This is a genomic window from Bacillus spizizenii TU-B-10, from assembly GCF_000227465.1.
In the GTDB taxonomy this organism is placed as follows: Bacteria; Bacillota; Bacilli; order Bacillales; family Bacillaceae; genus Bacillus; species Bacillus spizizenii.
Genome location: NC_016047.1, coordinates 533,905 through 591,111 on the forward strand (window position 1 = coordinate 533,905; position 57,207 = coordinate 591,111).

Annotated in this window: 59 protein-coding genes (2 of these 59 cut by a window edge); 41 read left to right on the forward strand and 18 right to left on the reverse strand. The window is 46.0% G+C overall.

Annotated features, from left to right (window positions below):
• Positions 1-360: the beginning of a peptide MFS transporter gene (locus GYO_RS24425; RefSeq protein ID WP_014112639.1), read on the reverse strand. Its footprint begins 1,119 nt before the window's first position; only the first 360 of its 1,479 coding nucleotides appear in the window; its start codon is at positions 358-360; the stop codon falls past the left edge of the window.
• Between the two features lie 279 nt (positions 361-639).
• Between GYO_RS24425 and GYO_RS24430 the strand changes: the two genes are divergently transcribed.
• Complete coding sequence (locus tag GYO_RS24430; protein WP_014112640.1) at positions 640-2,394, forward strand: right-handed parallel beta-helix repeat-containing protein; 1,755 nt, start codon at positions 640-642, stop codon at positions 2,392-2,394.
• Between the two features lie 16 nt (positions 2,395-2,410).
• Here the strand turns inward: GYO_RS24430 and GYO_RS24435 are convergent, their stop codons facing one another.
• A complete protein-coding gene (locus GYO_RS24435; RefSeq protein WP_014112641.1) occupies positions 2,411-2,632 on the reverse strand; it encodes a YczF family membrane protein in 222 nt (73 codons plus the stop codon).
• A 125-nt stretch (positions 2,633-2,757) separates the two neighbouring features.
• Between GYO_RS24435 and gerKA the strand changes: the two genes are divergently transcribed.
• From gerKA to gerKB, 3 genes are read left to right on the forward strand one after another with little or no spacing between them, the layout of a single operon-like run.
• On the forward strand, positions 2,758-4,392 hold the full coding sequence (gene gerKA / locus GYO_RS24440; RefSeq protein WP_014112642.1) for a spore germination protein GerKA: 1,635 nt from the start codon (positions 2,758-2,760) through the stop codon (positions 4,390-4,392).
• Positions 4,382-5,605, forward strand: a complete 1,224-nt coding sequence (locus tag GYO_RS24445) for a Ger(x)C family spore germination protein (RefSeq protein ID WP_014112643.1) — start codon at positions 4,382-4,384, stop codon at positions 5,603-5,605. The genes gerKA and GYO_RS24445 overlap by 11 nt, the downstream gene beginning before the upstream one ends.
• Positions 5,606-5,629: 24 nt before the next feature.
• Entirely contained in the window at positions 5,630-6,754 is a 1,125-nt protein-coding gene (gene gerKB / locus GYO_RS24450) for an endospore germination permease GerKB (protein WP_014112644.1), read from the forward strand.
• Positions 6,755-6,856: 102 nt separating this feature from the next.
• On the opposite strand, the gene GYO_RS24455 is transcribed toward gerKB, so the two are convergent.
• Complete coding sequence (locus tag GYO_RS24455; RefSeq protein WP_014112645.1) at positions 6,857-7,537, reverse strand: ABC transporter ATP-binding protein; 681 nt, start codon at positions 7,535-7,537, stop codon at positions 6,857-6,859.
• A gap of 15 nt (positions 7,538-7,552) precedes the next feature.
• On the reverse strand, positions 7,553-9,019 hold the full coding sequence (locus GYO_RS24460) for an ABC transporter permease (protein WP_014112646.1): 1,467 nt from the start codon (positions 9,017-9,019) through the stop codon (positions 7,553-7,555).
• Positions 9,020-9,231: 212 nt separating this feature from the next.
• Between GYO_RS24460 and yclJ the strand changes: the two genes are divergently transcribed.
• The 4 genes from yclJ (at position 9,232) to phrC (ending at position 12,740) form a co-directional block, all read left to right on the forward strand.
• Positions 9,232-9,915, forward strand: a complete 684-nt coding sequence (gene yclJ / locus GYO_RS24465; RefSeq protein WP_014112647.1) for a two-component system response regulator YclJ — start codon at positions 9,232-9,234, stop codon at positions 9,913-9,915.
• Positions 9,902-11,323, forward strand: a complete 1,422-nt coding sequence (gene yclK, locus GYO_RS24470; protein WP_072565741.1) for a two-component system sensor histidine kinase YclK — start codon at positions 9,902-9,904, stop codon at positions 11,321-11,323. The genes yclJ and yclK overlap by 14 nt, the downstream gene beginning before the upstream one ends.
• Positions 11,324-11,485: 162 nt before the next feature.
• Positions 11,486-12,634, forward strand: a complete 1,149-nt coding sequence (gene rapC / locus GYO_RS24475; protein WP_014112649.1) for a response regulator aspartate phosphatase RapC — start codon at positions 11,486-11,488, stop codon at positions 12,632-12,634.
• A complete protein-coding gene (gene phrC / locus GYO_RS24480; RefSeq protein WP_003224994.1) occupies positions 12,618-12,740 on the forward strand; it encodes a phosphatase RapC inhibitor PhrC in 123 nt (40 codons plus the stop codon). The genes rapC and phrC overlap by 17 nt, the downstream gene beginning before the upstream one ends.
• A gap of 98 nt (positions 12,741-12,838) precedes the next feature.
• Here the strand turns inward: phrC and GYO_RS24485 are convergent, their stop codons facing one another.
• A complete protein-coding gene (locus GYO_RS24485) occupies positions 12,839-12,946 on the reverse strand; it encodes a YjcZ family sporulation protein (RefSeq protein WP_041520857.1) in 108 nt (35 codons plus the stop codon).
• 152 nt (positions 12,947-13,098) lie between these two features.
• Positions 13,099-14,463: an aspartate kinase gene (locus GYO_RS24490; RefSeq protein WP_014112650.1), complete on the reverse strand. Its 1,365-nt coding sequence runs from the start codon at positions 14,461-14,463 to the stop codon at positions 13,099-13,101.
• Positions 14,464-14,848: 385 nt separating this feature from the next.
• Here GYO_RS24490 and yclN point away from each other — a divergent pair, with 385 nt between their 5' ends.
• From yclN to yclQ, 4 genes are read left to right on the forward strand one after another with little or no spacing between them, the layout of a single operon-like run.
• Positions 14,849-15,799: a petrobactin ABC transporter permease YclN gene (gene yclN / locus GYO_RS24495; RefSeq protein WP_014112651.1), complete on the forward strand. Its 951-nt coding sequence runs from the start codon at positions 14,849-14,851 to the stop codon at positions 15,797-15,799.
• On the forward strand, positions 15,792-16,739 hold the full coding sequence (gene yclO / locus GYO_RS24500; RefSeq protein WP_014112652.1) for a petrobactin ABC transporter permease YclO: 948 nt from the start codon (positions 15,792-15,794) through the stop codon (positions 16,737-16,739). The genes yclN and yclO overlap by 8 nt, the downstream gene beginning before the upstream one ends.
• Positions 16,733-17,491, forward strand: coding sequence for a petrobactin ABC transporter ATP-binding protein YclP (gene yclP, locus GYO_RS24505; protein ID WP_014112653.1), 759 nt, complete (start codon positions 16,733-16,735; stop codon positions 17,489-17,491). The genes yclO and yclP overlap by 7 nt, the downstream gene beginning before the upstream one ends.
• Positions 17,492-17,512: 21 nt before the next feature.
• Positions 17,513-18,469, forward strand: a complete 957-nt coding sequence (yclQ, locus tag GYO_RS24510; protein ID WP_014112654.1) for a petrobactin ABC transporter substrate-binding protein YclQ — start codon at positions 17,513-17,515, stop codon at positions 18,467-18,469.
• A 45-nt stretch (positions 18,470-18,514) separates the two neighbouring features.
• Here yclQ and GYO_RS24515 read toward each other — a convergent pair whose 3' ends face one another.
• The 4 genes from GYO_RS24515 to GYO_RS24530 all read right to left on the reverse strand — a co-directional run bounded on the left by GYO_RS24515 (position 18,515) and on the right by GYO_RS24530 (position 22,047).
• Entirely contained in the window at positions 18,515-19,933 is a 1,419-nt protein-coding gene (locus GYO_RS24515) for an MDR family MFS transporter (protein ID WP_014112655.1), read from the reverse strand.
• Between the two features lie 19 nt (positions 19,934-19,952).
• Positions 19,953-20,831: a TetR/AcrR family transcriptional regulator gene (locus GYO_RS24520; protein ID WP_041520858.1), complete on the reverse strand. Its 879-nt coding sequence runs from the start codon at positions 20,829-20,831 to the stop codon at positions 19,953-19,955.
• Positions 20,832-20,993: 162 nt separating this feature from the next.
• Positions 20,994-21,743 (reverse strand): NADPH-dependent oxidoreductase, encoded by a 750-nt coding sequence (locus GYO_RS24525; protein WP_014112657.1) that lies wholly within the window; start codon positions 21,741-21,743, stop codon positions 20,994-20,996.
• Positions 21,744-21,759: 16 nt separating this feature from the next.
• Positions 21,760-22,047 (reverse strand): putative quinol monooxygenase, encoded by a 288-nt coding sequence (locus GYO_RS24530; protein ID WP_003240208.1) that lies wholly within the window; start codon positions 22,045-22,047, stop codon positions 21,760-21,762.
• 140 nt (positions 22,048-22,187) lie between these two features.
• Here GYO_RS24530 and GYO_RS24535 point away from each other — a divergent pair, with 140 nt between their 5' ends.
• Positions 22,188-22,502, forward strand: a complete 315-nt coding sequence (locus GYO_RS24535) for an ArsR/SmtB family transcription factor (RefSeq protein WP_014112658.1) — start codon at positions 22,188-22,190, stop codon at positions 22,500-22,502.
• A gap of 1 nt (position 22,503) precedes the next feature.
• Here GYO_RS24535 and gabR read toward each other — a convergent pair whose 3' ends face one another.
• Positions 22,504-23,943 (reverse strand): MocR-like transcriptional regulator GabR, encoded by a 1,440-nt coding sequence (gabR, locus tag GYO_RS24540; protein WP_014112659.1) that lies wholly within the window; start codon positions 23,941-23,943, stop codon positions 22,504-22,506.
• Between the two features lie 105 nt (positions 23,944-24,048).
• Here gabR and gabT point away from each other — a divergent pair, with 105 nt between their 5' ends.
• The 4 genes from gabT (at position 24,049) to gdh (ending at position 28,607) form a co-directional block, all read left to right on the forward strand.
• Positions 24,049-25,359 carry a 4-aminobutyrate--2-oxoglutarate transaminase gene (gabT, locus tag GYO_RS24545; protein WP_014112660.1) on the forward strand — a complete coding sequence of 437 codons (1,311 nt, stop codon included), beginning with the start codon at positions 24,049-24,051 and terminating at the stop codon, positions 25,357-25,359.
• Positions 25,360-25,427: 68 nt separating this feature from the next.
• Positions 25,428-26,816 (forward strand): succinate-semialdehyde dehydrogenase, encoded by a 1,389-nt coding sequence (gene gabD / locus GYO_RS24550; protein ID WP_014112661.1) that lies wholly within the window; start codon positions 25,428-25,430, stop codon positions 26,814-26,816.
• A 123-nt stretch (positions 26,817-26,939) separates the two neighbouring features.
• Positions 26,940-27,803, forward strand: a complete 864-nt coding sequence (gene glcU / locus GYO_RS24555) for a glucose uptake protein GlcU (RefSeq protein ID WP_014112663.1) — start codon at positions 26,940-26,942, stop codon at positions 27,801-27,803.
• 18 nt (positions 27,804-27,821) lie between these two features.
• Positions 27,822-28,607 (forward strand): glucose 1-dehydrogenase, encoded by a 786-nt coding sequence (gene gdh, locus GYO_RS24560; protein WP_014112664.1) that lies wholly within the window; start codon positions 27,822-27,824, stop codon positions 28,605-28,607.
• Positions 28,608-28,650: 43 nt separating this feature from the next.
• On the opposite strand, the gene GYO_RS24565 is transcribed toward gdh, so the two are convergent.
• From GYO_RS24565 to cutR, 3 genes are read right to left on the reverse strand one after another with little or no spacing between them, the layout of a single operon-like run.
• The gene (locus GYO_RS24565) at positions 28,651-29,265 is read right to left on the reverse strand and encodes a YcnI family copper-binding membrane protein (RefSeq protein WP_014112665.1); all 615 of its coding nucleotides are present in this window, start codon (positions 29,263-29,265) and stop codon (positions 28,651-28,653) included.
• Positions 29,266-29,278: 13 nt separating this feature from the next.
• Positions 29,279-30,904 (reverse strand): copper transporter YcnJ, encoded by a 1,626-nt coding sequence (gene ycnJ, locus GYO_RS24570; protein WP_014112666.1) that lies wholly within the window; start codon positions 30,902-30,904, stop codon positions 29,279-29,281.
• A 34-nt stretch (positions 30,905-30,938) separates the two neighbouring features.
• On the reverse strand, positions 30,939-31,511 hold the full coding sequence (gene cutR, locus GYO_RS24575) for a copper uptake transcriptional regulator CutR (RefSeq protein WP_014112667.1): 573 nt from the start codon (positions 31,509-31,511) through the stop codon (positions 30,939-30,941).
• 165 nt (positions 31,512-31,676) lie between these two features.
• Between cutR and GYO_RS24580 the strand changes: the two genes are divergently transcribed.
• The 5 genes from GYO_RS24580 (at position 31,677) to GYO_RS24600 (ending at position 36,370) form a co-directional block, all read left to right on the forward strand.
• Positions 31,677-32,030: a YcnL family membrane protein gene (locus GYO_RS24580; protein ID WP_014112668.1), complete on the forward strand. Its 354-nt coding sequence runs from the start codon at positions 31,677-31,679 to the stop codon at positions 32,028-32,030.
• A 172-nt stretch (positions 32,031-32,202) separates the two neighbouring features.
• Positions 32,203-33,636, forward strand: a complete 1,434-nt coding sequence (locus GYO_RS24585; RefSeq protein WP_014112669.1) for a PTS mannitol transporter subunit IIBC — start codon at positions 32,203-32,205, stop codon at positions 33,634-33,636.
• A 24-nt stretch (positions 33,637-33,660) separates the two neighbouring features.
• Positions 33,661-34,092 (forward strand): PTS mannitol transporter subunit IIA, encoded by a 432-nt coding sequence (locus GYO_RS24590; RefSeq protein ID WP_014112670.1) that lies wholly within the window; start codon positions 33,661-33,663, stop codon positions 34,090-34,092.
• A gap of 1 nt (position 34,093) precedes the next feature.
• Entirely contained in the window at positions 34,094-35,215 is a 1,122-nt protein-coding gene (locus tag GYO_RS24595) for a mannitol-1-phosphate 5-dehydrogenase (RefSeq protein WP_014112671.1), read from the forward strand.
• A gap of 90 nt (positions 35,216-35,305) precedes the next feature.
• Positions 35,306-36,370: a tartrate dehydrogenase gene (locus tag GYO_RS24600; protein WP_080010052.1), complete on the forward strand. Its 1,065-nt coding sequence runs from the start codon at positions 35,306-35,308 to the stop codon at positions 36,368-36,370.
• Here GYO_RS24600 and GYO_RS24605 read toward each other — a convergent pair.
• The gene (locus tag GYO_RS24605) at positions 36,356-36,964 is read right to left on the reverse strand and encodes a dienelactone hydrolase family protein (RefSeq protein WP_041521126.1); all 609 of its coding nucleotides are present in this window, start codon (positions 36,962-36,964) and stop codon (positions 36,356-36,358) included. The genes GYO_RS24600 and GYO_RS24605 overlap by 15 nt on opposite strands.
• An 84-nt stretch (positions 36,965-37,048) precedes the next feature.
• On the opposite strand from GYO_RS24605, the gene GYO_RS24610 reads away from it, so the two are divergent.
• Positions 37,049-37,441, forward strand: coding sequence for a 3-hydroxyacyl-ACP dehydratase FabZ family protein (locus tag GYO_RS24610; protein WP_014112674.1), 393 nt, complete (start codon positions 37,049-37,051; stop codon positions 37,439-37,441).
• Positions 37,442-37,475: 34 nt separating this feature from the next.
• Here the strand turns inward: GYO_RS24610 and GYO_RS24615 are convergent, their stop codons facing one another.
• Positions 37,476-37,640, reverse strand: coding sequence for a YczO family protein (locus GYO_RS24615; RefSeq protein ID WP_014112675.1), 165 nt, complete (start codon positions 37,638-37,640; stop codon positions 37,476-37,478).
• A gap of 132 nt (positions 37,641-37,772) precedes the next feature.
• Here GYO_RS24615 and GYO_RS24620 point away from each other — a divergent pair, with 132 nt between their 5' ends.
• The 9 genes from GYO_RS24620 (at position 37,773) to GYO_RS24660 (ending at position 45,197) form a co-directional block, all read left to right on the forward strand.
• Complete coding sequence (locus GYO_RS24620) at positions 37,773-38,522, forward strand: Cof-type HAD-IIB family hydrolase (RefSeq protein WP_003225050.1); 750 nt, start codon at positions 37,773-37,775, stop codon at positions 38,520-38,522.
• 205 nt (positions 38,523-38,727) lie between these two features.
• Positions 38,728-39,501, forward strand: coding sequence for a 5-oxoprolinase subunit PpxA (gene pxpA, locus GYO_RS24625; protein ID WP_014112676.1), 774 nt, complete (start codon positions 38,728-38,730; stop codon positions 39,499-39,501).
• Positions 39,502-39,515: 14 nt separating this feature from the next.
• On the forward strand, positions 39,516-40,730 hold the full coding sequence (locus tag GYO_RS24630; RefSeq protein WP_014112677.1) for an NRAMP family divalent metal transporter: 1,215 nt from the start codon (positions 39,516-39,518) through the stop codon (positions 40,728-40,730).
• A gap of 23 nt (positions 40,731-40,753) precedes the next feature.
• The gene (locus tag GYO_RS24635; RefSeq protein ID WP_072566808.1) at positions 40,754-41,527 is read left to right on the forward strand and encodes a putative hydro-lyase; all 774 of its coding nucleotides are present in this window, start codon (positions 40,754-40,756) and stop codon (positions 41,525-41,527) included.
• A 45-nt stretch (positions 41,528-41,572) separates the two neighbouring features.
• On the forward strand, positions 41,573-42,295 hold the full coding sequence (gene pxpB, locus GYO_RS24640; RefSeq protein ID WP_014112679.1) for a 5-oxoprolinase subunit PxpB: 723 nt from the start codon (positions 41,573-41,575) through the stop codon (positions 42,293-42,295).
• A 2-nt stretch (positions 42,296-42,297) separates the two neighbouring features.
• Positions 42,298-43,305 (forward strand): 5-oxoprolinase subunit C family protein, encoded by a 1,008-nt coding sequence (locus GYO_RS24645; RefSeq protein WP_080010114.1) that lies wholly within the window; start codon positions 42,298-42,300, stop codon positions 43,303-43,305.
• A gap of 15 nt (positions 43,306-43,320) precedes the next feature.
• Positions 43,321-44,073, forward strand: a complete 753-nt coding sequence (locus tag GYO_RS24650; RefSeq protein WP_014112681.1) for an IclR family transcriptional regulator — start codon at positions 43,321-43,323, stop codon at positions 44,071-44,073.
• A gap of 63 nt (positions 44,074-44,136) precedes the next feature.
• Positions 44,137-44,778, forward strand: a complete 642-nt coding sequence (gene lipC / locus GYO_RS24655) for a spore germination lipase LipC (protein ID WP_014112682.1) — start codon at positions 44,137-44,139, stop codon at positions 44,776-44,778.
• A gap of 173 nt (positions 44,779-44,951) precedes the next feature.
• Entirely contained in the window at positions 44,952-45,197 is a 246-nt protein-coding gene (locus GYO_RS24660) for a YczI family protein (protein ID WP_014112683.1), read from the forward strand.
• 5 nt (positions 45,198-45,202) lie between these two features.
• Here the strand turns inward: GYO_RS24660 and GYO_RS24665 are convergent, their stop codons facing one another.
• Positions 45,203-45,490 carry an antibiotic biosynthesis monooxygenase family protein gene (locus GYO_RS24665; protein WP_019257494.1) on the reverse strand — a complete coding sequence of 96 codons (288 nt, stop codon included), beginning with the start codon at positions 45,488-45,490 and terminating at the stop codon, positions 45,203-45,205.
• Positions 45,491-45,641: 151 nt separating this feature from the next.
• Between GYO_RS24665 and pbpC the strand changes: the two genes are divergently transcribed.
• The 4 genes from pbpC to GYO_RS24685 all read left to right on the forward strand — a co-directional run bounded on the left by pbpC (position 45,642) and on the right by GYO_RS24685 (position 52,654).
• The gene (pbpC, locus tag GYO_RS24670; RefSeq protein WP_041520859.1) at positions 45,642-47,648 is read left to right on the forward strand and encodes a penicillin-binding protein 3; all 2,007 of its coding nucleotides are present in this window, start codon (positions 45,642-45,644) and stop codon (positions 47,646-47,648) included.
• A gap of 100 nt (positions 47,649-47,748) precedes the next feature.
• Positions 47,749-48,651, forward strand: a complete 903-nt coding sequence (locus tag GYO_RS24675) for an aldo/keto reductase (RefSeq protein ID WP_014112686.1) — start codon at positions 47,749-47,751, stop codon at positions 48,649-48,651.
• Positions 48,652-48,840: 189 nt separating this feature from the next.
• Entirely contained in the window at positions 48,841-50,931 is a 2,091-nt protein-coding gene (gene mtlR / locus GYO_RS24680) for a mannitol operon transcriptional activator MtlR (protein WP_014112687.1), read from the forward strand.
• Between the two features lie 211 nt (positions 50,932-51,142).
• Positions 51,143-52,654 carry a class I adenylate-forming enzyme family protein gene (locus GYO_RS24685; RefSeq protein ID WP_014112688.1) on the forward strand — a complete coding sequence of 504 codons (1,512 nt, stop codon included), beginning with the start codon at positions 51,143-51,145 and terminating at the stop codon, positions 52,652-52,654.
• 18 nt (positions 52,655-52,672) lie between these two features.
• Here GYO_RS24685 and GYO_RS24690 read toward each other — a convergent pair whose 3' ends face one another.
• On the reverse strand, positions 52,673-53,269 hold the full coding sequence (locus GYO_RS24690) for a class I SAM-dependent methyltransferase (protein ID WP_014112689.1): 597 nt from the start codon (positions 53,267-53,269) through the stop codon (positions 52,673-52,675).
• 150 nt (positions 53,270-53,419) lie between these two features.
• On the opposite strand from GYO_RS24690, the gene GYO_RS24695 reads away from it, so the two are divergent.
• The 5 genes from GYO_RS24695 to amj all read left to right on the forward strand — a co-directional run.
• The gene (locus tag GYO_RS24695) at positions 53,420-54,280 is read left to right on the forward strand and encodes an SDR family oxidoreductase (RefSeq protein WP_014112690.1); all 861 of its coding nucleotides are present in this window, start codon (positions 53,420-53,422) and stop codon (positions 54,278-54,280) included.
• A 15-nt stretch (positions 54,281-54,295) separates the two neighbouring features.
• On the forward strand, positions 54,296-54,805 hold the full coding sequence (gene lyxE, locus GYO_RS24700) for a D-lyxose ketol-isomerase (protein ID WP_014112691.1): 510 nt from the start codon (positions 54,296-54,298) through the stop codon (positions 54,803-54,805).
• An 81-nt stretch (positions 54,806-54,886) separates the two neighbouring features.
• Positions 54,887-55,438, forward strand: a complete 552-nt coding sequence (locus GYO_RS24705) for a GNAT family N-acetyltransferase (protein ID WP_014112692.1) — start codon at positions 54,887-54,889, stop codon at positions 55,436-55,438.
• Between the two features lie 77 nt (positions 55,439-55,515).
• On the forward strand, positions 55,516-55,938 hold the full coding sequence (locus GYO_RS24710; RefSeq protein ID WP_014112693.1) for a pyridoxamine 5'-phosphate oxidase family protein: 423 nt from the start codon (positions 55,516-55,518) through the stop codon (positions 55,936-55,938).
• A 504-nt stretch (positions 55,939-56,442) separates the two neighbouring features.
• Positions 56,443-57,207: the 5' portion of a lipid II flippase Amj gene (amj, locus tag GYO_RS24715; protein ID WP_003225092.1), read on the forward strand. Its footprint extends 45 nt past the window's final position; the window shows 765 of its 810 coding nt (coding positions 1-765); the start codon lies at positions 56,443-56,445; its stop codon lies beyond the right edge, outside the window.

Consider the following 57,207-nt stretch of genomic DNA (forward strand, 5'->3'; position numbering starts at 1 on the left):
TGCTGTCGCGCTGCCCGGATAGGCGAGTGCAATGTGGCCGAACATAATGAATATGCCGCCGTAAAACACGGTGTTTGCGGTTCCGAATACCCGGTCAGCAAGCCATCCGCCAATAATAGTGGACATGTATACGAGAGATCCGTAAATCGACATAATGGCAACTGCTGTGCCTTTGTCAAAGCCAAGCCCTCCGTTTACCGTCTCTGTATACAGATAGTAAAGCAAGATTGCTCTCATACCATAGTAAGAGAAACGCTCCCAAAATTCGGTGAAAAATAGTGTAAATAGTCCTCGCGGGTGACCAAAGAACCCTTTTTGCGGGACGCTTTTAATGATACTTTCGTTATCAATCGAAGCCATGTCAGCCAAACCCTTTCTTAAAAAAGTGTATTATAAAAATCATATTCTTATATAATACTTGTGTCAATATAATTTATACTCATTTCAAATAGTTCCATAATGGAAAAATTATAAATGTATAAAAATAGTGATTTCATCCTAATTATTAAGTCCTTTTTTGTAAGGTTTGCTTACAAAACTATTCCTTTATATTTTTTTAATAAAATTTTAGAGAAATGTACAAGCGGATCGGGCCTTTGTGAGTATCATGATAGTAATCATAGAGAAGGAGGCTCGCAATTGGCTGAATTCATATTAAATGCGGCGGATTTCGGTATCTCAGGAGATGGTAAAACGGATTCAACAGAACTGATTAATCAATGCCTCAGTACGGCTGTTTCGAAAGGATATCATACTGTCTGGTTTCCAAAGGGAACATATTTAGTAGACGGAACGCTTGGAGGAGATCCCAATCAGAAGTTTCGAAATGCCGGGATTATTGTTCCCGGCAACCTTGAGATTGTGATGGACCCCGAGTGTATCATCAAAGTGATCCCGAACAGTTCGTGGGGTTATTCCGCATTTTATGTAGGCAAGCAAGAGAATATAACCATTTCCGGGGGACAACTTATCGGTGAACGCGATGAGCATACGTATGCGTCCGCAGGAATAAGATCAACCCATGAATGGGGCTTTGGCATTTGCATTGAAGGATGCTCGAATGTTGTCATTGATGATGTCAAAATTTCTGATTTTACCGGGGACGGGATCATTGTCAGTCCGAGGGGATTAAAGACAAATCATGATTATCGAACGTCAGAGCAAATTATCATCCGCCGCTGTGAGGTTCGGCGGTCGAGAAGAAATAATATTTCCATTACCGGATGTGATATGGTCACGGTGGAGGACTGCGTGATTGCAGATGCCGGAACGGGGAATGGAACAGCACCGAGATTCGGAATAGACATAGAAGGATATGGAGAAGGTGATATTGATTATGAAGAACCGATCAATGTATCCATTCGCAATAACCATTTTATCGGGAACGTTTCAAGTTCTGTTACCAATTTTAACGGGTACGGCATTTCAATAGAAGGAAACCACTCAGACAATACGATCAGTTATGGGTATGGAACGCAAACGGTAATTAAAGGAAATATTCTCAGACGGGCGGGAGGCGCTGCTGCTGCGCCTAGAGTTGGGATTACCGGACTCGGTGTGTCACAAGGAAAAGAGAGCAGTGATGCGGTCATCGCAGGCAATCTCATTACCGGGTTTTCAACCGGGATTGATGTCAGGGGAAAGAGCGTTCTTGTCACGAACAATAAAATCAGCAACTTTGAAAACACAGGGATATTGGTTTATCAGTCTTCCGACGTAAAGGTAGATGGCAACCAGATTCAAAACGGACTGTCTGAAACAAGGCGCAGTACCGGCCTTCGCGCAGTGCTGTCAGATGATAGCGCATTTCTGAATAACTGCCTCATTCAAGTCATTGACGGCGTGAACATTTCCGGAGGCGATATGATCATTAAAGATAATGTGCTGAGAAAATTCAGCCGGGGGATCTGGATCGCTCAAGGAAACGCGGTGATTGAAGGAAATACACTGAATCCTGACGCGTTTGAAGCAGCCCCAGAATCATATGCTGTTTCTGTTACAAACAATGCTAGCGCTATCATCAAAAACAACACATGTAAAGAGTTTAAAAATTACCCGATTTACTGTTCCACAAGTGCGAAAACCTCAATTATCGGCAACCATTTCGAGAGATCTCCGCTTTTGGTTACCATCTATATCAACGCCGGTGTGCATGAAATTTTTGATAACACCATTTCAGTCAACAGAACAGCCGGAAATCCGATTGTCATTTATATCAACGGTTCTGCAGGCTCTATCATCTCTGGAAACACCATCAATAACCTCTCCGCAGGCACGGCGACAGCTATTCAAACAAACACCTCAACCAATTCCAAAATCATCGGCAATCGAATCTTCAAAGGAACCATCAACAGACATAGCAGCGATACAGCAGACGGCAATATTATCGCTTGAAAAAAAGCGCCCCGCTTTAGGGGTTCTTTTTTTTCGATTTATAGATCACGTACATTTCTCTCACTAATATGAAAACAAAAAATAAAAGTACGACCCATTCTGCAAACGTCGTCATCTTAAAGCTGGACACATTGTTATAAATGGCTTTTGTCAAACTGAAACCTTGAAGCATGTCCATAAAAACAGAAATGGTTAATAAACAAATCAGTATGACCCCTGTCACGCCTAATATCTTCATGCTTCATCACCCTCCACTTTTAGTGTCTATCTTTATCGGAGAAGTTATACCGCAGCCATCAGCATGCATAATCTGAACTCCAAAAGGAAGAATATGAGAAAATAACTAGGAAAGGTATTTTGTGTATGCCTTTATTTTCTAAGCAAAAGGAAAAGACCGATTCGAAAGATAAACAGAAAACAGAAGAAAAGAATCAGGATCAGCAGCAAGAAAATGAAAGACCGGTTCTCGTTTCCGCAAGTTTGGCAAAAAATATAGCGGAAACGAAGAAGGAGGTCGGAAGCAGCTCGGACGTCATCATTCGCGAGATTAAAATTGGGGAGCAGGATCGTATCCATCTAGCTGTTATTTATATTGCAGGGCTGGTCGATAATAACACGATCCATGAATCGTTAATCGAGCCTTTGGTACAGGATGAGTCTATCCAAAACCCTCATCCGATCCAGCAGATTCTTGAAAAAACGCTCCCGTTAGGCGGAGTGAAAGCGGAAAAGAGCTGGGACAAGCTTTTTTCTGAATTAATGCTCGGCAATGCGCTCGTTTTTGCTGATGGCTATGATGAAGCACTTATCTGCAGCACTCAAGGGGGCGAGCAGCGCTCCATTCAAGAGCCGAGCACCCAGGTGTCCTTCCGCGGCCCGCGCCAAGGATTTACAGAGTCTCTTCAAACTAATATTTCCATGATCCGCCGATACATCAAAAATCCGAATGTATGGGTAGAGAAAATGAAAATCGGGTCTGTAACCCACACGGATGTCGCGCTCATGTACATTCATGGCATTTGTGATGAAAAGGTGCTGAAGGAAGTGAGGCAGCGCCTGAAAAAAATCGACATAGACAGTATTTTAGAATCCGGATATATCGAGCAGCTGATTGAAGATGAAACCTTTACGACGTTTCCGACCATGTATCATACAGAACGCCCTGATGTTGTAGCGGGAAATCTGTTAGAAGGAAGATTTGCGATCGTTGTGGACGGAACACCGTTTGTGCTTATTGCCCCGGCCTTATTTGTTCAATTCTTTCAGTCTGTTGAAGATTACTATTCGCGTTTTGACATTGCGACAAGCATACGGGTTCTGCGGGTTTTAGTCTTTTTTATTTCACTCGTGGCTCCGGCTGTTTACGTGGCAGCCACGACGTTTCACCAGGAAATGATCCCGACGCAGCTGTTAGTCGTCATTGCAGCCCAGCGGGAAATTGTCCCGTTTCCAGCTGTCGTCGAAGCACTTACGATGGAGGTTGCTTTTGAGATTCTCAGAGAAGCCGGTGTCAGGCTGCCGCGTGTCGTCGGCTCGGCAGTATCGATCGTAGGTGCGCTTGTTATCGGACAGGCTGCTGTACAGGCTGGTATCGTCTCTCCGGCCATGGTCATTATCGTTGCGGTCACCGCGATTGCCAGCTTCGCGACACCGGCTTTCGCCATGGCGATTTCAGCCCGTCTCATTCGATTTATCTTTATTATTGCGTCCTCTATTATGGGGTTTTACGGGCTGATTTTAGGCATTATTATGATGTTTGTCCATTTATGCAGCCTGCGCTCATTCGGTGTTCCTTATATGTCGCCGCTCGCTCCTTTTTCATCTCAAGGGGTAAAGGACACATTGTTCAGGGTGCCATGGTGGGCTGATGAAAAAAGGCCGGAATCAATCAGCAAGCAAGATAAGGTGCGGCAGGGGGATGATCAACGCCCAGAGCCTGACGGTTCACGCGGAATGGTGAACAAAGATTTGGAAGAAGGGGATCAGAATGGTACGTAAACGTGTATTAACCGTCCTCATGCTTTTGAGCGTGATTGTGCTGCCCGGCTGCTGGGATAAGCGGGAACTGACGGACCTTGCGATTATCTCGGCGATTGGCATCGATCGGACGAACGAAGGCAACTACGTGCTACATTTTCAAATTATCAATCCCGGAAATGTTGCCGGCGGGCTTCAGGGAGGCGGTGCTGGAGACAGGCCGCCTGTATCCGTTTATTCAATTGAAGGCGACAACATGACGGAAGCGCTCAGAAAAGCCTCCATGAAAGTATCCCGGCGGCTTTACTTTGCCCATACCAATCTCGTTGCGATCAGTGAAAAGCTGGCGAGAGAGGAAGGCTTGGATTTTGTGTTAGATAATCTTGATCGCGACACAGAATTCAGGACAACGGCCACAGTTGTCATCGCTCATAAAACGAAAGCGGAAAACATCGTGAAAATCCTGACGCCGATTGATAAAATCCCGTCAAATAAAGTCAATAAAACACTCGATTTCACGGAGGCGCAATACGGACGGGTGGTCAAAACCAATATTCAGGACGTCCTGAAACAACTTGCCACCAACACAAGAGCACCGGTTATCCCGGGATATATGATGATTGGCGACGAAAAAAAAGGAATCAGCATGGAAAACACGCAGGCGACAGATCCGAAAGCCATTCTTCAGGCAGACGGTTTGGCGGTTTTTAATAAGTCAGGCCATTTAAAGTATTGGATCGAGGATAAAGAAAGCGTTGGAGCTGTCTGGCTTATGAACAAGGTTCAGCATACGTTTATTAATGCTGATTGGGACAAGACAAAGGACGCGGTCAGCTTACAGGTCACTCATCAAACCACAAAGCTCGTACCTGAGATGCGGAACGGACGTCCGCACATCCACGTGCGTGTGGCGGTTGAAGGAATTATAGATGCTGTCAAATACCCTTTCCAATTGTCTGATCCAAAGGTACTGTCTGCCATTGAAAAAGCTCTCAACAAAGAGTTGGAAAAGGAAATCACCAACACTGTGAAAATGGTCAAGAAGAATAAAATTGACTTTATCGGATTTGGTGACACGATATACAGAAAGTATCCGAAGCAGTGGGAAAAAATGAAAGACACTTGGGATAAAGAGTATTTGCCCGAACTGCCAGTCGATGTGAAGGCAGAGACGTATATCAGAAGAACGGGATTGCGCAACAATCCAATCCAACACCAGCTTGAAGATGAATAGGTCTGGAGAAAGGGGACATGCCAGGTGGAAAAAGCCAAAATCAGCATAAGACAGCTGTTTGTCATGGTTATTATTTTTGAGCTGGGCAGCTCCTTATTGATTACACCGGGTTCAATGGCGGGCAGGGATGCTTGGATAGCGGTTCTATTGGGCTGTGCGGCCGGTTTGTTTCTTTACTATTTGTATCAAGGCATTTATCAATGTTACCCCGAATCTTCACCGAAAGAATATATGGATGATATGCTCGGAACCAAGCTGAGCTGGCTGTTTTCATTTCTGTATATCCTGTACTTTGCCTATATTGCAGCACGGGTGCTGCGGGATTTTGGGGAAATGCTGTTGACGTTTGCTTATCATGATACACCGATTCTGATTGTGAACGCTTTATTAATGATTGTTAGCATATATGCCGTCAGAAAAGGAATTGAAGTGCTCGCACGTGCGGCTGAGCTTCTTTTCGGAGCCATGTATTTACTGGGCGCTCTCGGCCTTGTGCTGATTATTGTCTCGGGTTCCATAGATACGCAGAATTTAAAACCGGTTTTAGAAGACGGCATTGTTCCTGTCATTCACTCTGTTTTCACACAGACCATGTACGTTCCGTTTGGTGAAGTTGTTTTATTTGTGATGATATTCCCTAATCTTAATGACCGAAAAGATGTAAAGAAAGTGGGAATGGCTGCCATAGCCATCAGCGGATTGGTTGTGGCGCTTACCGTGGCGATTAATATTAGCGTGCTTGATGTTGATCTTACACTCAGATCCCAGTTTCCGCTTTTAAGTACGATTCAGACGATTAAGGTTGAAGAATTTCTAGACCGTCTCGATGTCTTTTTTATGCTGGCGCTGATCATCGGCGGTTTCTTCAAGGTCAGCCTCTACTTATACGCAGTGGTGGTGGGCGCGTCCACGCTCTTTAAGGAAAAGAACCCTTCTCAATTGGCATATCCGATGGGACTGGGTATCTTAATCCTTTCCATTACCATCGCGACTAATTTTTCGGAGCATCTGAACGAAGGCCTGAAGGTGGTGCCGCTGTATATTCATTTGCCCTTTCAGCTTTTATTTCCGCTTTTCTTGTTTATAATAGCCGTTTGGAAAAAGAAGCGAAGAGAGAAATCAAAGGGATCAGAAAAAAAGAAACAATAAAAAGAGCGGGGGGATGCAGCCACCGCTCTTTTTATGTTCACTTCTATATAAAAGGGGGATATAGGTTGCGCCCCTGTCTGCACTGGCAGAGGCGCGCTTTTGTTATACGACTGCGACGTTTTCCTTCACAGTAAAGCTTCCTCTTGAAAGCCTGATGTTGATGTCTGATACTTTTGCAATTTGCTCATCGTGCGTTACCATGATGACGCATTTATTTTCCTTGTGCGCCAGATCTTGAAAGAGCCGCACGATTTCTTTTGATGTATCCTCATCAAGGTTTCCAGTCGGTTCATCAGCTACGATGAGATCCGTGTCACAGCAGAAAGCTCTTGTAATCGATACCCGCTGCTGCTGTCCGCCGCTTAATGTCAGCACTTTTTGACGAGCTTGTTTTTCACTGATGCCAACCTTCTGCAGCATTTCCAGCGCATACGCTTCTTTGTTCTTTTCTTTAGAACCTGTGATTTCCATGGCGGTTGTGACGTTCTGCAGAGCCGTCATATATGGAAGCAGGTTGTACGCCTGAAAGACAATTGATACATATTGATTTCTGAAATTTGTTAAGCCGATTTTGGAAACCGCTTTTCCATCGTAAAGGATCGTTCCTTCTTTTGGTGCGTCAAGTCCGCCTGCCAGAGACAGGAAAGTGGTTTTCCCTGTCCCTGATGTGCCGACAATTGTATAGAATTTTCCTTTTTGAAAGCTGATGTTGATATCCTGAAACAATGGCTGGCTTTTGTCTTTATACCAGTAGCCGACTTGTTGAAATTCTAATAAGCTCATAGGTTTCGCCTCTTTCTATTCTTGTTTTGTCAATATCGTTTTCGGATGGAGCCGCAGTACTGAAATAGACGGCAGCAATGTTGCAATGATGGCGATTAAGATGCCGATTCCGCCAAGAACAAGCATGTCGTTCATAGAAACCGCGACGTTCAGTGAATCGATAACGTTCGCGTTTGCTGAGCTGTGGCCGAACATTCCGCCGCCCATGCCGCCACCGCCGCCAGGCATTTGTCCGTTTGCGGTTTGCGTTGAATCAGTTGATGAACTGATCTGCTGGGATAAAAGCTGATTGCCGAGCTGGTTCGCGACTAGATTTCCCGTTACCGATGCAAGGCCGATTGCGATAACGGCCACGATCAGAATCTCAGTTAAGAACTGTCCGATCAATTTCCAGCGTTTTTCACCGATGGCCATTAACACGCCCATCTCATATTTGCGCTCTCTGATTGACATCATGACAATCAGGCCGAGAATGACAGCGCCTGCCACTGATACAAGATATACGACGTTTTTAGAGAAAGAAGCTACATTTTCAATCGGGCCGACCATTTGCTGGTAAAGCTGATCGTTTGTATTCAGTGTGTACGTATCGAAGTCAATTGATGTTTTCTTCGCTGCTTTTACGAAACTGTCCATATTTTTCGCATCGTCCATATAGTAAACAGCTGAGTCAATCGTATTTTTATAGTCGTCACCTTTCAGCGCTGCTGTTGCTGTGTAAGGCGTGTAAAGCTTGTTGTAAGGATTTAAGAAAGAGAAATTTTGGGCTTGGTCGTCGCCTGAAGACGTTGTTTTATAGATACCGACAATCTTCAGCTTCACTGTTGTATCTTCGTCTGTTGCTGATTCAATTGTGATCGAATCTCCAATGCTTACATCATTTTCTTCCGCTAATGTTTCGTTAATCACTGTTACCTTTTTGCCGACATCAGATTTTGTAATTGCGCGTCCGTCAGTGATTTTTGAATCTCCGTCAGAGAAATCATCGACTAACGCTGTGCTGATGACACCTTCAATCGAAAGATCGGCTTGAACCATTTGCGGTCCGCCTTGTCCGCCGCCTTGGCTGTTTTTAGCATTTGAGCTTGAACTGCTTGAGCTGGAATCACTTGAACTAGAGCTTGAGCTTTCAATCGCATCAAAGTTTCCCGCGTTGGCTGAAGCTGATGTGATGTAGTTGTAGCTCTTCACATGATCAAGTGCAGCAAGCTTGTTTGCATCAGACACTGTGATCGGTGTTGATTCGAAGCTGCGTTTTTCTCCGCTGTCCTGCTGTTTTTCCATTTGCTTTTGGCGGTCAACTTGAAGCGTTACGCTTCCGCCGAGCTCCTGTCTGGCCAGTTCGCTTGATTTTTGTGCTGCGGACTGGATGGTGAGGCCTGACAGAACAAAGACACATATGACTGTAAACACAAATAATTGCAATAACGTTTTTCCCTTTTTAGCCTTCATATTCCAAAAGGCCCGTTTGATAAAGTTCATTTATGTTCCTCCGTATAGGTATTTTTATTGATAAGACCGCCTGTGGGGCGAACCCGCTTGTTGATAAATTAATAGTAGTCCAAAGGTATGAAAAAACTATGAACAATCTATTTCTAGTCGATGAAATAAAAACTAACAATTGTGAAACACAAAACCTTCTGTATAAAATGGTGCTAATATATAAAAAAGCGTCAAAACAACCGGAGGATATAATGAAAATATTAATGATAGAAGATAATGTTAGTGTATGTACGATGACGGAGATGTTCTTTTTTAAGGAAGGTTTTGAAGCGGAATTCGTTCATGACGGATTAGAGGGATACCAGCGTTTTACGGAGGAAAGTTGGGATCTGATCATTTTGGATATCATGCTTCCATCCATGGACGGCGTGACCATCTGCAGAAAAATAAGAGAGACAAGCACGGTGCCGATTATCATGCTGACTGCCAAAGACACTGAATCAGATCAGGTCATCGGTTTTGAGATGGGAGCGGACGATTATGTCACAAAGCCGTTCAGTCCGCTGACATTGGTTGCCCGCATCAAAGCCGTCATCAGAAGATACCAGGCGACAGGCAAGGCGGTCATTGATGAAGATATGATCGAATCGGAATGCTTTACAATTAATAAGAAGACGAGAGAAGTATTTTTAAACGGAGAGCCTGTAGAAAACCTCACGCCGAAGGAATTCGATCTGCTTTATTACCTTGTCCAAAACCCGCGGCAGGTGTTCTCCAGAGAACAGCTGCTTGAGCAGGTATGGGGCTATCAGTTCTACGGAGATGAACGAACGGTTGACGTTCATATTAAACGGCTGCGGAAAAAGCTTGCCAGCGAAGACAAGTCTTTCCTATACACTGTGTGGGGAGTAGGGTATAAATTTGATGAAGATTAAATATTTATATCAGCTGCTGCTGAGCCATATCAGCATTTTGATTTTAGCGTTTGTCATTATCATTTCTCTGTTTTCCCACTTTGTAAAAGAGTTTGCCTATCAAAACAAAGTAGAGGAATTAACGTCATATGCGGTGCAGATCGCAAACGAATTCCAAGCCGGCCAGGTTGACATGCGCAGACTGTATCCGTATCAGGATATTTTAAGCACAAGAAAGACACAGTTTATCATCTTTAATGAAGAGCAGCAGCCTTATTTTCTTCCTGAAGGCTTTCACCATCAACCAAGGGAAAAGCTGAAGAAATCAGAATGGAATAAGCTGAAAAAAGGGCAGACTGTCATGATCAGGGCAGATGGCCGTTTTGATGATGAAGTGTCCCTTGTGGCGCAGCCTATATTTGTTCAGAACGAATTTAAAGGCGCCGTTCTACTGATTTCTCCGATCAGCGGCGTTGAACAGATGGTCAATCAAGTCAACCTCTATATGTTTTACGCTGTGATCAGCACGCTCGTCATTACCATTCTCGTCAGCTGGCTTCTGTCCAAATTCCATGTCAAACGGATCCAAAAGCTGAGAGAAGCGACGGATAAAGTGGCTTCCGGCGATTATGACATCCACTTGGAAAACAGCTACGGGGACGAAATTGGCGTGCTGGCGTCTGACTTTAATATCATGGCGAAAAAATTAAAGCAATCAAGGGATGAAATCGATCGCCTTGAGAAGCGGAGAAGGCAGTTTATCGCAGACGTATCACATGAATTAAAAACACCGCTGACGACGATCAACGGTTTGGTTGAAGGGCTGAACAGCCATACGATTCCTGAGGATAAGAAGGATAAATGCTTCTCGCTTATCAGTGAGGAAACGAAGCGCATGCTGCGGCTCGTAAAAGAAAATCTGGATTATGAAAAAATCAGATCCCAGCAAATTACCTTGAATAAGCTTGATGTTCCGCTGATCGAGGTTTTTGAAATCGTGAAAGAGCACTTGGAGCAGCAGGCGGAAGAAAAACAAAACAAGCTGATGATCCAGGTAGAGGATCACGTCATCGTTCATGCCGATTACGACCGATTCATTCAAATCCTCGTCAACATTACGAAAAACAGCATCCAATTTACGCAAAACGGTGACATTTGGCTGCGCGGAATAGAAGGATATAAAGAGACGATTATCGAAATCGAAGATACGGGAATCGGCATTTCAAAAGAGGATATTGAGCATATTTGGGAGCGGTTCTACAAAGCTGATATTTCAAGAACGAACACGGCATACGGGGAATACGGACTCGGTCTCTCCATCGTTAAGCAGCTCGTTGAAATGCATCAGGGCACAGTAGAAATCAAGAGTGAAAAAGGAAAAGGCACAAAATTCATCATCCGCCTTCCTTTAACGGCAAAACAGAAATAATATACAGGGCGGCGGCATCTCAAATGCATCCGCCTTTTTTTGCATACCGCTTCGGTTTATTGCGTGCTCCCGAAACAAAGATTGCGTGTTTTTCGGGTTGGGACGGTCTGTAAACATGATAAAATATGACATAAACAGTTTTTGATGGGAGAGGGTGAAGGAATGAAGAGCGGGGTAATTCCTTCTTCAGCGGTCGGTCAAAAAATTAACGAGTGGTACAAATATATCCGCACATTCAGCGTACCGGATGCCGAAGTGTTAAAAGCTGAAATCCAGCAGGAACTGAAACACATGCAGCACGATTCCAACTTGCTGCTTTATTATTCACTAATGGAATTCCGCCACCAGCTTATGCTTGATTATCTAGAGCCGTTAGAGAAATTAAATATCGAAGACCAGCCGAGCCTGTCTGAATTATCAAGAAACATTGACAGCAACCAGGCAGATCTCAAAGGGCTGCTTGACTATTATGTGAATTTTTTCCGCGGAATGTATGAGTTTGATAAGCGGGAATTTATTTCTGCCATTACATATTATAAACAGGCGGAGAAAAAGCTTTCCTTTGTCGCAGACCATATTGAACGGGCTGAATTCTATTTTAAAATCGCGGAAGCCTATTATTATATGAAGCAAACGTACTTTTCACTGATCAATATAAAAAACGCCTATGAAATTTACGTGGAGCAGGAAACCTATAATGTGAGAATCATTCAGTGCCATTTCGTGTTCGGGGTCAACCTGATGGATGAAAGGAATTTCGAACAAGCCGCACGCCATTTCAAATTGGCGCTCGATATGGCCGAAGCAGAACAAAAAGCCCAGCTGGTCGGAAGAGCATATTACAACCTTGGATTATGCTATTACAATCAAGACCTTCTTGACCCTGCTATTGACTACTTTGAAAAAGCGGTCTCCACGTTTGAAAGCAGCAGGATCATCAATTCGCTGCCGCAAGCATATTTTTTAATCACCCTGATTTATTATAAGCGGGGAAAACATGATAAAGCTTCGGCATATCACAAGCGGGGCTATGAATATGCTAAAGAAACAGACGATGCAGACTACGCGATAAAATTCGAGTTTTTACAATCCCTATATCAGGATCAGCCCAATGAAGAAGGAATCGAACGATGTTTCCAATACTTAAAAAATAAAAATATGTACGCTGATATAGAGGATTTAGCCCTAGAAGTAGCAAAATATTACTATGAACAGAAATGGTTTAAACTGTCTGCTTCCTACTTTCTACAAGTTGAAGAGGCAAGAAAACAAATACAAAGGAGTGAAGGTTTGTATGAAATTGAAATCTAAGTTGTTTGTTATTTGTTTGGCCGCAGCCGCGATTTTTACAGCGGCTGGCGTTTCTGCTAATGCGGAAGCACTCGACTTTCATGTGACGGAAAGAGGAATGACGTAAGAAACAACACCCCTTCTCATCGTGAGAAGGGGTGTTTCTTTTTTAAAACATCGCCGCAAGATGTAGACCTTACGGCGCTCGCAGAGACGGTCAGCAGCTTAGAAGCCGCCAAAAAACGCAGTCCCTACGATAATTAAAAGAATAAACAATACAACGATCAAAGCGAAAGAATTGCCGTAACCGCCGCAGTTAGAATATCCTGACATAAGGCTTCACCTCCCTATGAAGGATACTATAAGGTATGCAGAAACGATCAGCTTGGCAGGGATAAGAGTGGACAAGAGAAAAAATGAACAATTCGGCTATGATTCAGATCGTATCAAAAATAGCGGACGCTTGCGCCCGCTATTTTTGTATATTAAGAGATCAGCACGCCAGCGAAAAATTCCTGGTATAACGCTTGAACGGCTTTTCTTTCTTCGGCTTCTTTCACGCCGAACATCATGCTTACCTCAGAAGAGCCCTGGTTGATCATTTCAATATTCACCTTTGCCTCTGATAATGCTTTGGCCGCTCTTGCCGTTGTGCCGACATTGTGGCGCATCGCTTCTCCTACAACCATAATCAGTGCGAGGTGATGCTCGACAATCACTTCGTCGGCGTGCAGATCCTCTTGAATCCGTTTAATGACGCTGCGTTCAGTGGCGGTATCCATTTGACCCTCCCGAAAGATGATGGTCATGTCATCAATTCCCGATGGAACATGCTCATACGTTAAACCGTGTTCCTCCAGGATTTGAAGGGCCCTGCGGCCAAAACCGATTTCTCTGTTCATGAGATACTTGCTGATATAAATGCTGCAAAAACCGGTATCGCTGGCAATGCCGACGACAGGCCCGTTTGTGTTACTCCGCTTGCTGACGACGCGGGTGCCTTCGGCTGAGGGGTTGTTCGTATTTTTGATCTGAACAGGAATCCCCGCTCTGAATGCCGGAATGAGCGCTTCATCATGAAACACTGAAAAGCCCGCGTAGGAAAGCTCTCGCATCTCTCTGTATGTCAGCTCGCTGATTTCTTTTGGATTCTCAACGTAGGAAGGATTGACAGAGTACACTGCGTCCACGTCCGTAAAGTTTTCGTATAAATCCGCTTGAAGCCCGTTGGCAAGAATCGAGCCGGTAATATCAGAACCGCTCCGTGAGAATGTGATCACATCGCCAGCCTCGCTGAATCCGAAAAAACCGGGAAAAATGATGAGACCGTCACGTTCCCGAAGACGATAGAGGTTTTGATAGGATTCAGGAAGTACTTGCGCGTTGCCGGGTTCATTTGTCACAAAAAGGCCGGCATCCTTCGGGTTGACATATTCCGCTTTGACGCCTTTATGGCGGAAATAGGCGGCGATCAGCTTGGCGTTATTATCCTCCCCGCTGGCTTTAACTGCGTCAAGATACTGCTCGGGATTGCTTTTATCTCCTTCTAAAAGCGTAAACAGATCATCGCGGATTTTTTCGATAATGCTTTGCTCTAGCTGAAGCTCATTTGCGATGAGGGCATACCGTTCCACAACAGCTTCCGCCAGTTCAGGGGCGCTGCCTGATGCCAAATATTGTTCTGCACATGCGATTAAGAGATCAGTCACTTTCGTATCCTCAGCATAGCGTTTTCCCGGAGCTGAAACGACAACAGCTTTCCGTGCCGGGTCTGAGGTTACGATGTGAAACACCTTTTCAAGCTGGGCGCCTGAAGCGAGTGAGCTGCCTCCGAATTTAACGACCTTCATGTTTACATCTCCTAATGTTTAAAATTTTCACACAAATTTAGTAATTATTATCTCTCTTTCAGTCCTGTAAATCAAGAGGGAATTTCTTTCTGTCGTGAACATTTGTATTTTCCACAAGGAATAATGTCAGGTGTGTTGACCGTATACATGCGTTCTGAAGATAAATATGGTAAACAACCTAACGATTTGGGATGGAAAATGATTAGAATGATTAGTAAAATTAAATACATGACTAGGTTAATATTTTGAAAGAATATTGACTAACACTAGAAAAATGGTAATATGTAAATGATAATGATAATCAATTACTATATGGCCATATTGTTTTGAGTCCTTGCGGAGTAGGAGATACGTTCTTTTTGCTGTAAGGATGTAAGGAGGCAGCATGAAGTTACGTTACTTATTTATTCTACTTATCATATTAGCAGTCACATCTGTATTTATCGGCGTAGAAGATCTGTCGCCGCTTGATCTCTTCGATTTAAGCAAACAAGAGGCGTCAACGCTGTTTGCAAGCCGTTTGCCGCGATTGATCAGCATTGTCATCGCGGGATTAAGCATGAGCATCTGCGGTTTGATTATGCAGCAGATCAGCAGAAATAAATTCGTGTCACCGACGACGGCGGGCACGATGGATTGGGCTCGGCTCGGCATTTTAATTTCCTTGCTGCTGTTCACATCCACCAGTCCTTTAATGAAAATGCTGGTCGCGTTCGTCTTTGCCCTTGCAGGAAATTTTCTGTTTATGAAAATCCTTGAAAGAATCAAGTTTAACGACACCATCTTTATTCCGCTTGTCGGTTTAATGCTCGGGAATATCGTCAGTTCAATCGCGACATTTATCGCATATAAATATGACTTGATCCAGAATGTGTCATCATGGCTCCAAGGAGACTTCTCTTTAGTGGTAAAAGGAAGATACGAGCTTCTTTATCTGAGTATTCCGCTCGTTATCATTGCCTATGTGTATGCGGATAAATTCACATTGGCCGGTATGGGAGAAAGCTTTTCTGTCAACCTCGGCCTGAAGTACAAACGGGTTGTGAACATCGGGCTCATTATCGTGTCCCTGATCACGTCTCTTGTCATTTTGACTGTCGGTATGTTGCCGTTTCTCGGTTTAATCATCCCGAATATTGTCTCGATTTACAGAGGAGACAATCTGAAGAACAGCCTGCCGCACACGGCGCTATTGGGAGCGGTTTTTGTGCTCTTTTGCGATATACTGGGCAGAATCATTATCTTCCCTTACGAAATCTCGATTGGCCTGATGGTCGGAATCATCGGCAGCGGCATTTTCCTGTTTATGCTGTTAAGGAGAAAAGCGTATGCGTAACCAGATGAAAATTGCGTTGCTCGTTGTTTTAGCCATCGTATGTATTGGCTTGTTTCTGTTTTATGACTTAGGCAATTGGGATTACACCTTGCCGAGAAGAATCAAAAAGGTCGCTGCCATTGCGCTGACTGGGGGAGCGATTGCGTTTTCGACCATGATCTTTCAAACGATTACGAACAACCGCATCCTGACGCCGGGCATCTTGGGCCTTGATTCTCTCTACATGCTGATTCAGACCGGCATTATCTTTCTGTTCGGTTCTGCGAATATTGTCATCATGAATAAAAACATCAACTTTATCATCTCTGTTCTGCTGATGATACTGTTTTCCCTTGTTCTGTATCAGATCATGTTCAAGGGAGAGGGGAGAAATATCTTTTTCCTTCTGCTCATCGGAATCGTGTTTGGCACGTTGTTCAGCAGCCTGTCTTCCTTTATGCAGATGCTGATTGATCCGAATGAGTTCCAAGTTGTGCAGGACAAGATGTTTGCCAGCTTTAACAACATCAATACGGATTTGTTATGGCTCGCGTTCATCATCTTCCTGCTGACAGGCGCTTATGTCTGGCGTTTTACAAAGTTTTTCGACGTGCTTTCTCTCGGACGCGAGCACGCCGTGAATTTGGGCATCGACTACGACAAAGTGGTGAAGCAGATGCTGATCGTGGTTGCGATCCTTGTTTCTGTTTCGACTGCGCTAGTCGGGCCGATTATGTTCTTAGGCCTTCTTGTCGTCAACTTGGCGAGAGAATTCCTGAAAACGTATAAGCATTCATACTTAATCGCAGGCTCCGTTTTCATCAGCATCATTGCGCTGGTCGGAGGGCAGTTTGTGGTTGAGAAAGTGTTTACCTTCTCAACGACGCTGAGCGTCATTATTAATTTTGCCGGCGGGATTTATTTTATCTACTTGCTGTTAAAGGAGAATAAATCATGGTAGAGGTCAAAAATGTAAGCAAACAATATGGCGGGAAAGTGGTCCTTGAAGAGACGTCAGTCACGATTCCAAAAGGCAAAATTACCTCGTTTATCGGTCCTAACGGCGCCGGCAAAAGCACGCTGCTGTCTATTATGAGCCGCCTGATCAAAAAGGATTCCGGCGAGATTTTCATAGACGGACAAGAGATTGGAGCCTGCGACAGCAAAGAGCTTGCCAAAAAAATGAGCATTTTAAAGCAGGCGAACCAAATCAATATCAGGCTCACCATCAAAGACCTCGTCAGCTTCGGCAGATTTCCGTACTCACAGGGCCGGCTGACAGAGGAAGACTGGGTTCATATCAACCAGGCGCTAGGCTACATGAAGCTTGAAGACATTCAGGACAAATACCTGGATCAGCTGAGCGGCGGACAGTGCCAAAGGGCGTTTATCGCAATGGTCATTGCCCAAGACACAGATTATATCTTTCTGGATGAGCCGCTGAACAATCTGGATATGAAACATTCAGTTGAAATTATGAAATTGCTGAAACGATTGGTAGAGGAGCTTGGAAAAACGATCGTGATCGTCATTCACGATATCAATTTTGCTTCTGTCTATTCGGACCATATCGTAGCTTTGAAAAACGGCCGAATCGTAAAAGAGGGGCCGCCTGAAGACATGATAGAAACCTCTGTGCTTGAGGAAATCTATGATATGACTATCCCGATTCAGACGATTGATAATCAAAGAATAGGTGTTTATTTTTCTTAATATATAGAAGAGGTGAAGAGCATGAAAAAGTTCGCATTACTATTCATCGCTTTGGTGACGGCAGTTGTCATTTCTGCATGTGGAAACCAAAGCACAAGCAGCAGCAAAGGTTCTGATTCAAAGAATGAACAAATCACAGTGAAACACCAGCTGGATAAAAACGGCACAAAAGTACCAAAGAACCCTAAAAAAGTTGTTGTATTTGATTTTGGAAGCTTAGACACGTTAGATAAACTCGGTCTTGATGATAAAGTCGCAGGCTTGCCGAAACAAGCCCTTCCAAAGTATCTGTCTAAATTCAAGGATGACAAATATGCTGATGTAGGAAGCTTAAAAGAACCAGACTTCGAAAAAGTGGCGGATTTAGACCCTGATCTGATCATTATTTCAGGAAGACAATCTGAGTCTTACAAAGAATTCTCTGAAATTGCACCGACGATTTACCTTGGCGTAGACACAGCGAAATACATGGAATCATTTAAATCAGACGCAGAAACCATCGGTAAGATCTTTGATAAAGAAGACGAAGTGAAAGATGAACTCGCAACAATTGATCATTCAATTGCGGATCTTAAGAAAAAAGCTGAAAAGCTTAACAAAAACGGTCTTGTCATTATGGCGAACGACGGAAAAATCAGCGCGTTCGGTTCTAAATCAAGATACGGCCTGATCCATGACGTATTCGGCGTAACACCGGCTGATAAAAACATCAAAGCGTCTACTCACGGACAAAGTGTTTCTTACGAGTACATTTCAAAAACAAACCCGGATTACCTGTTTGTCATTGACCGCGGTACAGCGATCGGTGAAACATCATCTACTAAACAAGTCGTTGAAAATGATTATGTGAAAAACGTAAACGCAGTGAAAAATGATCATGTCGTCTACCTTGATTCTGCTACTTGGTACTTATCAGGAGGCGGACTTGAGTCTATGACGCAAATGATTAAAGAAGTGAAAGACGGTTTAGAGAAGTAAACAAAAAAGAGCCTCCGCTTAAAAGCGGGGCTCTTTTTTTATGGATCAGCGTGCAGGCTGCTGTTCGGCAGGGCGCTGAGGTTTCTTTAATGTAAAGGATAGAAGGAAGCCGGCAAGCGCAATGCAGGCTGCCACGATAAATGCGGCGTTCATGCCGTGCAGGGCGGCATGCTTCACATTTGTCGTGCCTGCGTGAGCCGCCTGGTTGCTCATGACGGATACCAATAGTGCAGTTCCGATTGAGCCGCCGACTTGGCGAATCGTATTGTTCATCGCTGTTCCGTGCGGGATCAGGTGGCGCGGCAGCGCGTTGATTCCGGCTGTCGTCACCGGCATCATGATCATAGCGGTACCTAAGAGACGAACGGTGTATAAAACGACAATCCAAGCGAGTGACGTATGGTCAGTCAGCTGCATAAACGGCAGTGATGTCAGGAAGATGATACAGAAACCTGCAATCGCGAGGCCTCTTCCGCCGACACGGTCAAAAATTCTTCCGATAATCGGTGACATGAAGCCCATCACAATGGCTCCTGGAAGAAGCATAAGACCTGTATCAAAGGCTGTAACGTCTCTGACGGTTTGTGTATAAAGCGGCAGGATGGTTTCCGTACCGATCAATAAGGCAAAGACAAGTGTTCCCAGCAGGGTTGTTAAGCTGAAGACACCAAATGTAAATACGCGGAATTCCAGCATCGGTTTTTCAAGCTTCATTTGTCTTGTGATGAACAGGAGCAATGCGATGACACCCACCAGCAATGAAATCAAGACGGTTGAACTGGTCCAGCCGTAAGAGCCGACGCTTGAGAAGCCGTACAGAAGGCCGCCGAATCCAAATGTCGAAAGGATCACTGATAAAATATCAATCTTAGTTTTTCTTAAAGTCGTCACGTTCTTCATCAGGATGCTGGCAAGAATTAAATCAATCACAGCAAACGGAAGAATGATATAAAACAATGATCTCCAAGAGAAAGCTTCGACTGCCCATCCGGAAAGAGTCGGTCCGATCGCAGGCGCGAACGAGATGACCAATCCGACCATACCCATAGCCTGGCCGCGCTTTTCAATCGGAAAGATCGTCAGGAATACGGTCTGCATGAGCGGCATCATAATGCCGGCCCCGGCCGCTTGAATGATACGTGCTGTAAGCAGAACCGGGAAGTTCGGCGCGAATGCCCCGACAATTGTTCCGGCAGTGAAAATGCTCATTGCTGTGATAAGCAGCGTCCTGCTCGTGAATTTCTCAATTAAAAACGCGGTAATCGGAATTAAAATCCCGTTGGTTAACATAAATGAAGTTGTCAGCCATTGCGCTTGGTTGGCATCTACATTGAAATCCCTCATAATATGGGGAAGTGCAGTAATTAACAGCGTTTGATTCAAAATCGCGACAAACGCCCCGGCTAATAAAATGCCGACAATGACAGAACGGTTAAAAGGTTTTGGTTCGATACTTTTGTCCAATACATATCCCTTCTTTTCTTTAAGTAATTAACAGTGTTTTTAACATCGAAACGGGCTGTGTTAAAACACCGGTTTGTTCCAGATAGCCAATCAGTGATTTGAGCAAAAAAGCGCGGGGTTCTTCCTTCTTCGCTTCTTCCTCCAGCATGGCGGCTGCGGATGTCAGTTCATCTACGTCAAAGTCTGCGGCGGGCAGGGAAGAGATGCCATTATGTAATTCCTTCAGGCTTTCCGACAATAGGGCTGATTTATCCTTTGGCTTGTAGGAGGATGCTGAATGAATGTAAAGCTCGATGGCTTCGGGCGGAAGGAGAGACTGCCGGGTTTCCTTGTTTTTGACAATCTGATTGAGGGTGCTGATGATAAACTCTGCGATCGGGTCAAGCTCAAGCGGTTTTTCCTCTATTTTGATCAGCATTAAAAACTCACGCATCATGCCGTGAAGAATGATGACCAGATCCCACACAAACGGAAGAATGCTTTCTCCATACGCCTGGATCAGCGAATCACGGTGCCAGCAAATAATCGTTGACCTGGTCTGATGGATATGCTGTTTAACCCGGTTATTATGAAGCTTGGGATTTCCGTAGGTCAGCATATTGAAAAACTGCTGATTCCGCCTGAAGCCTTCCAGCTCCATTTTGACCTTTTGCGTCAAACGCTCCTCCGGTGTCAGGGCGGTATTCTCCTGAAGTCTTGAGGCCGCGGCCACCATTTGTTTCTGGTTAAATGACAGCAGCTCCAAAAGCAGATCTTCCTTAGATTGAAACAGCTTATATATCGAAGCTTTTGACATCTTACATTCTTCTGCGATCGCCTGCATGGAAACCGACATAAAATCCTTTTCCGAAAAAAGCTTTCGCGCAGCTAACAAGATATCTGTTTTTTTATCAAGCATCTCATGGCTTCCTTCTTTCTTGAACATTAGAAAACCCATTGGTTCACAGAAAACCAATGAGTAACAATGAAAAAATTTTACCAAATAAACTAAATAGAAGTCAATGGATTTTAACCGGACAATCGAAAGGCCTGCCGGAAAATCCGACAGGCCGGGTGAGGCTTATTTTTCAACTTTAAATCCTTGTTTCTCAAGCATTTCACGGATGTGCGGATAGTACAGCCGCTCATAATAGGAAGCGATGCCTTGTGACCAATTTCTTGTTTCTTTACCGTTTGTCCGCTTATTCATATATTCAGACATTTGCTCATCATATGCCTGAATGTGAGAAGTCAGCTCATCTTGATTCAAATATGTTTCCTGATGATTGACTGCTTCCTTCGGAAGGCGCGGTTTTTTCGCTGAACGGTCAGCTGGATGGCCGATGACAAGGCCGGATACAGGGAACACGTATTTCGGAAGCTCAAGCAGTTCGATCAGCTCTTGAGGGTTTCCGCGAACCGCACCGATCGGAACCGTGCCAAATCCAAGTGATTCAGCCGCTGCTGTCGCTGTGCCGAGGGCGATACCAGCGTCTACAGCACCGACAAGAACAGACTCTAAGCCATTTGTGATCTCCATTTTGAAATCATTCAGATCTTCAAGCGCGATTTTGGCGCGGTTGAAGTCTGCGCAGAACAGCAAGAAAACAGGAGCCTGGTCAATCCAAGGCTGTCCGCCTGCCAGCTCGGAGATTTTCTTTTTGCGCTCTTTATCCTGTACTGTGATCACAGTCACTTGCTGCCCGTTGATAGAAGTTGGGGCAGATTGCACCGCTTGAATGATTTGGTCTAATTGTTCCTGAGCTACAGGTTCATCTGTATAGCTGCGAATCGAGCGGTGGTCTGTTAATGATTTGATGACTTCATTCATATGGGACACCCTTTCCTTACTCGCTAAGCTCTGTGCGGACAACATCAAGAGGAGCGCTCAGCAGTTCTTTTCCTTTTGCTACAAATCCTTGGAAATGCGCGGTTTCATTGTGGAATTTCATCGCCGCTTCATCTTTCCATTGTTCGAGCATTACAAATGTATTTTCTTCGCCTACTTTTTCAAATAGGTCATATTGCGCGTTGCCTTCCTCAGCTCTTGAATGCTGAACAAGCGATTGCGCCTCGCTCAAAAATTCCTCGCGTTTTTCTGGTTTTACTTTGATGTAAGCTTGTAATACGATCATGTCAATCTCCTCCATCGTTATGCTGAATTTATTGTTCGAATTTCATCGAACTAACTGTAACATGTAATCAAAATGAGGTAAAGGAAAAACCCTTAAATAGTAAAATTGTCATTCTAATTGTTGTGTGATACATTTGTGTCATGAACATTCCAAACCATCCAGAAACAGAAACGTTGCAGCTGACAAAGGTCCTTCACGCACTGAGTGATCCGCTTCGTTTAGAGCTCGTAAAGCAATTAGCTGGAGCGAAAGAAAAAACGTGCGGCACCTGTGCGGATGTACAGGTTGCCAAATCGACCTTGTCACATCATTTTAAAGTATTGAGAGAATCAGGCATCGCTCAAGTTCGTATAGAAGGAAAGCGCCGGTATTATTCGCTTCGCGCTGAAGACCTCGAAAAGGCATTTCCGGGCCTGCTTGAAGCCGTGCTGAATGTGGACCAGGACCGCTGGTGAATCAATCCCCTGTACCGGGGATTTTTTTATGTCCGTAAACAGCACGGGAAAGCCTCTCGACACCCTCCTGAATGTCTTCTTCCTTAAGCCGGGCGAATCCGATAATGAGAGCGGGCCTGCCTGTTTGCCTTCTTTTTTCCTTCAAATCAAACCGGCTCATTCCGAAGATTTCAAGCTGCTGGCCGGCGGCATGTGCCAGGATGTCTTGTTCGGTGCGGCTGGTTTCAAATTCGGTAACAAAATGCAGTCCCGCATTTGCCCCCTTTACGGTAACCTCTCCGCTGAACTCTGTTTCTAAAGCGGCGATCAGGCGCTCTCTCTTTTCTTTATAATGCTGCTTCATTTTTTTTATATGCTTCTGATATTCTCCGGACTCGATAAATTCATGCAGGGTGAGCTGCGCAAGAGACGAGCATGTCTGCAAATCATAGCCTCGCTGTTTGTATGTCCTCAATAGCTCAGGCGGCAAAACCATATAGCTGATCCGCAAGCCAGGGAGAAGGGACTTTGAAAAGGTGCCCATATAGATGACATTTTGAAAACGGTCAAGGCTTTGCAACGCTGGAATACTGTCTACATCATATGTAAATTCACTATCATAATCGTCTTCAATAATATAGCGGTGCGGCTTTTCGGCTGCCCAGTTCAGCAGCTGAATTCTTCTGGATACAGGCATAATCGTTCCGGCCGGAAATTGATGCGACGGAGTCGTCACCAGTACATCAGGCTGCTGTCTGCTGATTTCAACAATCGACATGCCTTTTTCATCCAGCATGATGGTCTTCACCTTTTTTCCGGCATTTTTTAAAAGCTGGTACATGCGCCTGTAACCGGGTTCCTCCATCGCATACACCGCCTCCTTAGGCAAAAGCTCAGTCAATAGCTGCATAAGCACCTGTGTGCCTGCCCCTATGACGATTTGTTCCGGCCGGCATTTTACGCCCCGCGTCAGGGAAATGAGCCTGGTAATGGCCGCGCGCACCCCATAGATCCCTTGTGGATGCGACATATCGCCAAGTGTTCGATATGAGCGTGAGGCCGCTTTTTGCTCGCAGCGAAACCAGCTTTTGATCGGAAAATGGTCTGTATCGACACTCATGTGTGAAAACGAAATCCAATTGCTTTGATCGATGTGAACCTCTTTCAGGTCATCCGCCAATGAAAATGGGGGGTGCTCCTCGGCAGAAAACATGTCGAGCTTCTCCACGAAAAACCCTTTTCGCTCAATGGCGTACAAATATCCCTCAGCCAGAAGCTGCTGATAGGCTGAATTCACTGAGTTTACGCTGACCTTCAGCTTCTCAGCCAGCTCTCTCTTGGAGGGAACCTTCGAGTGTGGCAGCAGATTGCGGCTGAGAATTTCTTTTTTCAACTTTTGATAAATTTGCTGATAGATATAATCGGCTTGTTCTGAGCGATCGAGTGTGATTGTGATGTCCATTTGCAGTTTCTCCTTCTGGTACCATCAAAAAGTTATAATTGGTACTTTTCATCATACCAAAGAGAAGTCAGAATGGTAAGAAAATAGCGACAGGGGGACATACACATGAGTCAAACAACAGCAAGCATCACGACTGCCCAGTGGCAGCAAAAACGGGATCAATTCGTGTCCAAAGGTGTGAGCAACGGCAATCGCAGTCTGGCGGTAAAAGGAGTAGGGGCTGAGCTGTACGATTTGGATGGCCGGAGATTTATTGATTTTGCAGGCGCCATCGGAACGTTAAATGTCGGACACTCGCATCCGAAGGTCGTTAAGGCTGTGAAGCGGCAGGCGGAGGAGCTGATTCACCCGGGTTTCAATGTCATGATGTACCCGTCTTATATCGAATTAGCGGAAAAACTGTGCGGCATTGCACCGGGCGGCCATGAGAAAAAAGCGATCTTTCTGAACTCAGGAGCGGAAGCGGTCGAAAACGCTGTAAAAATTGCCAGAAAGTATACAAAGCGCCAAGGGGTTGTCTCGTTTACACGCGGGTTTCATGGGCGCACGAATATGACGATGAGCATGACGAGCAAGGTAAAACCTTATAAATTCGGCTTCGGACCTTTTGCGTCAGAGGTTTATCAAGCACCATTCCCCTATTATTATCAGAAGCCGGCCGGCATGAGTGATGAAAGCTATGATGACATGATCATCCAAGCGTTCAATGATTTCTTCATCGCATCAGTCGCGCCGGAAACGGTCGCATGTGTCGTGATGGAGCCTGTACAGGGAGAAGGCGGCTTTATTATTCCTTCGAAACGATTTGTGCAGCATGTCGCATCTTTTTGCAAAGAACACGGCATTGTTTTTGTGGCTGATGAAATTCAAACGGGTTTTGCCAGAACAGGCACCTATTTCGCAATTGAACATTTTGATGTTGTTCCTGATCTGATCACGATTTCTAAATCACTTGCAGCGGGATTGCCGTTAAGCGGTGTGATCGGCCGTGCGGAAATGCTTGATGCAGCAGCGCCAGGGGAGCTGGGCGGCACGTATGCCGGCAGCCCGCTCGGGTGCGCGGCGGCTTTGGCTGTCTTGGATATTATTGAAGAAGAAGGGCTGAATGAGCGTTCTGAAAAAATTGGCAAAACGATTGAAAACAAGGCGTATGAGTGGAAACAAGAATTCCCGTTCATCGGTGACATCCGCAGACTCGGAGCAATGGCCGCAATCGAAATCGTCAAGGATCCTGACACGCGTGAGCCTGATAAAGCGAAAGCGGCAGCAATCGCGTCGTATGCGAATCAAAACGGATTGCTTTTGCTGACTGCGGGAATTAATGGCAATATCATCCGCTTTCTGACGCCGCTCGTCATCTCAGACAGCCTTCTGAATGAAGGACTCAGCATCTTGGAGGCGGGCCTGCGAGCTTAATTATTGGAAAGAAAACGGCTGGGTCTGCTATCATTTTAAGTAATCATGAAAAGAAAGGAATGTTCAATATGCCAGATCAATTAACGGTCTACAACCCGGCTACGGGCGAGGAGATCAAAACGATTCCTCAGCAATCAGCCAAAGAAGTAGAAGAAGCCATTGAACGTTCACATCAAGCGTTTAAAACGTGGTCTAAAACATCAGCGAACGAAAGAGCGTCTCTTTTGAAAAAATGGTATGAGCTGATTGTTGAACATAAAGAAGAACTTGCAGATTTAATTACAAAGGAAAACGGAAAACCGTATCAGGAAGCGGTCGGCGAGGTCCTGTACGGCGCAGGCTATATCGAATGGTTTGCAGAGGAAGCGAAGCGTGTGTACGGAAGAACTGTGCCTGCTCCGACAACCGGTAAACGAATTGTCGTCACACGCCAGCCAGTCGGCCCTGTTGCTGCCATCACGCCTTGGAATTTCCCGAATGCGATGATTACACGCAAAGCGGCACCTGCTCTTGCTGCCGGCTGTACGTTTATCATCAAGCCGGCGCCGGACACACCGCTGTCTGCCTATGAGCTTGCGCGCCTCGCATATGAAGCGGGCATTCCGAAGGACGTTCTTCAGGTAGTCATCGGCGATGGAGAAGAAATTGGAAATGTGTTCACAGGCAGTCCGAAAATCCGCAAAATCACGTTCACAGGATCAACGCCGGTAGGGAAAATCCTCATGAAAAATAGTGCGGACACCGTGAAACATGTTTCCATGGAGCTCGGCGGACATGCCCCGCTGATCGTGGATGAAGATGCAAATATAGACCTTGCCGTTGAACAGGCGATGGTGTCTAAATACCGAAACGCGGGCCAAACATGCGTATGTGCGAACCGCCTGATCGTCCATGAATCCATCAAAGATGAATTTGCGGCGAAACTGAGCGAGCAAGTGTCTAAGCTAAAAGTCGGAAATGGACTTGAAGAAGGCGTCAATGTCGGCCCGATTATCAACAAAAGAGGCTTCGAAAAAATTGTCAGCCAAATTGATGATGCGGTTGAAAAAGGTGCGAAAGTTCTCGCTGGGGGCACGTATGACCGAAACGATGACAAAGGCTGCTACTTCGTCAACCCGACAGTACTCGCAGATGTCGATACGTCCATGAATATCATGCATGAGGAAACATTCGGCCCGGTTGCACCGATCGTCACGTTTTCTGATATTGATGAAGCGATTCAGCTTGCCAACGATACACCGTACGGCCTGGCTGCTTACTTCTTCACAGAAAACTACCGCCGCGGCATCTATATTTCCGAAAACCTTGAGTACGGGATTATCGGCTGGAATGACGGCGGACCATCAGCGGTTCAAGCGCCATTCGGCGGAATGAAAGAAAGCGGCATCGGCCGCGAAGGCGGTTCGGAAGGCATCGAGCCTTATCTTGAAACAAAATATATGTCCATCGGTTTGTAAAAGAATGCAAGCTCCTGAGAGTTGCCGGATCTTCCGGCAGCTCTTTTTGCTGTTCCGGCGAATAAACCCAGCCATTCCAGACAAAATAACAGCAAATACATTTTGAAAGAAGGTTCCCCAACAATGGATTTATTATTGGCTCTTCTCCCGGCTTTGTTTTGGGGGAGCATTGTTCTCTTCAATGTGAAATTAGGCGGCGGGCCGTACAGCCAGACACTGGGAACGACGATCGGGGCGCTCATTGTTTCTATCGTTATTTACTTTTTTGTTCAGCCCGTTCTGTCACTGCGGATTTTTATTGTTGGAATCGTATCCGGCTTATTTTGGTCACTTGGGCAGGCCAACCAGCTGAAAAGCATTGAATTGATGGGTGTATCTAAAACAATGCCGATTTCCACAGGAATGCAGCTCGTTTCCACATCGTTGTTCGGTGTGATCGTGTTCCGCGAATGGTCAACACCGATTGCGATTACGCTTGGCATTCTCGCTCTGATCTTTATCATTGTGGGAATCATTCTCACATCTTTGGAAGATAAGAAGGATAAAACAGAGGGCGAGCCAAGCAACTTGAAAAAGGGCATTTTGATTCTCCTTGTCTCGACTCTTGGTTATTTGGTTTATGTCGTCGTGGCTAGATTGTTCAATGTGTCCGGCTGGTCCGCGCTGCTGCCACAGGCGATTGGCATGGTGGTTGGGGGGTTAGTTTTAACCTATAGACACAAACCCTTTAACAAATATGCGATCAGAAATATTCTCCCAGGATTAATCTGGGCAGGCGGAAATATGTTTTTGTTTATTTCTCAGCCGAGAGTCGGTGTCGCAACAAGCTTTTCTCTCTCTCAAATGGGAATTGTCATTTCAACGCTCGGCGGCATTTTCATCCTGCGTGAAAAGAAAACAAAACGCCAGCTTATTGCGATTGCCATAGGGATTGCACTGATTATTGCGGCCGCTGTATTTTTAGGAATCGCCAAAACGAATTCATAACAATTGAGGAGGATGTATATGTATCCAGATTTAAAAGGAAAAGTCGTCGCCATTACAGGCGCTGCATCAGGTCTTGGGAAAGCCATGGCCCTTCGCTTCGGCAAGGAGCAGGCAAAAGTGGTTATCAACTATTATAGTGATAAACAGGATCCAAACGAGGTAAAAGAAGAGGTCATCAAGGCGGGCGGTGAAGCAGTTATCGTCCAAGGAGATGTCACGAAAGAGGAAGATGTAAAAAATATTGTGCAAACTGCCATTAAAGAGTTCGGCACACTCGATATTATGATTAATAATGCGGGACTTGAAAATCCTGTGCCATCTCACGAAATGCCGTTGAAGGATTGGGATAAAGTCATCAGCACGAACTTAACGGGCGCCTTTTTAGGAAGCCGTGAAGCGATTAAATATTTCGTAGAAAATGATATCAAGGGAAATGTCATCAACATGTCCAGTGTGCACGAAGTGATTCCTTGGCCGTTATTTGTCCACTATGCGGCAAGTAAAGGCGGGATAAAGTTGATGACAGAAACATTGGCGTTGGAATACGCGCCGAAGGGCATTCGCGTCAATAATATTGGGCCAGGTGCGATCAACACGCCAATCAATGCTGAAAAATTCGCTGACCCTAAACAGAAAGCTGATGTAGAAAGCATGATTCCAATGGGATATATCGGCGAACCGGAGGAGGTCGCCGCAGTAGCAGCCTGGCTTGCTTCGAAGGAAGCCAGCTACGTCACAGGCATCACGTTATTCGCGGACGGCGGTATGACACAATATCCTTCATTCCAAGCAGGACGCGGTTAAACAAAAAAAGCGACCCAGACATGACATCTGGATCGCTTTTTTATTACGCACGCTTTTTCTTTACAAGCGCTGCTATAGATAAAATAATGGCTGCCGCAGACAGCACAATCGCTGTGATGTCCAGAGCAGAAGAGCCCGATTCTTTGGAATCGTCCTCTGTTTTCGTAGCACCGTGCTCATCTGTCACTTGCTTTGCAGCGGTGATGTTTGTAATGGAATGAGGCGTATCCGCATCCTCGTCACCTGTCCACTCGACAATGCTGCCGTCTTTGTAATATTGGTATGCGTCCCAAGCTGCTTCCTCCGCTTTGTCAGGGTTTTTGGCAACAAAGGTAAACCGCTGGAACTGTCCTTCCTGAATGCCGCCGTCAGTCGCTTCCCACGTCACGGACACTGATTTGTCGTCGTGTTTCTGGGTGGATACCTTCCAGCCCGGAATTGGCTCGTATTGCTGGAATTCAACATCCTTCGGCATTTTGAGGACAACCTTTGTTGTCGGCTGATTTTTCTCAGAAGGAACCTTCATCGTATAAGTTTCCCAAGAGCCTGCAGCGGATTCAGCAGGCTTTACCGTAACGTGCGCACTGGCAGGGGCCGTAAAGAATAAGAGAGAGCCAACGATAGCCGGACATAGTGTGAATGCAATTTTCTTCAACAATTCAAACACTCCTTTAATGGGTCTTTGTAAACATGATATTGATTTCGTTAAAGTCTCCGGTCAGCCCGTGGACTTTGATCTTCCAGTTTCCCTTTTCATTAATGGATAGGTTTTCATCCTGAAAGACGCCTTTTGTTTTCTCTTTTAATTGAAACGTGCTTTTGTTTTCTCTGCCTGACAGGCCTGTTTTATAAATGGTTAACGTGATTTGCTGGATGTTTTTCACCGGTTCGCCGTTATGGTCAGTGACCCGCAGCTCAAATTCGTTTTTCCCTGGTTGGTTCGGGCTGATGCTGAGAGACACGCTTTGTCCGTTCTCAATCGCTTTCGTTTGGAAGAACGGTTCCGGCGCCGGCTCAGGCGGGCTTGGCAGGCTTGTAAACACGGCCGCTGTGATCAATACAGCGATGCCGATTGCCCATTCCATTTTGAGCGTTCGGCTGATTCCTGTGCGGCGCTGCTTTCTGGTGAGCAGAAAATGAAGCGCGCCTAAGACCAGCATCAACACAAACAGTCCGCTTTTTACTATAAGAGCTTGGCCGTACGCTGTATGGAACAGCGAATCCATTGATCGAATGATGAAAAATCCATTGAGCAAGCCTGAAAACAAAATGACGCCGACTGCAGTAAGCGCCCATGGGGAGAACCGGCTTACCGTTTCCCATGCGAGCGTTTTGTCAGGCTGCCTCCATTCTTTTGCGAGCAGCAAAACGAGTGCTGCTATTCCGCCAACCCAGATGGAAGCGGAAGATAAATGAAGGAAATCCATCAAAATGCCGACCGCTTTTTCTTCAACGACAGCAGCATGTCCGGTAAACGCTTTGGCAAGCAGGAGGCCGAAAAAGAAAATGAGCGGCGCTGTCCAATAGCCAAAGGACGAAAAGCGTTTTTTGCGTATCACAGGGATCGCAGACAGTGCAAGCAGCACGTACAACAGGGCCTGTATGATCCAAATGGTGCCGCCTGCTGTCTCAAACAGAGTTTCTCTGATGTAGCCCGGCTGGAAGGCGCTGCCCCAGCCGCCGCCCGCGTTCGCTTTTGTCTGAATGGGAAGCTGAAGCAAAAGCACCAGCCCCAATGCAGTGATCGAGACGATCAGGATACGTCTCGTCCGTTTGGCGAGTTGTTCTGGATCTCCTTTATACCAGAAGAGATGGAAGAAAACCGTCCCGATAAACAGAGATAAGGCTGTATACAGAATCGCGCGGTCTGCGGCTGTTGCCGGATTCAGCGCTGAACCGGCGGCTTTTTGGCTGCTGAATCCGCCGTCCGCTTTCCCGATGCTGAACGGAATGACGCCGGAAACCGGATGCCCGTCCGCGGACACGGCATTCCATTCCGCTCTGTACACATCATGCGGCAGATTCTTTTTCAGCTTCACTGTCATGATGTGATGATTATCTTTTTTGATTTCAGTCTTATCTGTATCCACCCGATCGCCGTTTGAATTATAGACTTTAATGTAATGAAATCCTTCTTCAACCGGTTCATTAAATTCGATTTCCACCTGTGAAGGGGCGCTTTTTAATTCGCTGTTTTCACCAGGTGAAGATTTGACAATATAGGCGTGAGCAAAGCTTGTTTTCGGCAGGAAAACAAGAAAAAGCAGAAGGATGATCCACCATCTGTTTCGCTTCATCACTCAGACACCACCTTCCGCTGTATATGTTGTGTTATTTCTTGGTGCAGGTGCAGCGTTTTTTTCTGTCTTGAAGCATGTCTTCCAGCGCCTGGTCGAAGGTGCGGACGGCTCCGCCGAATCCTTTTCGAAACCGTTCGGCATGGTCGAGTGTCGCAAACGGAATCGCCTGAGGCTGGCAGCAGTGCAGGTTTAGTTCAGCATTTACGACGAAATAAGCCGAACCGGCACTGACTGTTGTGTGTAACAGAAAATCTCTGCAAATCAAGTGTGAAACCTCTTCCGTTTTATCTGCGTACCGCAAAAACGCACAATGTGCGCAGCATAGCTGTTCAATGTCTTGGTTTACCGTAATCAGCTGAACCGAATGGGCTTGATTGACCGGCTTCAGACAATAGCTGCACATATGATCCGCTTGAGGTGTTCGGGCTGGGAGCGTGATGCCGCCGGCTGTTTTAATGACCTGATTTGACTGAACAAGCTGATTGACATCTCTGTATACTGTCATTTCTGAAACACCGAACCTTGCGCTGATATCAGAAATTCTGAGCGCGCCTTCTTCTTTCAGCCACTTCAGGATGTGTTGCTGTCTATTAATCGGAAGCATTCATACATCCCCTCCAAATAAGATCTATTTAAGCGTAGAGGATTTTAGAGACAGAGACAAGTAAGCTGATGATAAAAAATGTGAAAATGTGTTGAACAGCAACAAAACGAAACAGAAGGGACTCTGGTATAATAGACATATGGAATGGAAAGTGAGGAATACCCTATGAAAGAAACACGATGCCCGAACTGCGGCAAAACTTTGACAGGCGACATGGTCAGATCATCAAATGTGCCTTGTCAATTTCGCTGCGGACACTGCCGGGAACGGCTTCATGAATATAAAGTATCAGCTCCGATTATGCTGGTGTCATTAGCAGTCATCGTGCTGCTCATTTATCTTTTGCTGCTTCTCCGCAATGCGGCAGGCACAATGCTGCCGGCCGTACAGCACGTGCCGATGGCTGTTTTTGCGCTTGTGTGTGCCTATCCCGTTTTCATTGTGAGTGAGCGGATGATCGCCAAGTACGTGATTCAAAACGGAAACATTATTTATAGAGGAAAGAGAAAAGGCTCCTGATATCAGGGGTCTTTTTATTTTTAAAAAATTGTCACACCCTTGTGCCAAAGTCCTCTTTACTTTCAATTGTATAGGGACTGTAAGCGTTTTAACATAGAGTCAAAGGGAAGCATAATTCTCTGAACATCTTTTTATATCTTACAGCGACAAACAAAACAGGGAGGGTTTATATATGCAGCAAGAACAGCAGCAAGGCGGCATGAAAGTGAAAGTGCAGCGCTTCGGCAGTTATTTGAGCGGAATGATCATGCCGAATATCGGCGCGTTTATCGCGTGGGGCATCATTACAGCGCTGTTTATTCCGGCGGGATGGTTTCCGAATGAACAGCTGAATACACTTGTCAGCCCGATGATCACATATTTACTGCCGCTTTTGATAGCGTATACAGGCGGAAAAATGATTTACGACCACCGCGGCGGAGTCGTCGGGGCAACAGCGGCAATCGGGGTGATTGTCGGGTCGGATATTCCAATGTTTTTAGGTGCAATGATCATGGGGCCGCTTGGCGGATACCTCATTAAACAGACGGATAAATTGTTCAAGGATAAAGTCAAACAAGGCTTTGAAATGCTCATCAACAACTTTACGGCAGGGATTGTCGGCGCGGCTTTAACGATTCTCGCGTTTTACGCCATCGGCCCAGTTGTCCTGACGTTAAACAAATTGCTGGCGGCCGGTGTGGAAGTTATTGTACACGCTAATTTACTGCCTGTAGCCAGCGTTTTTGTGGAACCGGCGAAAGTGTTGTTCCTAAACAACGCCATTAACCATGGAATCTTAAGCCCGATCGGAATCGAGCAGGCAGCCCAAACGGGAAAATCAATTCTGTTTTTAGTAGAAGCCAACCCTGGACCGGGACTCGGCATTTTGCTGGCGTACATGTTCTTTGGTAAAGGTTCTTCAAAATCAACGGCTCCCGGAGCGGCGATCATTCATTTCTTCGGCGGGATTCACGAGATTTACTTCCCGTACATTTTGATGAAACCGGCCCTGATTCTGGCAGCTATTGCCGGCGGAGCAAGCGGACTCTTAACGTTCACGATCTTTAATGCCGGACTTGTCGCAGCATCGTCACCGGGAAGCATTATCGCATTGATGGCGATGACGCCAAGAGGCGGCTACTTCGGCGTATTGGCGGGTGTATTGGTCGCTGCGGCTGTTTCGTTCATCGTATCAGCAGTGATCCTGAAATCTTCAAAAGCAAGCGAAGAAGACCTCGCTGCCGCAACTGAAAAAATGCAGTCCATGAAGGGGAAGAAAAGCCAAGCAGCCGCAGCTTTAGAAGCGGAACAAACCAAAGCTGAGGAAGCATCTGAGCTGTCTCCTGAAAGCGTAAATAAAATTATCTTTGCATGTGATGCGGGAATGGGATCGAGCGCCATGGGAGCATCCATCTTAAGAAACAAAGTGAAAAAAGCAGAGCTTGACATCAGTGTGACCAATACGGCCATTAACAATCTGCCAAGCGATGCTGACATTGTCATCACCCACAAAGATTTAACAGATCGCGCAAAAGCAAAGCTGCCGAACGCGACGCACATATCAGTGGATAACTTCTTAAACAGCCCGAAATATGACGAGCTGATTGAAAAGCTTAAAAAGTAATCTCATAGAAAGAGAGTGATACTCATGCAAGTACTCGCAAAGGAAAATATTAAACTCAACCAAACGGTATCTTCAAAAGAAGAAGCCATCAAAATGGCGGGCCAGACGCTGATTGACAACGGCTATGTGACAGAGGATTACATTAGCAAAATGTTTGAAAGGGAAGAAACGTCTTCTACGTTTATGGGGAATTTCATTGCCATTCCACACGGCACCGAAGAAGCGAAAAGCGAGGTGCTTCACTCAGGAATCTCAATTATACAGATTCCTGATGGTGTCGAGTACGGAGAAGGCAACACGGCAAAAGTGGTATTCGGCATTGCGGGCAAAAATAATGAGCATTTAGACATTTTGTCTAACATCGCCATCATTTGTTCAGAAGAAGAAAATATTGAACGCCTAATCTCTGCTAAAAGCGAAGAAGATTTGATCGCCATTTTCAACGAGGTGAACTGACATGATCGCCTTACATTTCGGTGCGGGAAATATCGGGAGGGGGTTTATCGGCGCACTGCTTCACCACTCCGGCTATGATGTGGTGTTTGCGGATGTGAACGATACGATGGTCAGCCTCCTCAATGAAAAACGGGAATACACAGTGGAGCTGGCAGAAGAGGGGCATTCATCAGAGGTAATCGGTCCGGTCAGTGCCATCAATAGCGGCAGTCAGCTGGAGGAGCTGTATCGGCTGATCAATGAGGCGGCGCTCATCACAACAGCAGTTGGCCCGAACGTGCTGAAGCTGATTGCTCCGTCTATCGCAGAAGGGTTAAGACGAAGAGACGCTTCAAACACACTGAATATCATTGCCTGCGAAAATATGATTGGCGGGAGCAGCTTCCTGAAGAAAGAGATATACAGCCATTTAACAGAAGCTGAGCAGGAGTCCGTCAGTGAAACGGTCGGTTTTCCGAATTCCGCCGTTGACCGGATCGTGCCGATTCAGCATCATGAAGATCCGCTCAAAGTATCGGTTGAACCATTTTTTGAATGGGTCATTGATGAATCAGGCTTTAAAGGAAAAACACCAGTCATAAACGGCGCGCTATTTGTTAATGATCTGACGCCGTACATCGAAAGAAAGTTGTTTACAGTCAACACCGGACACGCGGTGACAGCGTATGTCGGCTATCAACGCGGACTCAAAACGGTCAAAGAAGCAATCGATCATCCGGAAATCCGCCGTGTCGTTCATTCGGCGCTGCTTGAAACCGGTGACTATCTCGTCAAAACGTATGGCTTTAAGCAAACCGAACACGAACAATATATCAAAAAAATCATCGGACGCTTTGAAAATCCATTCATTACGGACGATGTAACCCGCGTGGCGAGATCACCTCTCAGAAAACTGGGAGAGAATGATAGACTCGTAGGCCCGGCAAAGAAAATAAAAGAGCCGAACGCACTGGCGGAAGGGATTGCCGCAGCATTGCGCTTCGATTTCACCGGTGACCCTGAAGCGGTTGAACTGCAAGCGCTGATCGAAGAAAAAGGATACAGCGGCGTGCTTCAAGAGGTGTGCGGCATTCAGTCCCATGAACCGCTGCACGCCATTGTTTTAAAGAAACTCAATCAATAACCGACCACCCGTGACACAATGTCACGGGCTTTTTTTACCATCTCGCAATCTAGTATAATAGAAAACGCTTACGACAACAGGGGAAGGAGAATGACGATGAAACAATTTGAGATTGCGGCAATACCGGGAGACGGAGTAGGAAGAGAGGTTGTAGCGGCTGCTGAGAAAGTGCTTCATACAGCGGCTGAGGTGCACGGAGGTTTGTCATTCTCATTCACGGCTTTTCCATGGAGCTGTGATTATTACATGGAGCACGGCGAAATGATGCCTGAAGACGGAATACATACGCTTACTCAATTCGAAGCGGTTTTCTTGGGGGCGGTCGGAAATCCGAAGCTGGTCCCCGATCATATTTCGTTATGGGGGCTGCTGCTGAAAATCCGGAGGGAGCTTGAGCTCTCCATTAATATGAGACCCGCCAAACAAATGGCGGGTATTACGTCGCCGCTTCTGCATCCAAATGATTTTGACCTCGTGGTGATTCGCGAGAACAGTGAAGGTGAATACAGTGAAGTCGGCGGACGCATTCACAGAGGCGATGATGAAATCGCCATTCAGAATGCCGTATTTACGAGAAAAGCAACAGAGCGTGTCATGCGCTTTGCCTTCGAATTGGCGAAAAAACGGCGCGGCCATGTGACAAGTGCGACAAAGTCTAATGGCATTTATCACGCGATGCCGTTTTGGGATGAGGTCTTTCAGCAGACTGCCGCTGATTATAGCGGAATCGAAACGTCATCCCAGCATATTGATGCGTTGGCCGCTTTTTTTGTAACGCGTCCGGAAACGTTTGACGTCATTGTGGCGAGCAACCTGTTCGGTGATATTTTAACCGACATCAGCTCAAGCCTGATGGGAAGTATCGGTATTGCGCCGTCTGCGAACATCAACCCGTCCGGCAAATATCCGTCCATGTTCGAACCGGTTCACGGCTCAGCTCCCGACATTGCCGGCCAGAGCCTTGCCAATCCAATCGGCCAGATTTGGACAGCAAAGCTGATGCTTGACCATTTCGGAGAGGAAGAACTGGGAGCAAAGATCCTGGATGTGATGGAGCAAGTAACAGCTGACGGCATCAAAACACGCGACATTGGCGGACAAAGCACAACGGCTGAGGTTACGGACGAAATCTGTGCGCGTTTAAGAAAACTTTGATGAAACAGGGCGGGGCAGTTTTTCTGCCTCGTTTTTTATGATGGAAAGCGTTTTGAAGAAGAGTGCCCTGTCAAAATAAACCGACTCAGGATTGGCAAAGCCATGAAGAGCATCGAATTGATAAATCTCCAAATCGGGATGCTGTTTTTCCCTCAGTTTTTTGATAAGAACCGCAACATCAAACGACGGTTCATATGGAGGGAAAAACAATAGGACCGGGCAGGCTGGCACGTGATGAAGAGAATCGCGTATCCGGGAACCGTAATAACAAACAGCTCCGCTCACCTCAGGCATACTGCTGCATTTCCATGCGATCGTCGCGCCCGCACTGAATCCAATCACAAAGATGCGCCGTCCCGCGTTTTGCCTGATCACGTTCTGAATGATGCTTTCTCCTGTTTTCAGCCGTTCATGTTTTGTAAACTGTTCGTATGCTGTTTTTTCCTCTTGCAGTGAGTAGACTTCACCATCTCCGAGCAGGTTGGGCGTTATCACATCATATCCAGCCATTTTGATCAGCCGGCCCATCTTTTTCATATGGATGTTTACACCGTATATTTCGTGTGCGAGAATGATGAGCGGTTTTTGGGACATAACAGGCTCCTTTTGCGTTTTTTCCATTATATCCTATCGTTGAGCTGTAGGCTGATATATAATAGTCAAAAAAGGAGAAAAAGAATGAATTCATTATCTTTGCCTCACCGCTATCCGTTTTTGTTTATTGATGGCGTGACGGAAAGCGAGCCCGGCAAACATGCGGCCGCATATAAACTGATCAGTGAGAACGACTGGTTTATCACTGACACGCAAACAGAAATACCGTTTTCACTAGTGATTGAAGCACTTGCGCAAACAGCGGCTTTTACAGGGATTACAGATGAGAACAGCTTGGGGTTATTGTCTTCTGTGAAGAAAGCGGAAAAGCTGGGCGCGGCCGTGCCCGGTGACCGGCTTGATCTTTTGTTTGAAGTCACGCGCAATCGGCGCGGGTTTGTGTTTGGACATGCCGAGGCGTCAGTAGGCGGGCAGCCTGTTGCTGAAGCTGAAATCGGCATTTATATTGAAAAATGAAAAAAACCTTCACAACGATTTGTGAGGGGTTCTATTATTTCGTATCGTAATCCCGTTCGCTCTGTGAGTCATCTCTTTGCTGGCGTTTGTGTTTTTCATCATTCATATTTTCCTTCAGCTCTTCATTCGGAATCGGATCGGTTAAGTCGTTGTGTTCGGGGTTTTCATTTGGCCGGTTTTGCTGTTTTCTTTCTGTCATGTTTAATCACCTCACCGTTTGTTTTCCTCTTATCAGCGCACCTCAAACATGTGAAATCGCTTTTTTGTTCCGCTGGGTATAATGTATTAGAATAGAAGGAAGAACAACTAAAAGGCAAAGAGAGGTACATATATGTCTATTCAAAGAGAAGATGTAGATATCAAGCTGATCGCAATTGATATGGATGGAACGCTGCTTAATGACGAGCAGCTGATCTCGGATGAAAACCGTAAAGCCATTCGTGAAGCCGAGGATAAGGGCGTGTACGTGGTGATCAGCACGGGCCGGACACTGATGACGTGCCGGGAGCTGGCGGAATCGCTGAAGCTGTCATCCTTTTTAATCACGGCAAATGGCAGCGAAATATGGGATTCGAATTTTAATTTGGTGGAACGCAAGCTGCTCCATACAGATCATATTCAAATGATGTGGGATTTGCGGAATAAGCACAACACCAATTTCTGGGCTTCTACGGTGAATAAGGTATGGAGAGGCGAGTTCCCGGAAAATATTACGGACCATGAATGGCTCAAATTCGGCTTTGACATTGAGGATGACGACATCCGAAACGAAGTGCTGGAGGAGCTGAGAAAAAACAAAGAGCTCGAAATCACAAATTCAAGCCCGACAAACATTGAAGTCAACGCGCTTGGCATCAACAAAGCCGCAGCGCTTGCGAAGGTTTCTGAAAAACTCGGCTTTACGATGGAGAATGTGATGGCGATGGGTGACAGCCTTAATGACATCGCGATGATCAAAGAAGCGGGTCTGGGCGTCGCGATGGGCAATGCGCAAGACACCGTGAAAGAAACGGCTGATTGGATCACGGATACAAATATTGAGGATGGTGTCGCTAAGGCGATTCGCCATTGGGTACTATAAAAAAAGGGAGTCCTAAGATGGACTCTCTTTTTTTAGTTTGGCAGGTTTTCTTGTGGGACCATGGTAGGTTTTCTGACAAAAGTATTTCACAAACTGATATGATTGAATTATAATGAACCAAAGTTCAAAAATTCGGAATAGTCGTTCCGAATTTCGGAACAATAAATACATAAAGCATATCGTATGCTTTGGCAGGAGGGATTCTGTGTTTCAGATTGATTTGAACTGTGATTTAGGAGAAAGTTTCGGAGCCTATACGATAGGCCTTGACCAAGATATTTTAGAGTATGTCACATCAGCGAACATCGCATGCGGATTTCATGCAGGAGATCCCGGTGTCATGCGGAAAACCGTCGCGCTTGCGGCAGAAAAAGGCGTGAAAATCGGCGCACATCCGGGCTTGCCGGATTTACTCGGCTTTGGGCGCCGCAATATGGCGATTTCTCCTGAGGAAGCGTATGATCTCGTCGTCTATCAAATTGGCGCGCTCTCTGGTTTTCTAAAAGCAGAGGGACTTCACATGCAGCACGTCAAGCCGCATGGCGCTTTATATAATATGGCGGCAGTCGATCAAAAGCTGTCGGACGCTATCGCGAAAGCTGTCTATAAGGTTGATCCTGGCCTGATTCTTTTCGGTCTTGCTGAGAGCGAGCTCGTAAAAGCGGGAGAACGGATCGGACTTCAGACGGCAAATGAAGTGTTCGCCGATAGAACATACCAAGCGGACGGCACGCTGACACCGCGCTCCCAGCCGGACGCACTCATTGAAAGTGATGATGCCGCTGTCACCCAGGTGATCAAAATGGTGAAAGAAGGGGCGGTCAAATCTCAGCAAGGGCATGATGTGTCATTAAAAGCAGATACCGTTTGCATCCATGGAGATGGAGCCCACGCGCTGACATTTGCGCAAAAAATCAGAAAAGAGCTCAAAGCGGCAGGAATTGAAGTGACAGCTATTTCAGCACAGAAGTCAACATAAAGGAGGAACAATAGATGGGGCAACAGAAAAAAACAGCAGAAAAAAAAGCGGGCAGCTGGTCATTGCTGATGGGTGCTGCCTTTTTAATGGCCACTTCGGCGATCGGCCCAGGTTTCCTGACACAAACCGCAACATTCACAAACACACTCGCGGCAAGCTTCGGTTTTGTCATCTTAATCTCTATTATTTTAGATATTTTCGCCCAAACCAATGTTTGGCGCATTATCGCTGTGTCTGGAAAACGCGGTCAGGAAATTGCGAATATGGTGCTTCCGGGACTGGGGTATTTCATCGCCATTCTCGTCGTGCTTGGCGGACTAGCTTTTAATATCGGGAATATCGGAGGTGCCGGTCTCGGACTCCAAGTGCTGTTCGGCATTACACCAGAAACAGGCGCTTTGATCAGTGCTGTCGTTGCCATTTTCATCTTTTTAATCAAAGAAGCAGGAAAAGCGATGGACCGCTTTACGCAAATTGCGGGCTTTGCCATGATCATCTTAACGCTGTACGTCGCAATCACGTCTGCACCGCCAGTCGGACAGGCTGTGGCAAACACCTTTGCCCCTGAACAAATCAGTATATTCGCAATTGTAACACTAGTCGGCGGGACAGTTGGCGGATACATCACGTTTGCTGGGGGACACCGCTTACTGGATGCTGGCATTAAAGGAAAGGAAGCGATTCCGCAGGTGACAAAAAGCTCGGTTGCCGGAATTTTAATTACATCTGTTATGCGAATTGCCCTTTTCTTAGCTGTGCTCGGCGTTGTTTCAAAAGGCCTGCATATTGACGAAAGCAACCCGGCGGCCTCAGTGTTCCAGCTGGCAGCGGGAAATGTCGGTTATAAAATTTTCGGATTGATCATGTGGTCTGCGGCCATTACCTCTGTTATCGGGGCAGCTTATACGTCTGTTTCGTTCTTTAAAACCTTTTCTCCGAAAATTGAAAGGAATTCACGCGGCATTATTATCGGCTTTATCGTGATTTCTACGTTAGCTTTTGTCACAATCGGACAGCCTGCGAAAATTCTCGTGCTTGTCGGATCACTAAATGGCTTAATTCTGCCGATTGCGCTAGGAACGCTGCTTATTGCCGCATATAAGAAAAAGATTATTGGTGATTATAAGCATCCGCTTTGGCTGACCGTTTCAGGTGCACTTGTTGTGGTCGTAATGGCGATTATGGGAGTCTACACGTTATTTACACAACTTCCTCAATTGTGGAGCTGATAAAGGTGGAGCAATTAAACAAAATGGCGCCGAAGGATGTGCGCGCCTTGATACGAGAGGGAAAAATAACCGGGCCGACTGCAGGAATGTCCGGCGGCTATGCCCAAGCGAATCTTGTGATTTTGAAGAAAGACCTTGCGTTTGACTTCCTGCTGTTTTGCCAGCGGAATCAAAAACCCTGTCCTGTGCTGGATGTGACAGAAGCGGGTTCGCCAGTGCCATCGCTGGTCGCGCCGGATGCTGATATCAGAACGGACTTTCCAAAATACCGTATTTACAGGCAGGGTATCTTGACGGAAGAAGTATCTGATATTACGCCATACTGGGAGGATGACTTTGTCGGCTTTCTGATCGGATGCAGTTTCTCTTTTGAACAGGCGCTGATCAATAATGGAATAGCTGTCCGGCATATTGATGAGGGGACAAACGTCCCGATGTATCAAACGAATATCGATTGTGTTCCGGCAGGAGCGTTTCAAGGACAGATAGTTGTCAGCATGAGACCCGTTCCAGAACGGCTGGCTGTACGCGCTGCACAAGTGACCTCACGTTTTCCGGCTGTGCACGGAGGACCGATCCATATCGGCAATCCGGGAGCAATCGGCATTCGCGATCTGGACAAGCCGGATTTCGGAGATGCCGTTTCCATTCGTGAAGGCGAGGTTCCTGTTTTTTGGGCGTGCGGGGTGACACCACAAGCCGTGGCTATGAATGTAAAACCTGAAATGGTCATCACACATGCGCCGGGGCACATGCTCATCACAGATATTCGAGACGAGTCGCTTGCGGTGCTGTAACCTCTCGTCCTCCAAATGAACGAGAAATAAAAAGAGGTGAGAAAGATGACTGAACGATTTCAAATCGAGCAGCTCGGTGATTCTGCAATGATGATCCGATTTGGAGAAGAAATAAACGAGCAGGTTAACGGCCTTGTCCATGCCGCGGCCGCTTACATAGAAGAACAGCCATTTCCGGGATTCATTGAATGCATCCCGGCTTTTACAAGTCTGACGGTATTTTATGATATGTATGAAGTGTACAAGCATTTGCCTCAAGGCATAAGCTCACCTTTTGAGAAGGTCAAGCGCGATGTCAAAGAACGGCTGAAGGAAATAGCCACAGACTATGAGAACAACCGCCGCATTGTAGAAATTCCCGTCTGCTATGGCGGTGAATTCGGGCCAGATTTAGAAGAGGTGGCGAAGATCAATCAGCTGTCACAGGAGGAAGTCATCGCCATTCATACAAACGGCGAATATGTGGTGTATATGCTTGGCTTTGCACCTGGTTTTCCTTTTTTAGGCGGGATGTCCAAACGTATTGCCGCTCCAAGGAAATCTTCGCCAAGGCCGTCGATTCCCGCCGGTTCAGTTGGAATTGCGGGAATGCAAACAGGTGTGTATCCGATTTCAACGCCGGGCGGCTGGCAGCTGATCGGCAAAACGCCGTTGGCTCTGTTCCGGCCGCAGGAAAACCCACCTACGTTATTGAGGGCGGGAGATATTGTTAAATTCGTACGCATCTCAGAGGATGACTATCACGCCTATAAGGAGGAGTCCAATTGAGCATGAAAGTGGTAAAGCCCGGACTGCTCACAACGGTTCAGGATATAGGCAGAACGGGGTATCAAAAATACGGCGTTCTGGCAAGCGGAGCCATGGACACGGTTTCGCTGCGCATTGCCAATCTGCTGATCGGCAACAGCGAAAATGAAGCCGGTCTTGAAATTACGCTGATGGGGCCCGGTCCGTCGTTTTATTTTTCAAAAACGACGTTGATTGCGGTGACAGGGGCGGACTTCACTTTGCGTATTAATGACGAAGAAGCACCTTTGTGGAAGCCTCTGCTCGTCAAGGAAAACAGCACGGTCAGCTTTGGTCCCTGCAAACTCGGCAGCCGTGCGTATTTAGCAACAGCCGGCGGCTTCGATGTGCCTGCCGTCATGGAAAGCAAAAGCACGTACGTCAGAGCAGGGATCGGCGGACTTCATGGCAGAGCGCTTCAAAAGGAAGATGAACTATCCATTGGGGAGACGTCATCTCTCTCGCAAACCATTCTTTCCCGATTAAGCCCGCAGCTTGGAAAGCAGGGATTTGCAGCGCCGAAATGGTCGGTCAGCCGCGGGAGGTTTCTGCCATTGAAAAAGAATCCTGTCATTCGGGTGCTGGAAGGAAAACAATTCGGCTTTTTTACAGAAAAATCGAAAACGTGTTTTTATGAAGAAACATTTCGTGTCACGCCACAGTCCGACCGTATGGGCTACAGGCTCAAAGGAGAACCGCTCGAACTGAAGGCACCGCTAGAGATGGTGTCAGAAGCGGTTTCGTTTGGAACAGTTCAGGTGCCGCCTGACGGCAACCCGATTATCCTGCTTGCAGACCGGCAAACGACCGGCGGCTATCCGAGGATCGCGCATATCATATCCGCTGATCTTCCGATTGTCTCCCAAATCATGCCGGGCGAGCACGTCCAGTTTGAGCCTGTATCCCTTCAGGAAGCGGAAGCGCTTGCGATTGAACGGGAACAGCATATAAAAGAACTGAAAACGAGAATGAAGATGGAATGGCTGACATAACAAAGGAGATGAATGATGCAGAATAAAAACAAAACCGTAGTCAAATCTATGGCTCTGCTTAATTTGTTTTTGCATGAACCAAGTCTTACCTTAAGTGAACTGGTATCGCTGTCAGGTATGCCGAAAACCTCTGTTCACCGGATGGTCAGCTCTTTGGAGGAAATGGGGTTCCTCAATCGGGATTTGTCCGGCGCTTATTCGCTGGGACTGGTATTTTTGGAATTCGGACAGCTCGTTGCTGACAGGCTGGATATTAGAAAAATAGCGAAACCGGTGATGGAAGAGCTGTGCCGGGAAGTGGATGAGGCCGTGCAATTGATCATGAGGGACGGCAATGAAGCGATATACGTTGAGAAAATAGAAGGGACACAGACTGTGCGGCTGTACACGGCGATCGGCAGGCGTTCTCCTCTGTACGCTGGAGCGTGCGCCAGAAGCATTTTGTCCTTTCTTCCCTGTGAAGAAATCGAAACATACATCAAACAAACGGAGCTCATTTCAATTGGCTCCGGCACGATTACCGATCCCGAAAAATTGCTGCAGGAGATTGATGCCTCTATACAAAATGGCTATACCGTCAGCTATTCAGAGCTCGAAAACTATACAGCGGCCATCGGCGCCCCGATCTTTAACCATAAGCGTCAGGTGGCAGCCGGCATCAGCATTGCAGGCTTTGAAGCGAGATTTACAGAAGACAGGCTGCCTTATTTAACAGAAAAGGTGAAGGATGCCGCTTTACAGATTTCCAGAAAAATAGGGTATTCATAAGTAGCCGATCTTTTCTCCACTGCGTACATTAACGTATCGACGTTCAGGAGTGGAGGAAAGAACATGGTGCTTCAATATATAGCACTGGGGGATTCTTTGACGACGGGGAGAGGCTCCGGGCTGTTTTCTCCCGGCTTCGTCCAACGTTTCGGAGACATGATGGAAGCCGACTTGAAAACAAAAACGGCAATATCCATCTTTGCCAAATCAGGCTTAAATACAGAAGAAATTCTGGGGCTCCTGTCATATCCCTATGTGCAAAAATGCATTCAAGATGCTGGCATGATAACCATTACAGGGTGCGGAAACGATCTCATCAATTCGGTCTTAGCCTACCAAACGTCTAAGGATGAAACGATTTTCAGCCGTGTATCCGCCCATTGCCATGAGAATTTTGAAAAGATGATTGCCAAAATCGCTGAGATCAAAGGAGAAAACCCGTCCCCGTACGCCATCCGTGTGTTCAACTTATACAATCCGTTTCCCGAAATTGATATCGCTGGCAAATGGATCACATCCTTTAATTCACATTTAGAAACACTTGCATCAGCACCCCATGTCAAAATCGCGGATGCCTACAGCATCTTCAAAGGCAAAGAACAGGAATATCTGTCCTTTGACGGTGTCCATCCGAACAGCAAAGGCTATCAAGCGATGGCTGAAGCAGTTCACAAGTTAGGCTATAAAGAATTGTCAGTTTCATAGAAAACGCGCCTTATGACAGGGCGCGTTTTTTATGTGTGAATGAAATATTAAAAGAAACTTAAAATTCTCTGTCTTCTGTTCTACAGACAAAAAAAGTGCGCTAGAATAATGGAGGACGTAGGCAAAAATAGCCATAACGTTCAATATTTCGTATATAAGGAAGGATGGTCCTTTTGTTTCGGATTTTTAAAATGTCTTTTGCGGTTATCATTATTGTACTGGCGCTTATTGCTTTTAAATATACGGAACACACCTCTGTTATCCAATCGGTCATGCTCGTCTTTCTTGGCGCCGTTATGTTTATGCAGGGGCTTGAAGAGCGCAAAAAAGAAAACGACGGCTCAGGCGCTTTCAATATTTATACCGCCGTTTTCGTATGGTCTGTCTCTCTCATCGGTTTTACACTTCATATTATATAAATCTATTACACATCCTGAAAATGCTCGACCGTCGGGAACGGGGTATAGAACCGATGAAGCAAGGCTTTCCACTCTTGATACTCTGAAGAACCGCGAAAGCCTTCCGTATGGTCCTCAAGTGTTTCCCACTCCACAAGCAGCAGATATTTATGTGTTTCTTCCATGCATTTTGATAACGAGTGAGTGATATAGCCCTTCATGCCAGAAATAATCGGCGCCGCTTGCCGGAACGCCTCCTCAAACTCTTGTTCAAGCCCTTCTTTAATGTGAAGCATTGCTGCCTCTCTGACCATGTCATCCCTTCTTTCCTTCTTTTCAAATAGTCTACAGCAAATGACAGGAGATTTCTGCAAAATCGAAGAACCTTTTCCTTCATTTTCAAAAAAATCTTGCACGCACCAATTCATTTAAGAGAAAATAATAAGTGGAAGGCAGGGGAAAGTCATGTTAAAAAAGTGTATTCTACTAGTATTTCTATGCGTCGGATTGATTGGGTTAATCGGATGCTCCAAGACAGATTCACCAGAGGATCGCATGGAAGCATTCGTGAAACAGTGGAACAGTCAGCAATTCGATGACATGTATCAAAGCCTGACTAAAGATGTCAAAAAAGAAATCTCCAAAAAAGATTTCGTCAACAGGTATAAAACCATCTATGAGCAGGCAGGCGTAAAACATCTGAAAGTCACTGCGGGAGAAGTGGATGAAGACGATAAAGACAACAAGACGATGAAGCACATCCCGTATAAAGTCAGCATGGATACAAATGCGGGCAAGGTCAGCTTCAAAAATACCGCTGTGCTGAAATTAGAAAAAACAGATGACGAGGAGTCATGGAATATAGATTGGGACCCATCGTTTATTTTCAAGCAGCTGGCTGATGACAAAACGGTACAAATTATGAGCATTGAACCAAAACGCGGCCAAATCTACGATAAAAACGGGAAAGGCTTAGCCATCAATACAGATGTTCCAGAAATCGGAATTGTTCCCGGAGAGCTTGGCGACAAAAAAGAAAAAGTCATAAAAGAGCTCGCGAAAAAACTTGATTTGACTGAAGACGATATCAAGAAAAAGCTGGATCAAGGCTGGGTGAAGGACGATTCGTTTGTGCCGGTCAAAAAGGTCAAGCCGGACCAGCAAAAATTAGTGTCTGAGGCGACGTCATTACAAGGTGTAACAAGAACGAATGTCAGCTCCCGCTATTATCCGTATGGTGAAAAGACAGCCCATTTGACAGGCTATGTCCGCGCCATCACTGCGGAAGAACTGAAGAAAAAGAAAGACGGAATGTACAGCGATACGTCTAACATCGGCATCGCCGGACTTGAAAATGTGTATGAAGACAAGCTAAGAGGCACAACCGGATGGAAAATCTACGTGCCGCAAACTGGAGAAGTCATCGCTGAAAAGAAAGCGAAGGACGGCGAGGATCTTCATCTTACAATTGATATCAAAACGCAAACGAAGTTGTATGATGAACTGAAGGATGACAGCGGGACGGCAGTCGCGCTGCAGCCGAAGACAGGCGAAACACTCGCACTTGTCAGCGCGCCTTCTTACGATCCAAACGGATTTATTTTCGGCTGGAGCGATAAGGAATGGAAAAAACTAAACAAAGATAAAAACAATCCATTTTCAGCGAAATTCAACAAAACATACGCACCGGGTTCTACAATTAAACCGATTGCGGCTGCCATCGGGATCAAAAACGGCACCCTAAAAGCGGATGAGAAGAAAACAATCAAAGGAAAAGAGTGGCAAAAAGATTCGAGCTGGGGCGGCTATTCAGTGACACGTGTGTCAGAGAGCCTTCAGCAAGTTGATCTTGAAAATGCCCTCATTACGTCAGACAATATTTATTTTGCACAGAACGCGCTTGATATGGGAGCGGACACCTTCACAAAAGGCTTGAAAACGTTCGGCTTCTCAGAGGATATTCCATATGAATTCCCGATCCAGCAATCGTCTATCGCAAATGACAAGCTCGATTCAGACATTTTGCTTGCTGATACGGGGTACGGACAAGGGCAAATGCAAATGTCTCCGCTTCACTTGGCGGCTGCTTACACGCCATTTGTCGACAACGGAGATCTTGTCAAACCGACGCTAATCAAAAAAGATTCGCAAACAGCTGATGTTTGGCACAAGCAAGTTGTCACGAAGGAAGGAGCGGCAGACATTACAAAAGGACTGAAGGGCGTTGTGGAAGACGAGCGTGGATCAGCGTATCAGCCTGTCGTGAAAGGAATCACCGTTGCCGGAAAAACAGGAACAGCCGAGCTGAAAACATCTAAAGATGATAAAGACGGCGCTGAAAATGGCTGGTTCGTCGGCTACGATTATAAAAACAAAGACCTGCTTGTCGCCATGATGATCCAAAATGTGCAGGACCGCGGTGGCAGCCACTATGTTGTTGAGAAAGCGAAAAAGCAATTTCAATCGAATTAAAATGCCTTTTTGACAGGAGCGAAAGGAAAAAGGGGATCTGAGGCCGAATGAACTAATAAGGGGCAAAACCCGGTTTATACAAAGAAAAGAGGGATTTTGCATGCAGCGTATTCAATTGGCGGAGGATCTTCAATTTTCAAGAGTCGTACACGGGCTTTGGCGGCTGAATGAATGGAACTATTCAGATGCCGAGCTGCTCAGCCTCATTGAATGGTGTATCGATCACGGCATCACAACCTTTGATCATGCGGATATTTACGGAGGCTATACGTGCGAAAAACTGTTTGGAAATGCCCTTGCCCTTTCGCCCGGATTAAGGGAAAACATAGAGCTGGTCACAAAATGCGGCATTGTTCTTGAATCACCTGAACGTCCCGCACACAAATCGCATCATTATAACACAAGCAAATCACATATTTTGGCATCTGTTGAGCAATCCCTTTTAAACCTTAGAACGGATTATATCGACGTACTGCTGATTCACAGACCTGACCCGCTCATGGATCCGGAGGGAGTAGCAGAGGCGTTTCAGGCGCTAAAATGCTCCGGCAAGGTCAGGCACTTCGGCGTTTCAAATTTTAAAGATCACCAGTATCGCATGCTGGAATCGTATTTGCCTGAGAAGCTCGTGACCAACCAAATTGAGCTTTCTGCATATGAATTAGAAAATGTTCTGGACGGCACTTTGAACTTGTGCCAAGAAAAACGGATTTCGCCGATGGCTTGGTCACCGCTGGCAGGCGGCAAAGTTTTCACTGGTGACACGGAAAAAGACCGCCGTGTCCGCTCGGCGCTCGAATCTGTTCAGGCGGAAATCGGCGCCGCTTCATTGGACGAGGTGATGTACGCATGGCTGTTCACGCATCCGGCCGGCATCATGCCGATTGTCGGAAGCGGAAAACGCGAGCGGATTTCCGCCGCAGTAAACGCTTTGGCATACAAGCTTGACCATGATCAGTGGTTCCGTATTTTTACAGCCGTACAGGGTTACGATATTCCTTAACAAAAAGCACCAGCTTAGCAGCTGGTGCTTTTTCAATATTGTCACACCGCTTAGTGCCAAATTACCATTTATAAGTGATTGAAACTCACTTGAAAGCGTTTTATATTATAAAGAAAACCTCTCTTTTTCCTCTCCTGTATCTCCTTGCGACTTCATCCGCACATCATGACTGTCTAGGAGGCCTTTTTTATGTATATGACTGCCAGAGAACAAAAGCTTTTAAAGCACTTGTTATTACAAAATCGATATGTAACCGTAACTGAGCTTGCTGAGCTGATGGAAGTCAGCACGAGAACCATTCACAGGGAGCTCAAATCAATTAAGCCGCTGATGGAAACTGTCGGGCTTACGCTCGATAAGCAGCCTGGAAAAGGGCTGAAGGCAGTGGGAAGTCCCGAAGATAAACAAAAGCTGCTTACCGATTTATCATATGAACAGCATGAATATAGCGCGGACGAACGGAAACTGCTTATTCTCTGTTCGTTATTAGAGTCTCAGGAACCCGTCAAGCTGTACACGCTAGCTCATGACCTGCAGGTGACGAATGCCACGGTCAGTTATGACTTAGACGAGCTGGAGAAATGGATTTCTCCCTTCGGATTGACACTGATCCGTAAAAGAGGTTTTGGCATCCAACTCATAGGACCGGAGAATGCAAAACGTAAAATTGTCGGCAACCTGATTGTGAATCGCCTCGACATCCAAATGTTTTTGGAAGCGGTTGAATTAAACATCAAAGGTAAAGCTGATTCTTCAGAGTCAGAGAAAATGTTTGGTGTAGTCAGCAAAGGCGAGCTGTTAAAAATGGAGCGTATCCTATTTCAGCTGAAAGAAGAAATCGCCTTTTCATTGTCCGACAGCTCTTATATAGCGCTCGTCGTCCATCTGACGTTTGCGATCGAACGGATCAAGCTTGGGGAAACCATCACCATGGAGGAAAATGAGCTTGAGGAACTGAAAAATGCGAAAGAATACAGCTCCGCTCTTGAAATCGCTGGCGAGCTTGAACGTGCCTTCGGCGTGACGATTCCAGAAGCGGAGGTCGGCTATATTACAATCCACCTTCGAAGCGCCAATCGAAAATACAAAACAGAATACAAAGCACAGGAAATCGAACTGGAAACAGCCCTTCAAACAAAGCGGCTCATTGCTTTTATTTCAGACAAAATCAGAATGGATCTCACGAAAAACTACTCTTTATATGAAGGGTTGATCGCCCATTTGGAGCCGGCCGTCAGCCGCATAAAAGAGAATATCGAGATATATAATCCGATGAAGGAACAGATCAAGCGCGATTATTTTCTGCTTTATATGGCGATCGAAGAAGGCGTGGAAAAGTATTTTCCGGGTATGTCCTTTTCTGATGATGAGATCGCTTTTATCGTCCTTCACTTCGGGTCTGCCCTTGAAATCAAAAAAGAAGAAGCAAAAGTGAAAGCGCTTGTCGTTTGCTCGAGCGGGATCGGCTCTTCGAAAATGCTTGCTTCCAGACTGAAGAAAGAACTGCCGGAAATTCAATCGTTTGATATGTCATCTTTGATCGAGCTGAAGGGCAAGGACGTCCAAGCCTATGATATGATCGTTTCCACCGTTCCGATTCCTTACGAAAACATTGATTACATTATGGTCAGCCCGCTTTTAAACGAGGAAGATGCAAACCAGGTGAAACAGTATATCAAGCGGAAAATTCCGCTCATTCTTGAGAAAAACAGAAGCCCGAAGGAAGAGGTGCAGCAAGCTGACGTACCTGACATGCTGAAAGCGGCGGAAAGCATGGGGCGGTATATGGCCGTCATTCAAGATGTTCTGCGCCACTTTACACTTACTCACCTCAAAACAAACCCGGATCATAGTATGCTCTTGTTAGAGCTTTTTCAACAGCTGAAGAAGGATGGCTTGATCCGTGATCCGAAAAAAGCGGCGGTTTGCCTGGCGGAGCGGGAGAAACAAGGGGGATTGGGAATCCCGGGGACGAACATGGCACTTTATCATCTCAAAAATGATGAAATCGTCCTGCCTTTTTTCAAAATGTATGATCTGAGCACCTCTTATGAAGTGAATGGCATGGACGGAAATACCCTCAGCATGACACGCATCCTTGTGATGATGGCGCCTAGCTCATTATCTGCTGAAGGATCGGAGATTTTAAGCGCGATCAGCTCCGCTATTATCGAGAGCAGAGAGAGTATGGCGGGGTTTCAGGGAGAGGGAGAACAAGAACTGTATCAGCGGTTAAACCGCATATTTTTCACATGGATGAAGGGAAAAAACATACTGTAATCCGGCATGGCACACGTCAAAAAATTGGCGTGTGTTTTTATGTGGATAGGGTACAAAATAAGAAAAAGTGGGACTATTTTATCATTCAGTAATGGAATAATTCCAAAATGAAATAGTTTTACAAGTTATCTTTTTTGGGTTAAAATGGGTGAGGTAAGGAAGAAAATCTAACAAATAATTGAAGATTCAAGAGAATATAGGAGATGACGATATGGAAACATTACAGCATCTGATTCTGCATGACATGCCGGATAGCGAAGAAATAGAAGCTGTAAAAAGCGGAGCTCATACACTGACATATAAAGGTTACCGCAAACGGATTAATCAGCTGGCGAATGCCCTGCTGCAAAAAGGAATTCAAAAAGGCGACCGTATTGCATTGCTTTGCAAAAACGGTCATCCCGCATCAACTGTTATGTTTGCTGCGCTTGAAATAGGTGCTGTTGTCGTACCTGTCAGCTGGCAGCTGAAACCATATGAAATGACAGGTATTTTAAAAGCAAGTGAACCAAAAGCGATGTTTTATGGAGCGGAGTTTAAAGAGACACTGGACGAAGTTCTTCCTGAACTGTCTTCACTGTCTTTAACAATGGAAACAGGGACAGCTTACGAAACATCTGCTGAATTTGAAGCTCTGTTTGCTGGTCCTGATCATTTGCCCGAAACTGAAATGGTTTCCCCTGATGATACAGCGCTTCTGATGTTTACGTCTGGAACAACGGGAAACCCGAAAAGATGCATGATCACACATGGCGGCATATACAGATACGTAACAAGATCCAACAGCTCAACAACACGCATGAAGAGCCTTCGTTTTCTCGCGTGCCACCCGATTTACCATACGAGTGCGCTCATTTGCATCATGCTTGGAACCTTTGCAGGCACAACCTTCATTTTTACAAAGGACCAAGATCCTGTTCATATGCTGAAGGTCATTGAAGAAGAAAAAATTCAGAGTGTGATGGCTCTTCCTGTGTTTTACACGTATTTGCTTGAAGCGTGGGAAACGCACCAAACCGACTTATCTTCGCTTGTGATTTTAATGACAGGCGGAACAAAAGTGCCGAGCAGCCTGATCCGCCGCTATCTTGATATCGGCATTCCGCTCGCGCACGGGTATGGAAGCACTGAGGCTTGGGGAATCAGCACATGGACGCCTGATATGGGAATGGATAAAGCGGCCTCTGCAGGAAAGCCTGTGGCAGGTGTTAAAGTCAAAGTGGAAGATCCTCAGACGGGAGAAGAACTCCCTCAAGGAGAAATCGGCGAAATCGTTGTTCACACCCCATTTTTATTTAAAGGCTATGAAGACAATCCAGAAGCGACAGCGAAAGTGCTGCAAAACGGCTGGTTTAGAACTGGAGATTCAGGCTATGTAGATGAAGATGGCTTTATTTTCATCACTGGACGCTACAAGGATGTCATTATTTACGGAGGCGATAACGTCTATCCGGATCAGGTTGAAGAAGTCATCCAGCAGATTCCGGGAATCCTTGAAACAGCGGTGGTCGGTATTCCTGACCCTCTGTACGGGGAAAAGCCGAAAGCTTTTATCGTGACAAACGGCGGCCAGCGTATAACGGAAGAGGATGTCATCGCATTTTGTAAAGAACGCCTTTCCGCTTACAAAATACCTGAAGTCGAGTTCGTTAAAGAACTGCCTAAAAATAACCTCGGCAAGGTGAAAAAAGACGTCTTGCGCAAGCAGGCCGTACATTCGTAAAAAGAGAAGCCCGCCACTTTATGTGGCGGGCTTCTTTGCAGTTGCACAGACAGAAAGCTCAGGCTTCATGTTTTTAAATTGCAACTCAATGTCTTGGAAGCCGGCCGCTTTAAAGTCAGCAATCATCTGTTTTCCAAATGATTTGGTTTTCTCGGGACTGGCATCCGCTTCCCGCGGCTGCATCGTAATCGCTGCTTTTCCGCCGGGCTTTAGCGCCCGAAATATCTGTTTCATGCCTTTTGTTTGGTCATTCCAAATGGTGTAGTTGTTAACGGAAATCACTTTATCATAAAACGAGGCATTAAGAGGAAATGTCTCGACACTTCCTTGTATCAGTCGCACCTCCTTCGTTTTTACTCTGCGGGCGGCCAGCTTCAGCATGGCCTCTGACACATCAATCCCATCAAGACGGATGTCCTTTTCACGATTCAGCATCTGCTGCATGCAGTATCCCGGCCCAAACCCCACTTCTAAAATGCTGTCCCCGCGTGTGATCCCCAGCTGATCTATTGTCCACTGATTCAGTGTCTGATTTTCAGCAGCCATGATGTACCCGGCAATCATGCCGATTACGCCCTTTGGCCTGCTGAATTTTTTAGAAAGCATGTTAATCATTCAGCAACCCCCTTTGCAAGTTATTTCCTCCTTGCGTTTCATGTGAAACATTTTTCTGATAAAGCAATGTGAAGGTGCCAATCCATGTTTATCCAACGAACGTGTGAGGTACACAACAAATAGACATGAAAACAAAGGAGGAGAATCATCATGGCCAATTATCCAAAAGAACTGCCGGCCCAAACCCAAAATCGCCAACCGGGAATTGAAAGCGAAATGAATCCAAGTCCGGTGTATGAGTATGAGGATTATAAAGGAGCGGACAAATTAAAAGGAAAAGTAGCGCTCATTACGGGCGGCGACAGCGGGATCGGACGCGCGGTATCCGTTGCTTACGCAAAGGAAGGCGCTGACATCGCCATTGTGTATAAGGATGAGCATGGGGACGCCGAAGAGACGAAGAAGCGTGTAGAACAAGAAGGCGTAAAATGCCTGCTGATCGCTGGTGACGTAGGTGAAGAGGAATTCTGCAATGAAGCGGTTGAAAAAACGGTCAAGGAACTAGGCGGCCTTGACATCCTTGTAAATAATGCCGGTGAACAGCATCCGAAGGAAAGCATCAAAGATATTACAAGCGAACAGCTTCACCGCACATTCAAAACAAACTTTTATTCTCAATTTTATTTGACTAAAAAAGCAATTGATTACCTGAAACCGGGCAGCGCGATTATCAACACGACATCTATCAACCCGTATCGCGGGAACCCGACGCTGATTGATTATACAGCGACAAAAGGCGCAATCAATGCCTTTACCAGAACAATGGCGCAGGCGCTTGTGAAAGACGGCATCCGCGTAAACGCAGTCGCGCCAGGACCAATCTGGACACCATTAATCCCGTCTACGTTCTCTGAAGATAAAGTTGCTCAATTTGGGCAAAATACGCCGATGGGCCGTCCGGGTCAGCCTGTTGAGCACGTCGGCTGTTATGTGCTGCTGGCTTCAGATGAGTCATCTTACATGACAGGCCAGACGCTGCATGTCAACGGCGGAGACTTTGTAACGACGTAAGAGGGAGTGAGACATATGGACATCACGAAAGAGGAAGTAAACGGCTATTATCAAAAAGCCGGTATTGTATTAACGGATGAGGAAGTAGACCAAATCCAGCTGATGGACTACGGCTTAGGAAAAGAAAGAAAAGTCGGGCTCCAGCTCTTTGTCTACGTCAATACGGACCGTTATTGCTCAAAGGAACTGGTGCTGTTTCCGGGACAGACTTGCCCGGAACACCGCCATCCGCCGGTCGACGGCCAGGAAGGCAAGCAGGAGACATTCCGTTGCCGCTACGGAAAAGTGTATCTTTACGTAGAAGGAGAAAAAACGCAGCTTCCAAAGGTTCTCCCTCCGCAGGAGGATAGAGAACACTATACGGTCTGGCACGAAATTGAACTTGAACCGGGCGGACAATATACCATTCCGCCAAACACAAAGCATTGGTTCCAGGCCGGGGAGGAAGGTGCCGTGGTGACGGAAATGTCTTCGACGAGCACAGATCAACATGATATCTTTACCGATCCAAGAATACAAGGATGAGGCGTAACAGCCCATCCTTTTTTGTGTTGAAAAAAAGGGAATCATCGTTATAATGGGTAAAAAAGGAAAGAGGGCGAGGGAATGTTCACCTGCAAGGTAAATGAGCACATCACCATTCGATTATTGGAGCCAAAGGATGCGGAGCGGCTGGCCGAACTCATTATCCAAAATCAGCAGCGGCTCGGCCAGTGGCTGTTTTTTGCGGAAAATCCAAGCAGTGCTGAAACGTACAGAGAAACGATCATTCCAGATTGGCGGCGGGAGTATGCCGACCTGAACAGCATCGAAGCGGGGCTCCTTTTTGACGGCAGCCTATGCGGCATGATCGGTCTGCATAACCTTGATCAAGTGAATCGAAAAGGGGAAATCGGATACTGGATTGCCAAAGAATATGAGGGCAAAGGCATCGTTACCGCCGCCTGCCGAACACTCATCACGTACGCTTTTGAAGAGCTTGGACTGAATCGCGTTGCTCTCTGTGCTGCTGTAGGGAATCAGAAAAGCAGAGCGGTCCCGGAGCGGCTCGGCTTTCAAGAGGAAGGAAAGGCACGGGACGGCTTATTCGTTAATGGCAGGTATCATGACCTTGTCTATTACAGCTTGCTGAAGCGTGAATGGAAAGGATCAAAATAAAGCGCGCATTTTTTTGTTTAAATCTTCCCCGGATGTGGAAAAGTAACAGCGGAGACGTTAAAAAGGAGTGATTCAAGATGAATCAGCAAGACATTAAACAAAAAGTGCTGGATGTTCTAGATCACCATAAAGTAGGCTCGCTCGCAACGGTTCAAAAAGGCAAGCCGCATTCCCGCTACATGACTTTTTTCCATGACGGGCTGACGATCTACACACCGACAAGCAAGGAAACTCATAAAGCGGATGAAATTGAGAACAACCCCAATGTCCACATTTTATTAGGCTATGATTGTGAAGGCTTTGGCGACGCGTATGTTGAGGTTTCCGGGAAAGCCAAAATCAACAATTCGGCAGAACTGAAGGACAAAATATGGAGTTCCAAATTAGAGCGCTGGTTTGACGGTAAGGATGATCCGAATCTGGTGATTCTTGAAATTGAACCGGAGGATATCAGATTAATGAATGCCGGAGAGAAAACACCGGTCTCACTCGAACTATAAAAAATTTGTGTTTTCAGGGGCGATATGTTATCATGAATAGCTAGTAAGAAAAATAAGCAAATAAAAAAGAAAGTAAACTTCTTTTTTCTGTTTTGAGAGAGAAGCTTACCGCTTCCCAAGCAGCATAACCAGCTGCCCTTATTCTTTTCCTTCATAACAAATCGCCCCTAACGATGAGATGGAAAAAAGACTTTTTTGTTTTACAATTCACACCGGCGCGGCTTCGGAGCCGCAGTGACGATTGAGAGGTAGGGCTTTCGTTGTCTTGTGTTCAAGAAATTTCCATGGTGTTTACTTTCCAGAATGATTCTTCGGAACAATGCTTTATGAATCTAACCCGCCCGACTTGGCGGATGATATAATCTTTATTTGCGTATAGAAAAGAATAAGACAAACCGCTCGGCGTACGCCGGCGGTTTTTTATTGTTAAAAAACACATCGCACTGAAACCTCTTTGTCTTCTTTCGAGTCTTATCTCTAGGATGAAATTGGAGGAAGAATAACGTGCATGTCATGACAACACAAGTACTTTTTATTTTCTGTTTTTTATTACTGATTCACTCGATAGAAACCTTAGCTTACGCCACAAGGCTTTCCGGGGCCCGCGTGGGATTTATTGCGTCCGCGCTTTCCCTTTTTAATGTCATGGTCATCGTGTCCAGAATGTCGAACATGGTGCAGCAGCCCTTTACCGGACATTTAATTGATGATGCGGGAAAAAACGCACTGGCGATTGTAGGCGAACAGTTCCGCTTCTTGATTTTCGGATCGACAGTCGGCACCATCCTGGGCATTATCCTGCTTCCGTCTTTTGTCGCTCTTTTTTCACGGGCGATTATTCACTTGGCGAGCGGCGGCGGCTCCGTTTTTCAAGTGTTTCGAAAGGGGTTCTCAAAACAAGGATTCAAAAATGCCCTTTCCTATTTGCGTCTGCCGTCTCTTTCATATGTAAAGGGATTTCACATCCGCTTGATTCCGAAGCGTTTGTTTGTCATCAATATGCTGATCACATCGATTTATACGATTGGCGTGCTTTCAGCTTTGTACGCAGGCCTTCTGGCGCCGGAGCGCAGCACGACAGCCGTCATGGCATCGGGCTTGATCAACGGAATTGCGACGATGCTGCTGGCGATTTTTGTTGATCCTAAGGTATCCGTTCTTGCCGATGATGTGGCAAAAGGAAAACGAAGCTATACGTATTTAAAATGGACCTCTGTCACAATGGTCACATCAAGGGTGGCAGGCACTCTTCTCGCCCAGCTGATGTTT

Coding starts and splice junctions, on each gene's coding strand:
- GYO_RS24435 (WP_014112641.1), bottom strand. CDS start 2,632: ATGAAGATATTAGGCGTGACAGGGGTCATACTGATTTGTTTATTAACC.
- gerKA (WP_014112642.1), top strand. CDS start 2,758: ATGCCTTTATTTTCTAAGCAAAAGGAAAAGACCGATTCGAAAGATAAA.
- GYO_RS24445 (WP_014112643.1), top strand. CDS start 4,382: ATGGTACGTAAACGTGTATTAACCGTCCTCATGCTTTTGAGCGTGATT.
- GYO_RS24455 (WP_014112645.1), bottom strand. CDS start 7,537: ATGAGCTTATTAGAATTTCAACAAGTCGGCTACTGGTATAAAGACAAA.
- GYO_RS24460 (WP_014112646.1), bottom strand. CDS start 9,019: ATGAACTTTATCAAACGGGCCTTTTGGAATATGAAGGCTAAAAAGGGA.
- yclJ (WP_014112647.1), top strand. CDS start 9,232: ATGAAAATATTAATGATAGAAGATAATGTTAGTGTATGTACGATGACG.
- rapC (WP_014112649.1), top strand. CDS start 11,486: ATGAAGAGCGGGGTAATTCCTTCTTCAGCGGTCGGTCAAAAAATTAAC.
- phrC (WP_003224994.1), top strand. CDS start 12,618: ATGAAATTGAAATCTAAGTTGTTTGTTATTTGTTTGGCCGCAGCCGCG.
- GYO_RS24485 (WP_041520857.1), bottom strand. CDS start 12,946: ATGTCAGGATATTCTAACTGCGGCGGTTACGGCAATTCTTTCGCTTTG.
- GYO_RS24490 (WP_014112650.1), bottom strand. CDS start 14,463: ATGAAGGTCGTTAAATTCGGAGGCAGCTCACTCGCTTCAGGCGCCCAG.
- yclN (WP_014112651.1), top strand. CDS start 14,849: ATGAAGTTACGTTACTTATTTATTCTACTTATCATATTAGCAGTCACA.
- yclO (WP_014112652.1), top strand. CDS start 15,792: ATGCGTAACCAGATGAAAATTGCGTTGCTCGTTGTTTTAGCCATCGTA.
- yclP (WP_014112653.1), top strand. CDS start 16,733: ATGGTAGAGGTCAAAAATGTAAGCAAACAATATGGCGGGAAAGTGGTC.
- yclQ (WP_014112654.1), top strand. CDS start 17,513: ATGAAAAAGTTCGCATTACTATTCATCGCTTTGGTGACGGCAGTTGTC.
- GYO_RS24520 (WP_041520858.1), bottom strand. CDS start 20,831: ATGCTTGATAAAAAAACAGATATCTTGTTAGCTGCGCGAAAGCTTTTT.
- GYO_RS24525 (WP_014112657.1), bottom strand. CDS start 21,743: ATGAATGAAGTCATCAAATCATTAACAGACCACCGCTCGATTCGCAGC.
- GYO_RS24530 (WP_003240208.1), bottom strand. CDS start 22,047: ATGATCGTATTACAAGCTTACATCAAAGTAAAACCAGAAAAACGCGAG.
- GYO_RS24535 (WP_014112658.1), top strand. CDS start 22,188: ATGAACATTCCAAACCATCCAGAAACAGAAACGTTGCAGCTGACAAAG.
- gabR (WP_014112659.1), bottom strand. CDS start 23,943: ATGGACATCACAATCACACTCGATCGCTCAGAACAAGCCGATTATATC.
- gabT (WP_014112660.1), top strand. CDS start 24,049: ATGAGTCAAACAACAGCAAGCATCACGACTGCCCAGTGGCAGCAAAAA.
- gabD (WP_014112661.1), top strand. CDS start 25,428: ATGCCAGATCAATTAACGGTCTACAACCCGGCTACGGGCGAGGAGATC.
- glcU (WP_014112663.1), top strand. CDS start 26,940: ATGGATTTATTATTGGCTCTTCTCCCGGCTTTGTTTTGGGGGAGCATT.
- gdh (WP_014112664.1), top strand. CDS start 27,822: ATGTATCCAGATTTAAAAGGAAAAGTCGTCGCCATTACAGGCGCTGCA.
- ycnJ (WP_014112666.1), bottom strand. CDS start 30,904: ATGAAGCGAAACAGATGGTGGATCATCCTTCTGCTTTTTCTTGTTTTC.
- cutR (WP_014112667.1), bottom strand. CDS start 31,511: ATGCTTCCGATTAATAGACAGCAACACATCCTGAAGTGGCTGAAAGAA.
- GYO_RS24580 (WP_014112668.1), top strand. CDS start 31,677: ATGAAAGAAACACGATGCCCGAACTGCGGCAAAACTTTGACAGGCGAC.
- GYO_RS24585 (WP_014112669.1), top strand. CDS start 32,203: ATGCAGCAAGAACAGCAGCAAGGCGGCATGAAAGTGAAAGTGCAGCGC.
- GYO_RS24590 (WP_014112670.1), top strand. CDS start 33,661: ATGCAAGTACTCGCAAAGGAAAATATTAAACTCAACCAAACGGTATCT.
- GYO_RS24595 (WP_014112671.1), top strand. CDS start 34,094: ATGATCGCCTTACATTTCGGTGCGGGAAATATCGGGAGGGGGTTTATC.
- GYO_RS24600 (WP_080010052.1), top strand. CDS start 35,306: ATGACGATGAAACAATTTGAGATTGCGGCAATACCGGGAGACGGAGTA.
- GYO_RS24605 (WP_041521126.1), bottom strand. CDS start 36,964: ATGTCCCAAAAACCGCTCATCATTCTCGCACACGAAATATACGGTGTA.
- GYO_RS24610 (WP_014112674.1), top strand. CDS start 37,049: ATGAATTCATTATCTTTGCCTCACCGCTATCCGTTTTTGTTTATTGAT.
- GYO_RS24615 (WP_014112675.1), bottom strand. CDS start 37,640: ATGACAGAAAGAAAACAGCAAAACCGGCCAAATGAAAACCCCGAACAC.
- GYO_RS24620 (WP_003225050.1), top strand. CDS start 37,773: ATGTCTATTCAAAGAGAAGATGTAGATATCAAGCTGATCGCAATTGAT.
- GYO_RS24630 (WP_014112677.1), top strand. CDS start 39,516: ATGGGGCAACAGAAAAAAACAGCAGAAAAAAAAGCGGGCAGCTGGTCA.
- GYO_RS24635 (WP_072566808.1), top strand. CDS start 40,754: ATGGCGCCGAAGGATGTGCGCGCCTTGATACGAGAGGGAAAAATAACC.
- pxpB (WP_014112679.1), top strand. CDS start 41,573: ATGACTGAACGATTTCAAATCGAGCAGCTCGGTGATTCTGCAATGATG.
- GYO_RS24645 (WP_080010114.1), top strand. CDS start 42,298: ATGAAAGTGGTAAAGCCCGGACTGCTCACAACGGTTCAGGATATAGGC.
- GYO_RS24650 (WP_014112681.1), top strand. CDS start 43,321: ATGCAGAATAAAAACAAAACCGTAGTCAAATCTATGGCTCTGCTTAAT.
- lipC (WP_014112682.1), top strand. CDS start 44,137: ATGGTGCTTCAATATATAGCACTGGGGGATTCTTTGACGACGGGGAGA.
- GYO_RS24665 (WP_019257494.1), bottom strand. CDS start 45,490: ATGGTCAGAGAGGCAGCAATGCTTCACATTAAAGAAGGGCTTGAACAA.
- pbpC (WP_041520859.1), top strand. CDS start 45,642: ATGTTAAAAAAGTGTATTCTACTAGTATTTCTATGCGTCGGATTGATT.
- GYO_RS24675 (WP_014112686.1), top strand. CDS start 47,749: ATGCAGCGTATTCAATTGGCGGAGGATCTTCAATTTTCAAGAGTCGTA.
- mtlR (WP_014112687.1), top strand. CDS start 48,841: ATGTATATGACTGCCAGAGAACAAAAGCTTTTAAAGCACTTGTTATTA.
- GYO_RS24685 (WP_014112688.1), top strand. CDS start 51,143: ATGGAAACATTACAGCATCTGATTCTGCATGACATGCCGGATAGCGAA.
- GYO_RS24690 (WP_014112689.1), bottom strand. CDS start 53,269: ATGATTAACATGCTTTCTAAAAAATTCAGCAGGCCAAAGGGCGTAATC.
- GYO_RS24695 (WP_014112690.1), top strand. CDS start 53,420: ATGGCCAATTATCCAAAAGAACTGCCGGCCCAAACCCAAAATCGCCAA.
- lyxE (WP_014112691.1), top strand. CDS start 54,296: ATGGACATCACGAAAGAGGAAGTAAACGGCTATTATCAAAAAGCCGGT.
- GYO_RS24705 (WP_014112692.1), top strand. CDS start 54,887: ATGTTCACCTGCAAGGTAAATGAGCACATCACCATTCGATTATTGGAG.
- GYO_RS24710 (WP_014112693.1), top strand. CDS start 55,516: ATGAATCAGCAAGACATTAAACAAAAAGTGCTGGATGTTCTAGATCAC.